At 45.3% G+C, this 57,671-nt stretch carries 48 protein-coding genes, 1 riboswitch and 1 other annotated feature (2 of these 50 cut by a window edge); of the genes, 11 read left to right on the top strand and 37 right to left on the bottom strand.

The features are described from left to right. A protein-coding gene (locus tag FU659_RS03315; protein ID WP_147946234.1) for an ammonium transporter crosses the window boundary here: on the top strand, nucleotides 1-827 show its 3' portion. 460 nt of this gene lie to the left of the window's left edge; 827 of the gene's 1,287 nt are visible here — the last part of the coding sequence; its start codon lies beyond the left edge, outside the window; its stop codon occupies nucleotides 825-827. A 45-nt stretch (nucleotides 828-872) separates the two neighbouring features. Here FU659_RS03315 and FU659_RS03310 read toward each other — a convergent pair whose 3' ends face one another. The 6 genes from FU659_RS03310 to FU659_RS03295 form a co-directional block, all read right to left on the bottom strand. Beyond that, nucleotides 873-1,253 (bottom strand): hypothetical protein, encoded by a 381-nt coding sequence (locus tag FU659_RS03310; protein ID WP_261807588.1) that lies wholly within the window; start codon nucleotides 1,251-1,253, stop codon nucleotides 873-875. Between the two features lie 75 nt (nucleotides 1,254-1,328). Next, nucleotides 1,329-1,529, bottom strand: coding sequence for a PDC sensor domain-containing protein (locus tag FU659_RS35085; RefSeq protein ID WP_397354989.1), 201 nt, complete (start codon nucleotides 1,527-1,529; stop codon nucleotides 1,329-1,331). Between the two features lie 258 nt (nucleotides 1,530-1,787). Then, complete coding sequence (locus tag FU659_RS38170; RefSeq protein WP_315971264.1) at nucleotides 1,788-2,516, bottom strand: 3D domain-containing protein; 729 nt, start codon at nucleotides 2,514-2,516, stop codon at nucleotides 1,788-1,790. A gap of 185 nt (nucleotides 2,517-2,701) precedes the next feature. Further along, nucleotides 2,702-4,636 (bottom strand): threonine--tRNA ligase, encoded by a 1,935-nt coding sequence (thrS, locus tag FU659_RS03300; protein WP_147946233.1) that lies wholly within the window; start codon nucleotides 4,634-4,636, stop codon nucleotides 2,702-2,704. 56 nt (nucleotides 4,637-4,692) lie between these two features. Next, complete coding sequence (locus FU659_RS36785; RefSeq protein ID WP_261807582.1) at nucleotides 4,693-4,818, bottom strand: ubiquitin family protein; 126 nt, start codon at nucleotides 4,816-4,818, stop codon at nucleotides 4,693-4,695. Between the two features lie 208 nt (nucleotides 4,819-5,026). Continuing rightward, complete coding sequence (locus FU659_RS03295; RefSeq protein ID WP_147946232.1) at nucleotides 5,027-5,968, bottom strand: putative sporulation protein YtxC; 942 nt, start codon at nucleotides 5,966-5,968, stop codon at nucleotides 5,027-5,029. Nucleotides 5,969-6,170: 202 nt separating this feature from the next. Here FU659_RS03295 and FU659_RS03290 point away from each other — a divergent pair, with 202 nt between their 5' ends. Beyond that, the gene (locus FU659_RS03290; protein ID WP_147946231.1) at nucleotides 6,171-7,271 is read left to right on the top strand and encodes a GGDEF domain-containing protein; all 1,101 of its coding nucleotides are present in this window, start codon (nucleotides 6,171-6,173) and stop codon (nucleotides 7,269-7,271) included. A gap of 238 nt (nucleotides 7,272-7,509) precedes the next feature. Here FU659_RS03290 and FU659_RS03285 read toward each other — a convergent pair whose 3' ends face one another. The 6 genes from FU659_RS03285 to FU659_RS03255 form a co-directional block, all read right to left on the bottom strand. Then, on the bottom strand, nucleotides 7,510-8,658 hold the full coding sequence (locus FU659_RS03285; RefSeq protein WP_147946230.1) for a hypothetical protein: 1,149 nt from the start codon (nucleotides 8,656-8,658) through the stop codon (nucleotides 7,510-7,512). Nucleotides 8,659-8,850: 192 nt separating this feature from the next. Continuing rightward, entirely contained in the window at nucleotides 8,851-9,987 is a 1,137-nt protein-coding gene (gene mqnC, locus FU659_RS03280; RefSeq protein ID WP_147946229.1) for a cyclic dehypoxanthinyl futalosine synthase, read from the bottom strand. A 140-nt stretch (nucleotides 9,988-10,127) separates the two neighbouring features. Then, a complete protein-coding gene (locus tag FU659_RS03275; protein ID WP_147946228.1) occupies nucleotides 10,128-11,300 on the bottom strand; it encodes a trans-sulfuration enzyme family protein in 1,173 nt (390 codons plus the stop codon). Beyond that, nucleotides 11,300-12,466 (bottom strand): aminotransferase class I/II-fold pyridoxal phosphate-dependent enzyme, encoded by a 1,167-nt coding sequence (locus tag FU659_RS03270; protein ID WP_147946284.1) that lies wholly within the window; start codon nucleotides 12,464-12,466, stop codon nucleotides 11,300-11,302. The genes FU659_RS03275 and FU659_RS03270 overlap by 1 nt, the downstream gene beginning before the upstream one ends. A 35-nt stretch (nucleotides 12,467-12,501) precedes the next feature. Then, nucleotides 12,502-13,446, bottom strand: a complete 945-nt coding sequence (gene metA, locus FU659_RS03265; RefSeq protein ID WP_147946227.1) for a homoserine O-acetyltransferase MetA — start codon at nucleotides 13,444-13,446, stop codon at nucleotides 12,502-12,504. A gap of 101 nt (nucleotides 13,447-13,547) precedes the next feature. Further along, nucleotides 13,548-13,676, bottom strand: a riboswitch (SAM riboswitch). A gap of 962 nt (nucleotides 13,677-14,638) precedes the next feature. After that, on the bottom strand, nucleotides 14,639-14,986 hold the full coding sequence (locus FU659_RS03255; protein WP_147946225.1) for a hypothetical protein: 348 nt from the start codon (nucleotides 14,984-14,986) through the stop codon (nucleotides 14,639-14,641). Between the two features lie 250 nt (nucleotides 14,987-15,236). Between FU659_RS03255 and FU659_RS03250 the strand changes: the two genes are divergently transcribed. Both FU659_RS03250 and corA read left to right on the top strand, forming a co-directional pair. Continuing rightward, nucleotides 15,237-15,464 (top strand): hypothetical protein, encoded by a 228-nt coding sequence (locus FU659_RS03250; RefSeq protein WP_147946224.1) that lies wholly within the window; start codon nucleotides 15,237-15,239, stop codon nucleotides 15,462-15,464. Between the two features lie 303 nt (nucleotides 15,465-15,767). After that, nucleotides 15,768-16,703, top strand: a complete 936-nt coding sequence (gene corA, locus FU659_RS03245; protein WP_147946223.1) for a magnesium/cobalt transporter CorA — start codon at nucleotides 15,768-15,770, stop codon at nucleotides 16,701-16,703. A gap of 72 nt (nucleotides 16,704-16,775) precedes the next feature. Here corA and tyrS read toward each other — a convergent pair whose 3' ends face one another. Next, nucleotides 16,776-18,035, bottom strand: a complete 1,260-nt coding sequence (gene tyrS, locus FU659_RS03240) for a tyrosine--tRNA ligase (RefSeq protein ID WP_147946222.1) — start codon at nucleotides 18,033-18,035, stop codon at nucleotides 16,776-16,778. 49 nt (nucleotides 18,036-18,084) lie between these two features. Beyond that, nucleotides 18,085-18,361, bottom strand: a binding site (T-box leader). A 53-nt stretch (nucleotides 18,362-18,414) separates the two neighbouring features. Beyond that, the gene (locus tag FU659_RS03235; RefSeq protein ID WP_187273868.1) at nucleotides 18,415-19,428 is read right to left on the bottom strand and encodes an HRDC domain-containing protein; all 1,014 of its coding nucleotides are present in this window, start codon (nucleotides 19,426-19,428) and stop codon (nucleotides 18,415-18,417) included. 198 nt (nucleotides 19,429-19,626) lie between these two features. On the opposite strand from FU659_RS03235, the gene FU659_RS03230 reads away from it, so the two are divergent. Further along, the gene (locus FU659_RS03230; protein ID WP_147946220.1) at nucleotides 19,627-19,920 is read left to right on the top strand and encodes a DUF3055 domain-containing protein; all 294 of its coding nucleotides are present in this window, start codon (nucleotides 19,627-19,629) and stop codon (nucleotides 19,918-19,920) included. Between the two features lie 58 nt (nucleotides 19,921-19,978). Next, nucleotides 19,979-20,278, top strand: coding sequence for a hypothetical protein (locus FU659_RS03225; protein ID WP_261807581.1), 300 nt, complete (start codon nucleotides 19,979-19,981; stop codon nucleotides 20,276-20,278). An 82-nt stretch (nucleotides 20,279-20,360) separates the two neighbouring features. Here the strand turns inward: FU659_RS03225 and FU659_RS03220 are convergent, their stop codons facing one another. Continuing rightward, on the bottom strand, nucleotides 20,361-22,487 hold the full coding sequence (locus tag FU659_RS03220; protein WP_147946282.1) for a glycoside hydrolase family 52 protein: 2,127 nt from the start codon (nucleotides 22,485-22,487) through the stop codon (nucleotides 20,361-20,363). A gap of 177 nt (nucleotides 22,488-22,664) precedes the next feature. Between FU659_RS03220 and FU659_RS03215 the strand changes: the two genes are divergently transcribed. Further along, nucleotides 22,665-22,922, top strand: a complete 258-nt coding sequence (locus FU659_RS03215; RefSeq protein WP_147946219.1) for a helix-turn-helix transcriptional regulator — start codon at nucleotides 22,665-22,667, stop codon at nucleotides 22,920-22,922. A gap of 47 nt (nucleotides 22,923-22,969) precedes the next feature. Here FU659_RS03215 and FU659_RS03210 read toward each other — a convergent pair whose 3' ends face one another. Then, a complete protein-coding gene (locus FU659_RS03210; protein ID WP_147946218.1) occupies nucleotides 22,970-24,454 on the bottom strand; it encodes a tagaturonate epimerase family protein in 1,485 nt (494 codons plus the stop codon). Between the two features lie 178 nt (nucleotides 24,455-24,632). Here FU659_RS03210 and FU659_RS03205 point away from each other — a divergent pair, with 178 nt between their 5' ends. Further along, nucleotides 24,633-25,478 carry an AraC family transcriptional regulator gene (locus FU659_RS03205; protein WP_147946217.1) on the top strand — a complete coding sequence of 282 codons (846 nt, stop codon included), beginning with the start codon at nucleotides 24,633-24,635 and terminating at the stop codon, nucleotides 25,476-25,478. Between the two features lie 363 nt (nucleotides 25,479-25,841). Here the strand turns inward: FU659_RS03205 and FU659_RS03200 are convergent, their stop codons facing one another. From FU659_RS03200 to FU659_RS35080, 17 genes are all read right to left on the bottom strand, one after another. Further along, nucleotides 25,842-28,160, bottom strand: coding sequence for an S-layer homology domain-containing protein (locus tag FU659_RS03200; RefSeq protein ID WP_187273866.1), 2,319 nt, complete (start codon nucleotides 28,158-28,160; stop codon nucleotides 25,842-25,844). Nucleotides 28,161-28,191: 31 nt separating this feature from the next. Continuing rightward, entirely contained in the window at nucleotides 28,192-30,573 is a 2,382-nt protein-coding gene (locus FU659_RS03195) for an Ig-like domain-containing protein (protein WP_187273865.1), read from the bottom strand. Next, nucleotides 30,570-36,842 (bottom strand): InlB B-repeat-containing protein, encoded by a 6,273-nt coding sequence (locus FU659_RS03190; protein ID WP_147946214.1) that lies wholly within the window; start codon nucleotides 36,840-36,842, stop codon nucleotides 30,570-30,572. Before FU659_RS03190 ends, FU659_RS03195 begins: the two co-directional genes overlap by 4 nt. Before the next feature lie 356 nt (nucleotides 36,843-37,198). Then, the gene (locus FU659_RS03185; RefSeq protein ID WP_147946213.1) at nucleotides 37,199-38,080 is read right to left on the bottom strand and encodes a 5'-3' exonuclease; all 882 of its coding nucleotides are present in this window, start codon (nucleotides 38,078-38,080) and stop codon (nucleotides 37,199-37,201) included. Nucleotides 38,081-38,264: 184 nt separating this feature from the next. Next, nucleotides 38,265-38,828, bottom strand: coding sequence for an NADPH-dependent FMN reductase (gene ssuE, locus FU659_RS03180; RefSeq protein ID WP_261807580.1), 564 nt, complete (start codon nucleotides 38,826-38,828; stop codon nucleotides 38,265-38,267). 140 nt (nucleotides 38,829-38,968) lie between these two features. After that, nucleotides 38,969-42,196, bottom strand: coding sequence for a glycosyltransferase family 39 protein (locus FU659_RS03175; RefSeq protein WP_147946211.1), 3,228 nt, complete (start codon nucleotides 42,194-42,196; stop codon nucleotides 38,969-38,971). A gap of 97 nt (nucleotides 42,197-42,293) precedes the next feature. After that, nucleotides 42,294-42,521, bottom strand: a complete 228-nt coding sequence (locus FU659_RS03170; RefSeq protein ID WP_147946210.1) for a DUF7667 family protein — start codon at nucleotides 42,519-42,521, stop codon at nucleotides 42,294-42,296. A gap of 165 nt (nucleotides 42,522-42,686) precedes the next feature. Then, nucleotides 42,687-43,553: an SDR family oxidoreductase gene (locus FU659_RS03165; RefSeq protein WP_147946209.1), complete on the bottom strand. Its 867-nt coding sequence runs from the start codon at nucleotides 43,551-43,553 to the stop codon at nucleotides 42,687-42,689. A gap of 2 nt (nucleotides 43,554-43,555) precedes the next feature. Beyond that, nucleotides 43,556-44,059, bottom strand: a complete 504-nt coding sequence (locus FU659_RS03160; RefSeq protein WP_187273864.1) for a hypothetical protein — start codon at nucleotides 44,057-44,059, stop codon at nucleotides 43,556-43,558. Nucleotides 44,060-44,154: 95 nt separating this feature from the next. After that, nucleotides 44,155-44,718 (bottom strand): MarR family winged helix-turn-helix transcriptional regulator, encoded by a 564-nt coding sequence (locus FU659_RS03155; protein WP_147946208.1) that lies wholly within the window; start codon nucleotides 44,716-44,718, stop codon nucleotides 44,155-44,157. Nucleotides 44,719-44,849: 131 nt separating this feature from the next. Beyond that, complete coding sequence (locus FU659_RS03150) at nucleotides 44,850-46,043, bottom strand: ROK family transcriptional regulator (protein ID WP_147946207.1); 1,194 nt, start codon at nucleotides 46,041-46,043, stop codon at nucleotides 44,850-44,852. 106 nt (nucleotides 46,044-46,149) lie between these two features. Next, on the bottom strand, nucleotides 46,150-47,706 hold the full coding sequence (locus FU659_RS03145; RefSeq protein WP_261807579.1) for a glycoside hydrolase family 3 protein: 1,557 nt from the start codon (nucleotides 47,704-47,706) through the stop codon (nucleotides 46,150-46,152). Between the two features lie 21 nt (nucleotides 47,707-47,727). Further along, nucleotides 47,728-49,068, bottom strand: coding sequence for an ABC transporter substrate-binding protein (locus FU659_RS03140; protein ID WP_147946206.1), 1,341 nt, complete (start codon nucleotides 49,066-49,068; stop codon nucleotides 47,728-47,730). Between the two features lie 49 nt (nucleotides 49,069-49,117). Continuing rightward, on the bottom strand, nucleotides 49,118-50,014 hold the full coding sequence (locus tag FU659_RS03135; RefSeq protein WP_147946205.1) for a carbohydrate ABC transporter permease: 897 nt from the start codon (nucleotides 50,012-50,014) through the stop codon (nucleotides 49,118-49,120). 11 nt (nucleotides 50,015-50,025) lie between these two features. Further along, entirely contained in the window at nucleotides 50,026-50,925 is a 900-nt protein-coding gene (locus tag FU659_RS03130; RefSeq protein ID WP_147946204.1) for a carbohydrate ABC transporter permease, read from the bottom strand. 309 nt (nucleotides 50,926-51,234) lie between these two features. Beyond that, nucleotides 51,235-51,498: a fibronectin type III domain-containing protein gene (locus tag FU659_RS03125; RefSeq protein ID WP_147946203.1), complete on the bottom strand. Its 264-nt coding sequence runs from the start codon at nucleotides 51,496-51,498 to the stop codon at nucleotides 51,235-51,237. Further along, nucleotides 51,485-51,688, bottom strand: coding sequence for a hypothetical protein (locus tag FU659_RS35080; protein ID WP_187273863.1), 204 nt, complete (start codon nucleotides 51,686-51,688; stop codon nucleotides 51,485-51,487). Before FU659_RS35080 ends, FU659_RS03125 begins: the two co-directional genes overlap by 14 nt. 336 nt (nucleotides 51,689-52,024) lie before the next feature. Here FU659_RS35080 and FU659_RS03120 point away from each other — a divergent pair, with 336 nt between their 5' ends. The 3 genes from FU659_RS03120 to FU659_RS03110 all read left to right on the top strand — a co-directional run bounded on the left by FU659_RS03120 (nucleotide 52,025) and on the right by FU659_RS03110 (nucleotide 54,000). Then, entirely contained in the window at nucleotides 52,025-52,432 is a 408-nt protein-coding gene (locus tag FU659_RS03120) for a hypothetical protein (protein ID WP_147946202.1), read from the top strand. 74 nt (nucleotides 52,433-52,506) lie between these two features. Continuing rightward, nucleotides 52,507-53,385, top strand: coding sequence for a chymotrypsin family serine protease (locus FU659_RS03115; RefSeq protein WP_147946201.1), 879 nt, complete (start codon nucleotides 52,507-52,509; stop codon nucleotides 53,383-53,385). A 102-nt stretch (nucleotides 53,386-53,487) separates the two neighbouring features. Beyond that, nucleotides 53,488-54,000, top strand: a complete 513-nt coding sequence (locus FU659_RS03110; RefSeq protein WP_147946200.1) for a hypothetical protein — start codon at nucleotides 53,488-53,490, stop codon at nucleotides 53,998-54,000. 444 nt (nucleotides 54,001-54,444) lie between these two features. Here FU659_RS03110 and FU659_RS03105 read toward each other — a convergent pair whose 3' ends face one another. From FU659_RS03105 to FU659_RS03090, 4 genes are all read right to left on the bottom strand, one after another. Further along, nucleotides 54,445-54,867 carry a DUF3995 domain-containing protein gene (locus FU659_RS03105; protein WP_147946199.1) on the bottom strand — a complete coding sequence of 141 codons (423 nt, stop codon included), beginning with the start codon at nucleotides 54,865-54,867 and terminating at the stop codon, nucleotides 54,445-54,447. 228 nt (nucleotides 54,868-55,095) lie between these two features. Next, nucleotides 55,096-55,608, bottom strand: coding sequence for a TetR/AcrR family transcriptional regulator (locus FU659_RS03100; RefSeq protein WP_147946198.1), 513 nt, complete (start codon nucleotides 55,606-55,608; stop codon nucleotides 55,096-55,098). Between the two features lie 165 nt (nucleotides 55,609-55,773). Continuing rightward, entirely contained in the window at nucleotides 55,774-56,955 is a 1,182-nt protein-coding gene (locus FU659_RS03095) for a DNA sulfur modification protein DndB (protein ID WP_147946197.1), read from the bottom strand. Then, on the bottom strand, nucleotides 56,955-57,671 hold the 3' portion of the coding sequence (locus FU659_RS03090) for a DNA sulfur modification protein DndB (protein WP_147946196.1). 447 nt of this gene lie beyond the right edge of the window; only the last 717 of its 1,164 coding nucleotides appear in the window; its start codon lies off the right edge, out of view — the gene reads right to left on this strand; its stop codon occupies nucleotides 56,955-56,957. The genes FU659_RS03095 and FU659_RS03090 overlap by 1 nt, the downstream gene beginning before the upstream one ends.

Here is a 57,671-nt window from a genome sequence, read left to right as displayed (position 1 = left end):
GGCTAGGGAAATTAGGAATGATTGATTTCGCCGGTTCTGCTGTCATTCACGCACTCGGGGGTTTCTCCGCTCTGGCTGCGGCAATGATGATTGGTCCGAGAATAGGAAAATTCTCTCCCGATGGCACAGCCAACATTGTTCCTCCATCCAATTTGCCATTAGCTTCGGTAGGTGCTTTCATTCTTTGGTTTGGTTGGTTTGGCTTCAACTCCGGCAGTACACTAAGTGCAACGAACATGTCGATCGGCCACATTGCCGTAACCACGATGCTAGCCGCTGCAGCCGGCAGTGCAACCTGTATCCTTTTCACCATGATGCGCTATCGCAAAGCAGATCCGCCAATGGTCATCAACGGCGCTTTGGCAGGACTCGTAGGCATTACAGCTGGCTGCGCATTTGTGAGTGATGTCGCAGCGATTATTATTGGAGCTACGTGCGGAATAGCCATGGTGTATGCGACTGAAATGCTGGAAGCAAGACGGATTGATGACCCTGTTGGGGCATTCCCCGTTCATGGCATTAGCGGCAGTATTGGCACATTGGCAGTAGGATTATTTGCTCAGCCCGATTCGATTAAGAAAGGGACCTCCGGTCTGTTCTACGGAGGAGGCTTCGAACTGCTTGGCGTACAGGCACTCGGACTTGTAACGGTCTGCGTTTGGGGCTTCATCATCACGTGGGGTTGTATGAAGCTGATTAATTACTTAGTTCCGATTCGCGTTAGCAGAGATGAGGAGCTTGTAGGACTTGACGTAGGCATTCACGGCGTTCCTGCTTATAGTCAAGAGGACGGATTTATTGACTTGGAGCAATTAAAGAGACGATAGAACAGCGAAAAACCCTCCCATAACGGAAGGGTTTTATTGTCTGTGTTAAGATAACTGCTCTTCAATCTCTTCAGGTATCGAGATGACATCCCCCGGCTTGGAATCCGTCATTATTTGTTTCGCCTGCGAAATTTCTGCACGGAGCTTCCTTACTTGCTCCATCGGCTTTTTTACATAATGAATATATTCGACGGCTAAGTGATGATCCGGCTTCTTACCAGAGAACATACGGCGCAGCGATGACATCGTCTGATAAGCACGTTCTTCTTTCATTCGCTTCACTTCGTAACGTTCAACAACCTGTTCAATCTCTAAGACTTGTTGCTCTTTGCGGGCAATATAGGCTTCTAAGAATGGAAACACCTCTGCTGCTTTCCTTGGTGTCCCTTGAGGCCTTCCGTCCGATCGCAATGCTTTCAGCATCATCACTCACCTATCTCCCCATGTCAACATTCATAACAGTAATCTTATTTTACACTAAAATTTTCGATTTGAGAACTATTATTTCAACATTAAGTCAATCCCAACGACACCGATGGGAGCTCCTATGTCATCATTGATCGCTTTAGACAATGTAATACACGGTTTTTCCGTAATAGCTGACACATACTCTGGCCAAACGAATAATTCTCCGCTCATAGCGCGCTTCCACCATTCTCTTCCTCTCGAGTTAACAAGACCAGCCTCGGGTTGAGAAAAAATGAATGTTGAGAAGACAATAAAAAGCAGAGATCCTCTCAGATCTCTGCTTTGGCTTACATGTAATATGGGTCTTATTTATTTTGGTTTTGCGTATTTGTTTGTTGCGTCTTGTTAGGTACTGATGTTTCCGCAGCAAATTCTGTATCTTGTGCTTGTTTTTTGTTACTTTTGTTCTTTGCCATGTCCAATCACCTCCCGTATGTATAGGATTACCCAAACAGGATATTTTATGATGGGAATTTTCAGCTAACTTTGTTTTTAAAGTGCTTTCGTTGGAGCTATAATTTCGTCCTTTAGTTGGTTCCAGATCAGCTCTGTCACCTTACCGCTGCCATTTTTAACGATAAATACTTTGACCGTTTTCTTTCCCCATTCTTTGTACACTTGATCCTTGGTGTCGAAATACAAGTCAATTTTTTTCCCTTTAATGGCGCTGCCTGTATCCGCCACCACACCATAGCCATAACCAGGAATAAACAAGACAGTTCCAAGCGGGAACACAGATGGGTCTGCCGCGATTGTTGATAAAGCTTTATCATCCCGTTTTACCTTAATGCCTGAGTAAGTAATACCATATTCAGGATGGTCAGGATTTTTCCCCGTAGATTCTTTTCCTGCAAAATAGCCGGTTGCTGTCACTTCCACCGCTTTAAGCTTGGACAAATCGGAGTCTAACCTAGGTACATAGCGATAGTTGAGTTGTTGTTGGTCTTGCGTGACCGGCAGTGCAACAGGCTCCGTATTTTCCGGAGTGTCCATTTGTTGCGGTACTTGTATATGGTTGAGCGTTTCTGCCGTTTTGTAACTGATCGTGTCGTAGTTGGCAACGTCCGTTTCTTTAGCCTGTTCTGCAGCGAGCACCACTTGATGCTGTGGCTCCACCACTTTAACCTCTTCCTTCCCCTGTCCGAGTAAGGCAAACAAAACATTCATAACCATCCACACACTAATCCACTTAGACTGCATAAATATCTCATTAAATATCATTTGCGATACCTCCCCCTACTATAGCAGGTTGTCCAATTTGCTCCATGTTTAAACCTCCGGATGCAGACCCACTCATTAAGATTTCCTACTCAGGCCCTCTTATACATACCCACCATAGTTAAATTTGAAAAAAAATAAGCAGAGGAGCGGCTGCTCCTCTGCTTATCCAACTACTTGTATATGAGTTAAAGTTTTTTACTGATTTCTTCGTTAATCATGGCAACTACTTGCTCAATCGGATGGGTACCTAAATCCCCTTGACCCCGTTTACGTACAGATAAACTGGCATTGGTCACTTCGTTTTCTCCAACGACCAACATGAATGGAATTTTTTCAAGTTGTGCCTCGCGTATCTTATAGCCTAGCTTTTCATTACGGTTATCCGCTTCAACGCGGATACCAGCCTCACGCAGACGTTCAGTCACTTGATTAGAGAACTCCTCAAATGCTGGGGATACCGGAATCACTTTGGCTTGAACCGGCATTAACCAAGTCGGTAAAGCTCCCGCGAAATTTTCAAGCAAGAAAGCTGTCATACGTTCCATGGTGCTGATAATACCTCTATGGATAACAACAGGACGGTGCTTCTGTCCATCTTCTCCTGTATATTCAAGCTGGAAACGTTCAGGAAGCAAGAAATCGATTTGCGCAGTGGAAAGTGTCTCTTCCTTCTTCAGAGCTGTTTTGATTTGTACGTCAAGTTTAGGACCGTAGAAGGCAGCTTCGCCTTCTGCTTCGTAAAATGGCAAGCCTAATTCTTCAACAACCTCGCGCAGCATCCGCTGTGAGGTTTCCCACATTTGATCATCCTGGAAGTACTTCTCTGTATCCTTAGGATCCCGGTAGGAAAGACGGAAGCGATAATCGGTAATGCCGAAATCGGCGTATACTTGACGAATCAAATTAACAACACGGGAAAATTCTTCTTTGATTTGATCCAAACGACAGAAAATGTGCGCGTCATTGAGCGTCATAGCACGAACGCGGTGCAGACCTGTTAGAGCACCTGACATCTCATAACGGTGCATCGTTCCAAGCTCAGCAATACGAATCGGAAGATCACGGTAGCTGCGCATATCCGTCTTGTACACCATCATATGATGCGGACAGTTCATAGGACGAAGAACAAGCTCCTCATTGTCCATCACCATTTTTGGAAACATATCTTCGCTGTAATGTTCCCAATGCCCGGAAGTTTTGTACAAATCCACATTCGCTAATACAGGCGTATAGACATGTTGATAGCCTAGGCGTTCTTCCAGATCAACAATGTAACGCTCCATGGTGCGTCTCAACTTAGCTCCATTCGGCAACCATAGCGGAAGACCTTGTCCAACTTCTCGTGAGAAAGCAAACATCTTCAACTCTTTACCCAGTTTACGATGATCCCGTTTCTTCGCCTCTTCCAAAAGGTGCAAATGCTCATCCAGCTGTGCTTTTTTAGGAAAAGCTGTGCCATAAATACGCTGCAGCATTTTGTTTTTCGCATCCCCGCGCCAGTAAGCACCTGCTACGCTTAGCAATTTGAATGCTTTAATTCGTCCAGTCGAAGGTAAATGAGGTCCGCGGCAAAGATCAAAAAATTCACCTTGATCATAAATCGTCAAAACGACGTCTTCAGGCAAATCACGAATCAATTCCAGCTTGAACGGGTCTTCCAATTCAGTGAAAATGCGAATCGCTTCTTCACGAGAAACAACTCTACGCGTAATTGCGAGATTTTCCCCGACGATACGTTCCATTTCTTTCTCTATCTTCACCAAATCCTCTGGATTAAGCGGTGTTTCCAAGTCGATATCATAATAAAAACCGTCTTCAATAACAGGTCCGATACCTAGCTTAACAGCTTTATCCCCATAAATGCGTTTAATCGCCTGAGCCATTAAATGCGCAGTGCTGTGACGGTACATTTCTAAACCCGCTTCACTGTCTACTGTCAAAATTTCCAGATCAACATCGTGCTCCAAAGCAAAAGATAAATCAACCGATTTCCCGTTCACTTTGCCGCCAATCGCATTTTTCTTAAGTCCGGATGAGATAGATTCCGCGACTTGCTCAATAGTCGTTCCAACTGCATATTCCCTAATCGCGCCATCTGGCAATTTTACTTGTACAACCATTTTTGTCATCCTCCCTAGAGCTATACATCGTTTAGTTTTTCTTAAGTTGCTTATGTTCAATGATGTTCAATTGAACGCAAAAAAGCACACTGCATCCCATAAGGGACGAGTGCGCTTAGCTCGTGGTTCCACCCTAGTTCGATTCGCTGCATGCCGTCGGTATGGCGAATCCTCATCAGCATTCGGTAACGGGAATGACTCCGGCATCGTATACTAGCCAACCTGTCAAAACAGGTCAAGTTCCACAATGCGGCTACAAAGGGGTAAACTTTTCTGTTCACTGAAGGAGATTACAGCCAAGTCTCCTCTCTCTGGGCAGTTCTTGCAGAAAGCTCATGTCTTTGATCTTAACGCCTTCGTTCATTATTATAATTCGCTCGTCCCCGAAGGTCAAGGGGATAGTTGATCCTGCTTTTTACTTTCACCTAAATAAATCTCACAGGTTCGGCAATAGGAGCAAACCGTTGTCCGATCTTCGAATATTTGTCTAATCGTTTTGATAATGGTCATTTCAGGATCACGCGTGTGAATATAAATGGTGGCCGGAGATACCGAAATGAGTGTACTCACAATCATATCCTCGAAATTAATATCTTTTTCGAGCACCTCAAGTTTGCACGTAGCATCAAACTCATCCGCATCAATCAGCTCATGTCGATCATTCAAAATAATAAACTCATGCCCCCCCTTGTGGATGAGATGGGCAACTGGAATTTTGGCTTCTTGAATGTATACAAAATACTGCAGCAGTGAAATAAATTCTTGATATTGACGATCCATCATAAACTCATCGATCGCATACTCAGCAACTTCGCGAAGTTCCTCTGTGTATTCACCAACGCGAAACCGAAGAAATCCATCCAAACTCAAGGTCGGTGTCTCTTCCAAAGATTGCAACAGCAGCTGAGTCAATACCTCCTTACGACGAACCCTGCCAGAATCAATACTGGAAATTAGCGAATCATCTATACTCGGAATGCCATTTAACGATAGCTTACAATAACCCTCTATCGCTTCCACATCGTCTTTGGCCTCATATTTAAACTCTTTAATTATGAGATTCCGAAAAATCAGGGGCTCTATTTCTTCCATAATGTGCTCAGCTAAAATATGCGCCAAGCTCTCTGCTGTTTGATTACGAATCGACAGTGCATCCTTTTCTAGTAAAGTCGTTTGCACTGTTAGACACGCGTGTGTCTCAAAGTGATCATACACAGCCGTTAAACCGCCATCAACGATATGTAAAAGCTTAAGCTCATCAGCTACCTGAGCACTTAGCGAACGAATGTAAGTCTCATCAACCTGCATCACAGTGACTGAAAACAATTCCATGGGCTCACTCCTAACGATCTGTTAAAATGCCTCCTCTAAGAGTATATGGTCGATCAGAACCAGATATACAACGAACTATTTGCCATTTCAGAATCGTAATTTATTGTCGAATCTTCAGGGAAACATATTCCAATCGTGGAGATATTCATGTTATGATACTAACAATAGTGCTGAAGTAGCATATCTTTTGGAGTGGGTATCCATGCAAATTAACGCATACAATCAGGACAAGAAGATCTGGAATCGAAAGTTGTTGAACACCTACTGGGGACTCGTTTTGATTCAAATCCCCTTTGAACTCCTCTATTCGATGTCCGGAGAGCAACCGTTTTCCTTCTTTATTCATCGAATCATTACCTTTTGTCTGATCATGTTTTTCCTTATGTGCTTGATGGAAGTCGTCAATCTATATTGTAAACGACTGCTGGATTACCACATTATTACCGGCGGCGCTTTATTATCGTTTACTATTATTTACTTCAATTATGATGTGAAAATGGTTCCACTCTATTTATTTCTTCCTATGTTTGTGTCGATCTTTTATTTTCAGCGTTCCAAGATTATTTACTCCGTTTCGCTATCCCTTCTATCCATTACTATTCTATATGTCTTTCGACTAAGCGCATTATCCCAATACAAACTGACTGACCTCCTTGCTGTCTTGCCAATTTTAAGTATCGTTTCTTTCATTGCCTTAGGGATCATGAGACGCGGTATAGAAATTTTAGACAACCTGCAAGCCACAACGGAGCTCAAACAAGAGCTGCTGATCAAAAATATTATTATGGATAAATTATCCAAAATAGATGCGTTAACCGATTTATATAATCACATCACCTTTCATGAGTATTTGGATGAACTTATCCAGCAAAGCCAATCTGTTCACTTCTCCATTCATATCGCTGTGCTAGATATCGACAACTTTAAAAGAGTGAATGATACCTATGGACATCGCGCGGGAGATGCCGTGCTAAAGAAAGTCAGCAGCACATTGAAAGATCGCGTAGGATTAAACGATTTTGTCGCGAGATATGGCGGCGAAGAATTCGCCATCATCTTCACAGAAAAAAGTACAGATGACGTATTTGAATTGTTGGAACGTATTCGTTGGCATATCTCACAAACGAAATACGAAGAACTGCAAGGACAAGCCGTGACCATTTCAATCGGCCTTTGCGAGTATCGCAAAGGTACAGGCAAAGAAGTATTGTTCTCTGGGGCAGATCAATCGTTATATACAGCTAAGAAGGCAGGCAAAAATAAAACCATCGTTTTCACAGCACCGCTCAAGGAAGCTAAATAAAGATGAAATGTTACTATATAATAAAGAAGCCTCACAAACCTTAGAAACAGGTTGGAGGCTTCTTTCTGACGCATCGACACATTCATCAAATAATTTATTAACCTCAAAAATCTCTCTAGAGGATACAAAAATAAAGGAATCGTTTATGAATATCATTGCTATTTTGCCAAAAAAGAAGTACAGCGATCCTATCTGATGAATCGGCTGCACCAAAGTCTTATTGATGTCTTAGCTAGTCTCACTTAATCATTGGCATTTCGTCCTTACTATCAATAAGAACAACTTCACTTGGATTCACATGGTACTTCCAATACGTCACCACGCTTTTACCTCCAACAGTCAATTGATAATTCTTCGTCAACGTTACTATAAATTCCCTGCCACCTAGTTCCTCAACCTTCGTTGTAAGTAGAACTTCTATCTTGCTTCCCTGCTTACCACCAACATCTTCATATATCGTTTTTACTTGATCAGGACTTGCAGGAAATTTAGCCTGCTTTGTAAGCACTTTAGCTAATGCGTCCGTCTGCGTAAACCTGAACACATCTTCTTGACTCCAACCTTTTTCAATCCACTCTTTTAGTTCAGGCGATTTAAGGCGCATTGCTTTAGTACCACTTTGGACAAGCGTAATTTGATTTTCTACGGTCATGGATTGGACAAGAGTACTGCCATTATCTAATTTCGATAAAACACTATCAAAAGCATCTTCAAGAGTGATACTTGTACCATTTTGTAGCATTATCCCTAATGTTGTTGGATTGCTTCCTAATGAGACAAACCCATTCTTTGCTTCTCCAATGATTGTAGCTGAATGTAACCAACCTAAAATTTTGGTTATTACCTCATTTTCTTTAGAATCCTCTTTTCTTAATAATAAAGAAAATGCACAGCATCCTGCATGGGAAGGTATTAGATTAGCAGATGCAATACCCTCTATTTTCATATTTCTTAGGAAATCAGTTCCTCCATATAACCTATCAATCACTTTTTGCACGTTGTAACCATTGTTTGGCTTCCTTAACTCAAATATTAGCACATTCCTAACTTCATAAATATGTGAATACTCCAACATCATCGTTTCCGTTTGTTTATGGAAATCATCCCAACCTTTTTGGCGATTATCTTCAGAATTGAAAACATAAACGACAAACTCGCCATCGTCTGCTTTAAACATTCTAGGATATACACCATTCAGTTTAAAGTAAGCCTTGCCTTGCCAGTTTTCAAGGTGCAGACCCTCTTGTTCAAAAGCCGCTTTAACATTAGCGAATGTGAGTAGTTGGTTGCTTGTCACGAATGCCTTCTTGCTACTTACATCATAAAGGATACCTGATACGCCTAGAGACGCTATAATAATCCATATAAGTATGTGCTTTATATCCAAGATCAATTTCTCCTTCCTTTCATTACAAAATCATAACTTACCTTATATCTCTTCCAGATGACAAAAAACGCTTATCCATACTAATCCTCCCGTGGATTTAATATTAGATAAGCGTTGTAGTCATTACACGCAATTTACGTGGTGAACACACTATACGGTGACGTTCATACACGTAAAACAAGCTATGAAGTTTTAGTTCTGCATCACAAAATCTCTATCAATCTTCACGTTAACGTCATCAAACACACGCAAAGTCTGGTACTTCGTATTCCGCTGCGCAGGAATTTTACCTGCCTGACGGATGATATCGAGCGTGGAGGACACGTTGACTTTGTGCGTTGTGCCCGCCGCGGAGACGACGTTCTCCTCGATCATCGTGCTGCCGAAATCGTTGCAGCCGTAGCTAAGAGTCTGTTTACCAACCTCTGGCCCCATGGTAACCCACGATGATTGAAAGTTAGGTACGTTGTCCAGCATAATTCGGCTGATGGCCAGCGTCTTCAAGTACTCCTCAGGCGTTACTTTTTCCGCCTTCATATTGGTGTTGTCCGGTTGGAACGTCCATGGGATAAAAGCAAGGAACCCTGGAGTATTCAGCTTTTGCAGCTTAACATCGTCCTGAGCATCACGAATACGCAGCATATGGAGTGCTCTTTCTTCCATCGACTCCCCGAAACCAATAACCATCGTGCCCGTCGTATGCATACCCAGTTTATGCGCTGTTTGCATAACGTCCATCCAATCACGCCATGAGCCCTTCAGTTTGCTGATTTTGCGTCTTGTGCGGTCATCCAGGATCTCAGCCCCGCCGCCAGGCAAGGAATCAAGTCCCGCTTCGTGGAGTTGTCGCACGACTTCCTCAAGGGAAAGACCATCAGAAACATCTTTCATTTTCATAATTTCGGCTGGTGAGAACGAATGCATCGTAATGTCAAAACGCTTCTTAATCTCACGCAGGATATTCGTATAGTAGCTAAATGGCAAGTTCGGATTCGTACCGCCTTGCATCAAAATTTCAGTACCATCCACATCCAACGTCTCTTGAATTTTTTGGAAAATAGTCTCATCCGGCAGCACATACCCTTCAGCTGATCCGGGAGGACGATAAAAGGCGCAAAAACGGCAATACACATCACAAATATTCGTGTAATTGATGTTTCTTCCAATGACGAAGGTCGTAATTGGATCTGGATGCCATTTCTTCATAATTTGATTGGCGGTATCACCAATTTTTTCTATTTGATCGGATTCGAACAGCGTGATGCATTCCTCTATATCAATCCGTCCGCCTAATTGCGCTTTATGTAAGATACGGTCAATTGGTTTCACGACTACTCACTCCTTCACTTTGATGAAAGCTTGTATCCATTCATCGTATCATATTCATGCCAAAAAAGCAGCACGATGCTGCTTTTAAGAGGTGATATTCCCGAACAGTTATGAACATTTTCTGAATCCATTCCCATTAACTAACCCCGAAGCGCTTGTTCCAAGTCTTCAATAATATCTTCAATATCCTCAAGACCAACCGAATAACGGACAAGTCCATCTGTGATTCCACGCTGCAAGCGAACTTCCTTCGGCATAGCCGCATGTGACATCATCGCTGGATAGGAAAGAATGCTTTCTACTGCGCCCAAACTCACTGCCACAAGTGGAATACGAACTTTGCTGAGCAGCCTCTTCGCTTTCTCGCCAGAACCAACATCGAAAGAAACGACCGCTCCATATCCTAAGGATTGTTTCTCATGAACTGCTCTGCGAGGATGGTTTGGTAGTCCAGGATAAAATACATAGTCAATATCAGGCTGTTCAGAAAGCCACTGCGCGAGTCGACGAGCGCTTTTTTCAGACGCTTCCATGCGAGCTTGCAAGGTTTTCATGCCTCGAATGAGCAGCCACGAATCTTGTATGCCCAACACATTCCCCATGCCATTCTGAATTTGTTTCATTCTGCGTCCCAAGCTATCATTCGCCACGACAGCCAAACCAGCGAGAACATCGCTGTGTCCGCCAAGGAACTTCGTCGCACTATGCAGCACAATATCAATACCAAGCTCAATAGGACGTTGATGATAAGGTGTCATAAAAGTGTTATCGAGCATAGTAAGCAGTTCGTGCTCTTTGGCAAAAGCCGCGACTTCACCGATATCCGTAATTTTGAGCGTCGGATTCGACGGTGTCTCAATGAAGACAGCTTTCGTATTTGAACGCAGCGCGGCACGCACTTCCTCGATATCGGTCATGTCCACGAAAGTTGACTCAATGCCCATCCGATTCATAATGGTCGTAAGTAGGCGATATGTACCACCGTAAACATCTTCCGTACAGATGACGTGATCGCCATTAGACAACAGCATCATAGCTGAAGAGATCGCGGCCATACCGGATGCGAAAGCGAAGCCGCGGGTGCCTCCTTCAAGCATAGCAATATAGTCTTCCAAAGCTTGGCGAGTAGGATTGCCTGAACGCGTATAATCATACTCCGGAGAAACTTCCAAATCTGCTTGATGGAAGGTAGATGCTTGATACAAGGGGACACTGGATGCCCCCGTTACTTCATCAATTTCTGCACCGAAATGAATCAATTTAGTAGCAAATTTACCATGTGGCTTACGATTGTCATCCTTAGACTTACTCATTAGTGAGAATCTCCTTCCAGTTCAGCTTGTGCCTTGCTAAGTGCGTTCGACAGATCCGCAATGAGATCATCAATGTGCTCGATGCCAACCGAGAAGCGCAGAAGACGGTCATCAACACCAATTTGTTGACGAATCTCAAGCGGAATATCAGCATGTGTTTGTACAGCCGGATAAGTCATTAACGATTCGACGCCACCTAAGCTTTCTGCAAAAGCAATGAGTTCAATGTGGCGAAGAATGGGCTCAATCAATCTCGCGTCTGTTACCTTAAAGGAAAAGATACCCGTGTTACCGCTAGATTGCTTGTTCTGTATAGCAAAACCAGGGTGGGTTTCCAATGCTGGATAGTATACCTCATCAATAAGCGGATGCTCCAGTAAAAACTTAGCAATCGCTGTTGCATTAAGCTCATGTCGCTCCATCCGCAGAGCTAGCGTCTTCATCCCTCTCATCAGCAGCCAGCTGTCTTGTGGTCCAAGTACGGCTCCAAGGGAGTTATGCAGAAAAGCCATTTGCTCGGAAAGTTCTTTGCCTTTAGTCACGATAAGACCCGCCAGTACGTCATTATGACCGCCAAGATACTTCGTAGCGCTATGGATGACGATATCGGCGCCTAATTCAATCGGACGCTGAAGGTAAGGCGTTAACAACGTATTGTCAACGATCGATACAATCCCCTTCTTACGAGCCCACGAACAGACTGATTCGAGGTCAGTAATCATCATTAACGGATTCGTCGGTGTTTCAATAACGATACCTTTGGTGTTTGACTGATAGGCAGCCTCCAAACCGTCTAAATCATTTGTATCTACATAGGAGGCTGTTACACCGAATCGAGACATAATTTTCTCAAGCAGACGGTAAGTGCCGCCATATAGATCCAAAGATACAATCAGATGGTCTCCTTGGCTGAAATAAGCAAAGATGGTTTGCAGGGCAGCCATACCTGATGAGCAGGCAAACCCTGCATCGCCAGATTCAAGCTGGGCGATCGCATCTTCGAGCACTTTGCGCGTTGGGCTTTTCGAACGTGCATAGTCAAATCCTGTGCTTTGACCAAGCTTCGGATGACGAAACGCAGTAGCTTGATAAACAGGGAAACTGACGGCACCTGTCACCGGTTCTTGAATAGAGCCAATCTGGGCGAGACGACTTTCGATTTTCAACAAAGGAAGTTCCTCCTCAAAGGGTTAAGTTTCAATTACAATTGTGCGCTTGCAAGACTTTCATTAATGCTGGCGTTCAAATCAAATGGCGTTGCTTGATACACATAATAATTCAGCCAATTGGAGAAGAGTAGATTCGCATGAGCTCTCCATGTGTTGTAAGGCTGTTTACTGGGATTGTTATTCGGATAATAATTTCGTGGAATATCGATGGGAAGCCCTTTATTCACATCCCGATCGTATTCCCATTTCAAAGAACAAGCATCGTATTCCGAATGTCCTGTTACGAAAATATGTTTCCCATCACGCGTTGCGGCAATATATACGCCGGACTCCTCAGAGTCTGATAAAATCTCCAATTCCGGACATTGCTGAATGTCTTCACGGCGAACCTCAGTGTGACGCGACTGCGGCACATAGAATACTTCGTCAAAGCCGCGCAGCAGTTTCGTATTCTGCACCTCAACCGTATGTGGAAATACACCGAACATCTTGTTATCAAGCGGATATTTGGGTACACCAAAATGATGGTACAAACCGGCCTGAGCAGCCCAGCATATATGCAAGGTCGAGGTCACATTTTCTTTGCTCCAGTCAAGGATCTGCGTTAGCTCTTCCCAGTAATTCACATCTTCAAACTCCATCTGTTCGACAGGAGCTCCTGTAATAATCATTCCATCCAGCTTCTCGTCTTTAATATCATCAAATGTTTTATAGAACATTTCCAAATGCTCAGCGGACGTATTCTTGGAAGTATGAGTTTTGGGATGCAGAAGCACGAATTCCACCTGCAGTGGCGTATTCCCAATCAACCGAAGCAGCTGAGTCTCAGTTGTTTCCTTCGTTGGCATTAAATTCAGCAATGCAATACGAAGCGGACGTATGTCTTGATGATACGCGACAGATTCATCCATAGTGAAAATGTTCTCTTGGTTTAAAATTTCTTTGGCTGGCAGGTTGTCAGGAATCTTGATCGGCATCCTGTTCACTCCTTTTTCTCAATTTTTATGGGCAATAACGCAAAAATGACCTTCTCTGGGATCAGAGAAAGGCCATAGTAAAATACAAAGTCAATGTCCTTCTCTTATCTCCCAGATTCGCTATACATAGCGTTTCCGCAAGAATTAGCACCGTGCATCCCTTTGCTTGCAAAGGTTTGTCGGTTGCCGGGTGTCATAGGGCTAGTCCCTCCACCTACTCTTGATAAGATCGTAACTTATTCAGTTGTTATTAATAATACTATATAATCCGGTGTTGTCAAGCAATTGAGTCCTTCATCGAGAGCTAATTAGTCTCAACACAGGGATTCACTCCCCCACCCAAGCCCCCTCTCCCCCGAATAGGGGATTTATTTACTTCAAACTGCTGTGCTAAAATTTTAATTAAATTTCTTTGTGGCAAGAACAGGAGTGTAATTAAATATGCCTTATTATGAATTCAAAGAGCTCTGGACTCCGCTTAAATTAATTGGAATACGTTTCTATAAAGATGAAAACGGGAGAACGTGGGTCAAGTTGTTCCGGAAACCAAGGCGTTTACTGCGCTAATCTTTTCTTTTACATCAGTCGATACTTTCATCTCAAGCAATATATGTGATTGTCATCTATTTTAGAATCGTCCTTGTTTGGTCTGCCGTTTTTTCTGTCATTCAGATCGATCAATTTCGTACATGCGGAGTTCGTGCAAATGGTACCAAGCCTTTAATGTTTTGTTATAATGCTCTTTCCCTGCCCATTTCGGAATGGGCAAGCATCCATTTGTTTCAATGGCACATAAATTGTTGTATCCACATTGAACTTGGAGGAGATTATTAGATGGCTTTTACCAATTACACTTACCCGCAATATCCCGTTGCAACTCCATATTCCGTGGTAACTGGCTATTCTGTAGCAACTCCCTACCCTATTCCAGTTCCAACCCCCTACTACCCTTACTATCACCATGGCTGGCATGGTGGTCATTGGCATGGAGGATGGCACGGAGGACATGGTGGCCACCATTGGCATGGAGGTGGTCATCACCACCGCATTGATCAACCAAATGAATAGCTATCTGTATAGAGAAGGGGATTTCATCCTTCTCTTTTTTTATTCATTCAGATACTTCAATTGTTGCATCTTTCACTGTATAGGCAGTATTTTGCGTCTTCTCTGCCTCTCTGAGCTTGAAAAGTTATTTAATAACTACTGTTCCGTCTTTATTGACGCTATACGATATAATAGATGACTGCTTTCCCTCATCGTCTTGAACGAAGGCTTCATAATCGCCCAATTGCGGAGGATTGAATCCCATGGACCCGCTTGTTTTTTTCGTATGATACCCATAAGTACTAAATCCTTTACTAATGGGATACGCGAACAATTTAAATCTCTTGGAGGTCTCACCTTCCCAAGAAAAAAACAACGTCTTCTTCCCTTCGTCATATTTCACTTGAAAATTTGAAACGCTCGCTTCGGCCTTTTCGGCGAATGCACTAGGAATAATCAAAGCAGCCGCTATTAACAAAATCCATTTTTTCATTCTTACCCCTCGACAGTCCTTTTTTTGGGAACCACGCAAGCTACTCTATTTATCTAACTTCTTAATTCATTTATCTAGATACCTACATTTTCCAACAAATGTTACTATTTGTAAATATAAATTCGAAGTTTAGGAGTGATAAAGCCATTCTTGAAAGTAATTGTTTGAACAGCCTGTCATATGGTTAAAAAGATAGTAATATGATTAAACTTATTCATATATCATTTCTCTAAGGAAAAGAGGTCATTTTATGCTGACTCAAACTTCGGACAAATTTTCCGCCTTCATTTCATTAAATCGGTATTTCACTTTAATTGAGACTACCAAGCCCACAAGGCAGCAAGCTGAAAAAGCTGCCGCCTTACTTTGTCGCATCTACGGTGCAGAAAACGAAAAAGAATTGTTTCAGCTAGGTGATCCCGAATTGATTGCAACCTATAAAGAGATAAAGCATGAGATATTGAAAGCCGCTATGTAATTTCATAGTGGTTTTTTTCTGTCCATTTTCATCTTGTATCCGAACCCAGCGAGCCGATAATCGCTCAAATATTTTGGCATGAAACGGGTCTTGAAACAGGTATAATGAAGGGTTATACTAGACAAGTATTCGACACGGACGGAAAAGGGGGGCATACGGTTGGACGGAGACCCGAGGAGTAGTACCTACGACGAAAACGAACAATTACATAGTGTAGGAATGCAGTCGGTTCTTCCTTTATCCGGGGCCTCGCTCATATAGACGGATTGAACAGACTGATTCCCTTCAAAGGGGTGGAGTCAGATGAAAATACGATGGGTTCAAGATGGCATATTTACGTTAATCGATGACGTATCCGTCGCATTAACACCTCCGGAACGAGGCTTTTATTGGATAGACGCAGGAATAGAAGACTTAGAGCTTCTCCAACCTTTGTTCCATCTGCATGATTTGGCCGTGGAGGATTGCTTAAGCGAAGAAGAACAACGACCAAAAATTGAGATTTATGATTCGCATTATTTTATTGTTATCAACAGCATTCGATTTGACGATGAGGAAATCTTTCTACGGGCACTTAATCTTTTCCTTAGCAAACATGTCATTATTACCGTAACGAGGCAAAAAATTAATGAGCTTCGCGCGCTTAAGCCTTTCTTGTGGGAAGAAGAAGTAAACAGCGCGGATCGATTTCTCTATCATCTAGTCGATCTTGTCGTCGATAACTACGTGGCGGTCGGAGACCGTATTGAGGCCAAGATCGAAAAGTTGGAAGAAGATATTTTGATGGCGACCAAAAAGTCCCATTTGAATGAAATCATTGGGCTTCGGTCCGAAATTTTATGGCTCAAAAAGGTGCTCGTGCCCCAGCGCGATGTTATAGGTACACTCGGTAAAAAGGAGCTTAGGCTCATTGACCATCAACTGCAAAAATATTTTGGCGATATCTATGAAAATGCTGTTAAAATCGTGGACACGTTCGATACATTGCGCGATCTTATGGGCAACTTACGAGAAGCCTATCAGTCCAGCGTAGCTAACCGAGCGAATGAGATTATGCGGGTGTTTACTGCTCTTACAACCATATTCATGCCGCTAACGTTCATTACGGGTGTGTTCGGAATGAATTTCGAAAACATGATGTTCGTGCATGTCGAGCATGGCGATGAAATTGCGCTCGCATTTATGGCGGCTTTGGGTATTGCTATGTACGTTTTATTCCGTAAAAAAGAATGGCTGTAGAATTCATCTTCCTACCTAAAAATAAAAGGGCTTCTTGAAGCAGTAATCTGCTATCAAGGGCCCTTTTATCTTTTAACCTAGTCTCACTTTAACGATTTTCCGTTTGCCGACTTGAATGATATCTCCATCCTGCAGGAGAATTTGTTCATGGATGTTAGCAATCCTCAGCTCATTTATTTTGACGGCACCTTGTTCAACACTTCGCCGTGCTTCTCCTTTGCTGGATTGCAGCCCTATCGCGACTAATAGGTTGATTATAGAGATTCCACCCATATCCAGTTCGCTGCTGTCAAATTGAACTTCGTCGATTTCATTCGGCAAGGCTCGTTTTTGAAATACCGTGATGAAATGCTGTTCTGCCTCCGCCGCCGCTTGATCACCATGATACATCTGCACATAAACCTTCGCCAGTTGCATCTTGGCATCTTTCGGATGCAGCGTGCCAGCATCTAGTTTTTGTCGGAGTTCATCAAGAGACTCATTAGAAATAGACGTTGTTAACTCATAGTATTTGAGCATAAGCGTGTCTGGGATAGACATCGTTTTGCCAAAAATTTCGTTAGGCTGCTCATCAATGCCAATGTAATTCCGTAAGCTTTTACTCATTTTCTGTACGCCATCCAAGCCTTCGAGCAGCGGCATCAAGATAGCGATTTGCCCATCTTCCCTCTCATAAGCGTTTTGCAGCGTTCGCCCCATCAAAATATTGAATGTTTGATCGGTTCCACCCAACTCAATATCGCTTTGCAAAGAGACTGAATCATACCCTTGCATCAGGGGGTAGAAAAATTCGTGCACATGAATAGGTTGATGATTGGCGTATCTTTTGGCAAAATCATCTCGCTCCAGCATACGTGCAACCGTAACTTTACCTGCCAGCTTCAAAACATCATCGAATTTCAGCTCTCCGAGCCAAGCGGAGTTATAGTAGAAGGTTGTTTTACGGATATCTAATATTTTGGACAACTGCGTTTGATACGTTTGCGCATTACGCTTAACATCTTCCTCCGTCAATTGCTTGCGCGTTTCAGACTTGCCGGTTGGATCGCCGATGCGTCCTGTGTAATCGCCAATAATGAGCTGAACCTCATGTCCCAAGTCTTGAAACTGGCGTAGCTTCTGGAGAACGACGGTATGGCCGATGTGAATATCCGGTGCGGATGGATCTAGGCCGAGCTTTACTTTAAGCGGCTTGCCTGTGACGACGGTTTGAATAATTTTCTGTTTAAGAGCCTCTTCCGGCACAATATCGGCGACTCCGCGTTTGATGACAAGCAGTTGTCGTTCAACCTCCTGCTGCTGATCCTGTGTAAGCTGATTCCATGTTGACATCGATATCCCTCCCCTAGCGTGAAAAACAAAAAGACAACCTTCTCGTCCCCAAAGGGACGAGAAGGTTGTCTCGCGGTACCACCCTAATTAAAGAGATGCCTTCGCTGCAGCTTAGAAGCCCGCCAAGATTCTCTTTCACTTAGATCGTTAACGACAAATAAATGCCGGGTAAAAGCTACTGGTGCTTCTTACGAGCACGTTCCCTTCACCTACTCAGAACTGTAATTCGGATGTATGCTTGCATCGGTTTGCACCTTACACCGACTCTCTGCAGCAGAGGCATTTCTCCTACTCAGGGCAACGCCCATGTCCGTCATCGCTTTAATCGTATTTAGATTAATGATCATTTAATCACAAAGCTATATCCCTGTCAATCTTCTTAGCTGGCTGCTTGAGAAGCCAGACTCTCCTTCTCGCGCCGGAAGCGCAGACGGAGCAATCGCAGCCACTCATAGGCCCGATCGAGCTCTTTGCCCTTGAGCTCCTCTGTACCGGTAATACGCTGCAGCACCGGTTTCAAATAGCGATCTCCTTCCGTCTCGAAGGCATTCCATGCTTTAATCTGTTCTTCTTCCGGAACAGCGGCAAGTTCCACTTCAACTATCGGGTCCATGTCATAGCCCTCCCGCTCCAGATCTTCCACCCACAGCAACAGCTCTCTGCGCGGCATCGTTAATACCGCTTGCAGGTCAGCGAGGCTGCCGCCTCCTGCGACGGTCTCAAGCAGCTTGCGCTTGCTGGCCTCACGGTCCAGCTCCATGCGCAGCTTTTGCTCCTTCTGTGCGAGAAGCCACGCCTCAAACTTAGCTGTGTCGACGCTCTTGGCCACCCAATCCAAAGGAAATCCGTTCGTACGTGTATGCTCAGCGGTTAGCGCCAGCACATCGGCCGCGTACATCGCCGTCTTCTGCTCCCCGAAGCCTGGAATTTGTTGAAGCTCTTCTTTGCTTTGGGGCAAGAAGACCGAGATCATACGCAGTACACGATTCGTTGCGAGAATATAAGGCGCTTTGCCTTCGCGAGCAGCTTGTTCGCGTCTCCAGGCGCGGAGCGTTTCGAACACGTCCTCACTCGGATGTTCTTCGCAATAATACGTCAGCATTTGCGTCATTTTGGCTTTCCCTGACAGTGCTTGGGCAGATTCCAAATCTGTATGCACAAGCGGCCTGTAGCCATGACGCACTTTTTCCCTCAGACCTTGTCGGAAAGAACTCAGCATTTCATCCCAGCTAATCCCTTGATACCACTGATCCTGCTGCATACTACCGGCACCATTAGGCTCATTCCAAAAAACGTGCCAGATTCCTTGGGATTCTCCAATCGATACTTGCGCAGATTGAACCCGATTATCCCCCGCTTCTTTCTCTAATGTGTTTAGAAATACGACGTTCATGCCATCTCCTCCAAATCGTACTTGAAATAGTTTCAGAAAAACGAAAAAGCACCCTCTCTGCGCATGCGCGGAGAAGGTGCTTCCTTTTTCCAATATCCAAATCATACCATGTTTGTCAGATGGGCGCAAGATGTGTTTTGTAGACGAGCCTCTTTCAGGTATAATAGGTTTATACTAGAAAGAGAATGGAGAGCCCTTATGTCTGATTACGACTTTTTATACGACCATCAGGAAGAAACAACGACACGTTTTGTTTGTTTTATAGGCGAAGCGCTGCATCGTTTTGATCTCGCGATTATGACGACAACCCGCTACTTTGGCAAGAAACTCGTAATCGATCTGCAATCAGGACGGAGCGCAGTCATCGGGCCGGATGATTTGGCTGAAGATGGCTATATCGAGTATGCTTTCAAGCTTAATGAAGAACAAGCTGCAGAACTTGTTGAATTTTTATCGCAAATTATTGGTTCTATTCATTTCACGGATATTTAAAGGCATGACGGGGGACACTGGAAAAAGCTTTAGCAACCTAAATTAGGAGGCTTCTTCCATGAGTGCCGAATCACATGAAGAAAATCGACGATCAGCAGGCTTCATTGATGAAAATCGAGATGCGTACACAGATCTGGAGACGGTTGAATCACAGCGAAATGACTTGATTGCCGAGGAATTTCCTGAAGGTCCTTACGGCACAAGCCTGAACACCGAATCCCTGGGCAAAAGCACGCCGTGGCGTAAAGATCAACGTCCGCCTAATCAATTCTCCTACGAGAATCGTGAACTCCACGCAGGTATTAAACGAGACTATCCCGGCGAAGACGATAAACGAAACGAGCCACTGAATCAGTAAATTTGCGCATGGAAAAACCAGTCAACCGCTCAAACTTGGAGTGGCGACTGGTTTTTTGTTGTAGGTGTGAAGCCTGACTAGGCTAAGCCTTATAACGGTCTTCTTGCAGCCAAAGGATGCTGGTCACGCCGCGGGGATAATATTTGCTCCCCAGAATTTCACCTGACAGGATTTGATCGCTCCAGCTCCAGAAACTCAGCTTCGGATGCGTGAGCCATGCGACGTGTGCAGCGTCTGCCGCCGCTCCTTGTTCATCCCAAGGAAGTCCCAAAATTTGACGCGCTACGAATTGGCACAGGTAGATTTTGCTCAGCCATGAATTGTTGCTTGTCGATGAAAGCTTCCAGCCCCCATCAGGAAACAAACAAATCCCAGGAACAAGGACGGTCGCAAGATGCTTCTTCAACGCCTGGATGTAAAAGCCGTAACGGCCATTCTCATCGAGAGCAGCCGTGCACCCTGTAAAGTAAGGAAATACGAGACACTCTATCGCAGGTATAATCTTGGAATCATTCCCTTCGCCGATAACGGCGGGAATATAGCCTCCATCGGTTACAAATCCAACGAGCGTCGTTGCACATTTCAATGCCTGGTCAGCAGCCATTCGCGCAAGATCTTCACGACCATTTTTGTTAAAAATCCGCTCCATCGCTACGTAAGAAGCCCAACACTTCCCAGCCAGATAGATGTTATTTCGCGCCTGCCCCAACGAAACGTCCAAACTGTCGTAGGTGGTGATTTCCGCTCCACCCATTGTACGGGTACTGTCGAGCGCCATAATCCCGTTGCGTACAGCTGGATCCGGATGATCCCTATTTAACATACTTTGCAAACACTGCTCGAAGATTGGTATGTTTTGCTCCAGCCACGACTGATCCCCTGTTTTTTCGATATAGACAGCGCCGCATAAAATCCAGTTGACCAACTGCTCATGTGTCATGTGAGAAAAACAACCATGCAGTCCATACAGTTCGTAAGAAGAATAGCTTGGTCTTGAAAGTGTATTGGCCACGCCCATATCATGCGTAAAGCTAATGCCTCCCGGATACTCGGCAGCATCACCTGGAAAACATACCCGATCCTCATACCTGTAGCGTTTGGCAAACATATCAAGCTCATTTTTAACCGTCCAGGGATTCAATTCGAGTTCATAGAATAGCTGATCAACCGTGAGATCGAACGTGTTCATCATCCGATATTCTCCTTCATTTACAACCCAGAACGGCTCATCATCCATTTCCAATAGCTGTGTGCTGCCATAGTAGCTCCGAATCGCATGAGACAGCATGTACTTCTGTTCATCAGATAATCGCGAAGCTGCAATACGCTCATTACTTTGATCGGCAAGAGCTGACAACTCTTCAAAATGCTCCAAGGCGTAGCTTGCCACAGCTTCAATATTTGTAAATAGACGGGCATACAAATACGTTGCGTCATGACCTGCTGTAACAATACCGGAACGATGGAAACACAGCGCAAAGCGATACGTCCGTTTCTGGCCAGCAGGCGTATCTGCAAAAAGCGCACCTACAGCACCCAGTCCAAAGGTCAAATTTTCAATCGGATGCACAGTCAAAATATCTTCCAGACTAAAATGCAACGCTGAACGAACCTCCGGATCTCTAGACACAATCGCGGTGATCCGACCTTGACCTACACCTGCCGCCCCATCTATCGTGTCATCCAATCGACGCATCGAGCTGTAAGGATCTGACCCTTCATAACCAAAAAACATGCGTCTTGAAGCGTTCCCTTTCGTATTATCCACCGTGATTTCAGCAAGAACAGCCGGTACCAAGGCAAGACGAAGCTCATCATCCGTCGCGGAGCGAGGATCGGGCACAGACTGAACTTGCGAAATGAGACGAAAGGTCAAGTCACCCGCCGACCAAGTATCCGTACCGACCTGAAATTGCCTTTGTAAGGCTTCATGCGCAAAAGGAAAAACAATTTTAAGTTTATTCGGATTCGGGTCCGGGTTATCGATGTCATAACGTTGACTCTCATCTTCTCCCTCTTTATATTCAAAAAAAGGCAGAGCCTCGTAGGTGTTGCCTTGCGCGGCTTCCAGACCGATATAAAGGTTCTGTTCTGGCGGACGTCCTTGCTCTAGGTCAAATCCCCCTTTCTTACCTGGGAATCCAAGCGTGAAGCTTGCAAACGCCCCGATTGGAGAATGATGGGCATTAAAAAATGAGTTAGCAGGCATGAAATAGTTGCTCCCTTCATGATCATATGCCCTAATCATATGATCACCTCATCCTTATTCCCATGGGCAAAACTTGCTAACATTTGGACAAAAGATACATCGATTATCTGGCAGTCGTGATATACTTAGCCATAGCAAAGTGATGAAAACAGCAGCCATTCAGCCGAGCCGTTAGGGATTGAGCAGCTTGCGGAGTACTTGGGCTACAGCCCCACGCATTGCAATCGCGTGTTTCAAAAAGCATACGGGATCTCGCCGCGCCAATATGTGAGCATGATCAAGCTTCGTAAAGGGAAATTGCTGCTCATGGACCCAGCTCTGTCTATCGAACAAATTGCTGATCAGCTAGGCTACAGAGATTTGTCGCAGTTTAGCAAACAATTCAAAAGATGGACAACAATGTCTCCTACAGCCTATCGGCACTTATCTTACTAACACGCAAAAAAGCCGACCTCCTTAACGTCAGGAGATCGGCTTTGTCTTTATTTACCCAGCAGTTCCAAATGCTTGCCAATGTGATGGCGAAGACCAGCAGCAAAGGTGTCTTCTTGATCAGCCAACGTTTGAAAGAACTCGTCAGCAAATGTTTTGCTGCCATTGGCATTTTTCGCTTGCAGCAGCAAACCATAGGTGATGTGCAGCAATTGGCGGGCATTATTTTCTTCCATATAATTAGGAAGCTCAGCATCTGTTACATCTGCAAGTGGCACAATGGCATCAATGTCGGTTGTTACATGGTAATATGCCGTCGCTTCTTCAAAATGTTCAAGCGCATATTGGTGCATACGACGATAGAGAGAAGGATTCACTTTGGCCACAACGCGAACAGCTTCTAACCAGTTCGTACCTGCGGTCTTGATATGAAATAGCCCCTTAGTGTATTGTCCGATCAACGGGAATACGCTGAATTTATCGCTGCCGGAGTGGATGCTTAGCTTATATTCAAAGTGAACGGCAATGGCCGCATGGCTGGCTAATTCACGCTCAAACTGCGCAATGTCTCCAATGTAGTCAATGCCTTTCTGAAATTCCCCACAGAAACGCGGAGCCATACTGAAAATCGTAACACCGCGCTCGCGAAGCTCGTTTGCCACCAAATAATGCGCTTCAGGCGAGGTTGGCGTTGCGGTTTCATCAATCGATATTTCGAAATCCACAGCGCGATCAAGCGTCGCGATATACTTCCGATAAATAGCTTCCATGAAATTGATCGCTGCATCATAAATTAAGACATCTTTCTGAAGCGCTTCACGCGAATAATCCAATGTGGCTCCAGGAACGTCAGCCGCGGTTTCCAAGTAGCGCTGCTCGTAGTGACTACGTACATGTGCCGGCAACTGCTCGTACTTCGCAGCAATTTCCGTTTCGGAAAGCGATTCAATCGTATTATCGATATTTTCAGAGCAATCGAGTGTCAACATCGTAAAGCCAAGACGCAGAGCATACTCGATATCCGCTTCTTTCTTCAAATGGTCACCGTCAGCGCCATAGCCGTCTTTGTAGCCTTCTTGGAATACTGCATAAGCAGCAGCATCGAGTACATCCTCATACGTGCGTCCTGTCAGTGCAAGCTCACGAATGCTTTGCTGCGCCAAGACAGGACGAATGTCCTTGCCGCGAATCGTTTGAATATGTCCGGGACTAGCTATGCCAAGTCGGTCTCCGAGTCCCATTGTGGCGACTTGTGTACCAAACGCCTGTGGAGCTGTATAAGGCAAAAACGTGTTAAGCACCAAACGATTTTCATGAGAAAGCGGTGCTACTTTTGCGCCATCAACTGCTTCTCCATCTAGTTGATCATAGAGGCTGCCTTCACCTACAGCGATAAGCTTCTTGCCTGCTTCTGTCTTTACCAAAAGAAGCGAAGTGCCGTCTACTTGTGTAAATGATGGCGCATACACTTTCATATCAGGTGAAGAGAATGCGGATAAATTTCCGGATTGGATAGCTTCGATTAATGTTTTCATTGTGAGTCCTCCCTTATTTTCGTAAACGCTTGCTAAAAAGAATGATTAGATTCATCATATCGCAAGGTACGAAAATTTTCTCTTCATCTATTCCTATTTTCAATAAAAACTATTCATATTTTTCACTAAAATCATGGTATACTGCAAAGAAAACCATTTCATATAAGGAGGCACCTTAATGTCGCAGACAGTCACCTTCGGGAATGAAGATGAAGGACCTTTTTATATCCAGCATATTCATCGTACTGGTTTATTCGAAAGAACGCAGCACATGCATGACATGTACGAGCTGTATTATTTATATGAGGGTGAGCGCATGTATTTCATCCGTGATCGCTCCTATTTGATTCTCCCAGGGGAACTGGTCCTCATAAACCGGCGGGATCTGCATGCAACTTCGGATTCCGATAAATTAGGTCATGCGCGCGTGGTCATTAATTTTGACGATCGTTTCTTGGAAAATAGGCAAGAAGATGCCCCCTTTCTACTCGATGCCTTCACTCATGATACCCCGGTTCTACGGCTGGATTTGCCGACGCGTCGCCTGGTGGAAGACATACTCGCCAAATTAATTCACGAAGCCAAGGAATCGCAATTGGGGCAGACCTTTGCCCTTAAACAATATTTGAGTGAGCTTCTTCTGTTCACGGCACGATACGTTCGTATGAATCCCATGGTCTCTCCTGAACATGTCTCCCCACTGCACCGAAAAATATCGACAATTGTGCGGTTCATCAATACGCATTTCGCAGAGCCTATGCGTCTGGAAGAATTGGCTGTTCAGTTCGAAATAAGTCCCGCTTATTTAAGTCGGATGTTTAAAGAAATTACAGGATTTTCACTTGTCGAATACGTCAATTTGGTACGTGTTCAAGAAGCTCAACGTCTATTGACCGTCACGAAATTCAAAGTTATTTTAATTGCGGAACAGGTCGGTTTTGGATCTCTCGTCCAATTCGGCCGCGTATTTCGCCAAATTACGAAAACGACGCCGCTTCGCTATCGTCAATCAGCCCGTACTTAACTTAGGGTAACTTAGTGAACAAAAAACGAAGAAATAACCTTTATCCAACAAACCCGAATATCTGTTGGGATCATACAACAGCTTAAAGCTCAAAGAAATTGCCGAGGAAGAATAGGCACGCTGAAGAACCTTTCTTATCAATGTTGGAAGGTTCTTCACTGGAGTGAGAAGCGTGTTATTTAATCCAAACTGGTTCTGGCCGGTATATGACCTAGGTCTTGCATACGAATAGAAAAGGACAGACGGAAATGCAATCATTTCCTCTGTCCTTTTTCTGTTGTATCAAATGCAATTAATTTTTTTGAACTCACACATACCTGCCTCAACGGCTGTATTGTTGTGTTGTGGCAAGTATGTTGTTTTCTATTCAGACTTCATTTCTCCGCCTTCGGCACGCCATTCAAAACGATGCTCCGTGGACGCTTCTTCAATGTGACCAAACGCCCAATGAGTACCAGGGACGTCAGACCATGTGGGGATCTTCATGCCATACAACGGTCCGCGCTGCAGCAATCGATTCAGTATTGTGACCGCCTCCGCTCTCGTTAGCTGGCGCTCTGGTTGAAAAGTACCGTCAGGGTAACCATCCATCACTTCAGAGGCCATTACACGGGCAATGGTTTGCTCTCCCCAATGTCCTTTCGTATCGGAGGCTCGTACCTCTGCAAACTCACGGAGATTCATCCAGGCAGAGACGATGGAAGCCATTTCAGCCCGGTTGATAGAACGCTCCGGCTGGAAAGTACCATCCCCCATTCCTTTCATGAGCCCTAAGCGTCCAGCTTCCTTAATTTCTTGATACGCCCAGTGAGCTGCATCGACGTCCTCATAAGTTGATATTTCTCCCTGCCTGTTTTCATACACACGCGAGAGCAGCGCAGCCATTTCCGCGCGACTGATTGCTTTCTCGGGCCGGAACTTTCCATCGGGGTAACCAAACACATAAGTATGATGCTGTCCCGTGTTTTTCACCTTCATGCTAAAGAGTTTCTTTCGGATATCGCTATTGCTTGATAGGTCACCCGTATAAACAACAGCTGTAAGATCACCCGGACGAACGGAATGCTCAAGAACGAGAATTATTTTGCCATTCTCCAAAATGACCTGGGTGACGGGAATTTTTTTCCCGTTTACCGTCACTTCAAAATGTTCCTTCACAATTCCTTCATTGGCACCGTCATGCTCAATCGTGATGCGATTTCCATCCAATGTGGCTATCGCCGTCGTATCTGCAGGCGAAGAATCCGCTGAGCCATTGGAATTCGATTTTGACGTTTGATCAAGCTGCACCAAGGTGAACGTGCTGAACTTGTCGATTTCGATTTCAATGCCGTAAGGCTGTCCATTTTGATATACGATCTTCCCCGTAGCCAGTTCCTTCTCTCCATCACTGTGCTCAATGAAAACCCGGATCCCCTTCAGAAATGCGTCTTGATTTCCCGCCGGCACAATGCCGTTAAATGGAATAAGCAGCTTGGTCGCAAAATTCCGGTAATTGGTTTCGATCTTCTGCGGAGTGCCGACGACCGTTGCTTTCCCGTTGACACTGCTGGCGGCTTGATTCACTAACTGCTCCTGTAGTACTCGTGTCGCGACCACTTCCCGCTTCTGTTCATCGCGAACAGGAACTATGCGGAAATACAAATCCATGGACTGCTGCTTCATGCGCTGCAGCACGCTGTTGTCCAGCCCCAGAATTGCAGTTTCCGTCTCCACCTGAATGGACATGCCGTTATTGGCCAGTGTCGAGATACCGCCTGCCGCAATTTGAATGGCTTGCTCATCCGGCACGTCATTCGCAGGATGGTCCATTAGAAGACGTGAAACCTTTTCTCCCGTCACCTGACTTTTGTCGATGATTTGATCGACGGCTGATGAGTCCATGATTGTCTTATCAATACGAGACTGGTCTGACATGACGATTCGGGTAATACTGAGCAGATTCGTGAATCCGCCATTTTCCCCGACAACCTTGACGGTTCTGACATTGTCTTTCACCGATGTTTTGGTGGCGTTCTTGCTCTTGATAATCAACAAGAACGGGCGCGAGGCCGAGCGATTGTTTTTGGACACGCTCGCGGTTACAACTACGCTTTGTTCTTCCTCCTGGTGCTTCACCTGACCCTCAAAAGTCGTTCCTTGGCCATCACCAATAGACAGAACGCTCGGAAGGCTGGAGGCCCAAGATACCTTCGTTTCATGCTTGCCGACAGACAGCAAGAAAATATCCGAGGTGACGCTCTCCCACGTATCACCGTTGCGGAAGCCAATGCTCAATTGATTGAGCGCGTCCTCCAGCTCGCTGTCGATGTCTGTTCCGGCTCTTTTCAGCACAACGAACGTGGTTCTGGTTACTTCTGTTCCTTGACCGACAATCACCGTATATCTGCCTAGTTTCGCATCGCTGGCAAGCAGGAACGAGGCCTCGTAGCGCTTGTCTTGTACGGGAAGCGAGCGCACATAGTAGCTTTGGTCGGCAGGACTGAATACTTTCACAATCACATCGGACGTATCGGCCGTTCCGCTGATCGTCACCCGTTCTCCTTGAAGCTTATCGCTTATGGATGCTACGGTTGCCAATGACGGACTTGCATGTGCTGCCGGAATCGGAGCCAAGTAAATCAGCAGTGACAAAATAAGCGCCATATGAAAAACTTTTTGTACCCAAATGTTAGGTTTCAAGCGGATTGCCTCCTCCTCGTCCAGCCTTTCCTTATTTGCTTGGTTGAACGACTTCGATCTTTTCATCGGACAAGCTGAGACCTACGTTGCTGCGTGTGTAATCAGGCTGGGTCAGGACGACGATAAGCAGCTGGTCTCCAGCCACTGCATGCTTCATGTCGATCTTCATCGGCACCAAACGAATGCTATTCATCTCCCTGCTGGCTACAAACACCGGCACTTCCTGTCGCAGCCCTTGAATGACCAGGTAAGCTGAGCCTGTATACGGCTTCGTTCCCGGCTTAGGCTTTACTGTAACGATTAGCGTCCCTTCTTCCCATTCCGTCGCAACCTCATAGATAGGTCTCTGCGGCAGGTCAATAATGGCATTCGTCGGATCGCTTTCCTTCCTGCCCGGTTCTATTGCCGTGGCTTGAATTATATCGCCATACTTGATACCCGGAGTCTTGATCACAACAGGCTTCATGCCTGGCCCTGGGTTCGTTCCTTCGCCGATCGGCTTGCCGTCTTTGTCGTAGATCGTAATCTTCGTACCTTCCGGCACATTTTTCACCGTCACTTCTTCTTTCTTCGGATCGCCGCTAATGTCTTCTTCTTTGATCGGCTTGCTCTTCTCCAGCTGCTGTTCAAATGTCACATACGCGCGCTCCGCGATCTTCACTTGGTTCGTTTCATCCTTCGCCGTATAGACGACTTGCTCGGCTACCTTGTTACTTACAGTGAAGGCCACCCTTCCTTGCGCATCCGTAATTCCTTGCAGCGTCTTGATTTCCGAACTGCCGCTGTCAGCCGTCAAGCTGACCGTCTTGCCGCTTACTGCCACATTATTCACGTCAAGAAGCGTTACTGTAATCGTGGAAACCGCAACACCGTCAGCCTTCACCTTCGTTGGCGATGCTTTGACGGTGGAACGAACCACGCTGCTTACACTCCCCGCATCTGGCGAGGTGCCGCTGCTGTAAGTCTGGAAGGTCACCGTCGCTTTGGCAGCCAAATGAACGCCATCGGTAACATCCTTAGCGGAAAAGACAACCTGTTCGGCAACCCGGTTCGTTACTGTGAAAAGAGCTTGACCGAATGCATCGCTTATTGCTTGCTCCGTCTTGATTATGGAGCTGCCTTCGCTTGCGCTTAGGCTCACCGTTTTTCCACTTACCGGGCGACCGCTTGTATCCAACAGCACCACCGTTACGGTAGATTTCTCTGTTCCATCCGCCCTCACCGTCACCGGCGATGCCGTGACGGTAGAACGGACAACGCTCGCTATGCTGCCGCCTGTTCCCGGAGACGTTCCACCTGCATCCGTTTGGAACGTCACGGACGCTTTGGCGGCTACTTTCACACCGTCCGTCTCATCCTTCGCTGAGTATGTCACCTGCTCGGCGAACTGGTTCGTTACCGTAAATTCGGCACGCCCTGACACATCGCTTACGCCTCGCACCGTTCGAATCACGGAGCTGCCTCCGTCCGCCGTAAGGCTGACCGTTTTCCCGCTCACGGGCTGACCGCTTGCATCCAGAAGCACCACGGTTACAGCAGATGTCTCGGTTCCGTCCGCTTTCACGGTCACGGGCGACGCAGTAACGGTCGAGCGTATAACGCTCGCTACGCTTCCGCCTGTTCCTGGCGACGTTCCTCCTCCAAAGGTCAAGAAGGTAACGGTCGCTTTGGCAGCCAAGCTGATGTGATCCGTATCGTCCTTAGCCGAATACGTCACTTGCTCGGCCACCTGGTCGGTCACCGTGAACACAGCACGTCCTGTCGCATCGCTTACGCCCTGCACCGTCCGAATTACGGAGCTGCCTCCGTCGGCCGTGAGATTAACCCTTTTCCCGCTTACAGGTTGACTGTTGCCATCCAGCAGCACGACCGTAATCGTCGAGGCTGCCGTTCCATTCGCATCCACAGAGCTTGGGGAAGCTGTGATGGTGGATAGCATAACGCTCGTTCTTGCGCCGCCTGCTCCTCCACCCGGATTCGGGCTTTCGAAGGTAACGGTCCCGTTCTGAGCAATGGTCACTTGATTGGTTACATCCGTTGCCGTATAGACTACTTGCTCCGCCATCAGGTTCGTTACCGTAAATTCAGCCTTGCCCTGGGCATTGCTCGTGCCATACACGACCGTAATAACGGAGCTTCCCCCGTTCGTCGTCAAGCGAACGTCTTTGCCGCTCACCGGCTGTCCGTTGGCATCCTTAAGCGTTACCGTAATCGTCGACTTCGCCGTTCCGTTTGCTTCCACGACAAGCGGAGCAGCAGCAACCGTGGATTGCAGCACGCTCGTTGCCGAGGCACCGCCACCTGCTCCCGCTGCCGGGCTTTCGAACGTCACCGTTACGGTCTGCACCAGAACCGCATGATCTGTTTCGTCCTTCGCTTGATACATCACTTGCTCGGCTTTCCTATTTTTCACTGTAAAAGAGCTTGACCCGCCGCATTGCTCACACCCACGCCGACAGGTGCAATAACCGAGCTGCCGCTTAGCGGCTGGAGGACAACCTGTTTGCCGGAAACCGGCTGTCCATTGTCATCCTTCAGTGTCACGGTTACCGTAGAGAACGCCGTACCATTCGCTTCGACCTTGGATGGTGCAGCTTCTACTGTAGAACGCGTCACGCTGGTTTTCGGTGTCGGGGTTCCTGTCCCCGTACCCGGCTTGGACTCGAAGGTCACGGTAGCGGTTTGTGCAATCGCCACATGATTCGTTTCATCCTTTGCACGATACGTTACCTGCTCCGGAGCCGTGTTCGTCACTGCGAATACGGCGCGGCCCGCAGCATCGCTCACGACTATGCCAACTGGCGCAATGACCGAGCTGCCTCCTTGAGCCGTCAGCGTCACGTTCTTGCCTGCCACCGGCTGGCCGGAGGCGTCCTTCAGCGTCACCGTTATCGCAGCAGCCGCAGTGCCGTTCGCTTCCACCGTTGCCGGAGTAGCCGTTACTGTCGATTTCGTGACGCTCGTTCCTGTTCCTCCTGATGCAGTAGTTTCGAATGTCACAACTGCCGTCTGCGCGATCACCACCCGGTCGGTTTCATCCTTTGCGCTGTACGTCACTTGTTCGGCAAGCGTGTTCGTCACCTTAAACACCGCTTGACCCGCCTCATTGCTTACTACTGCGCCATCTGGTGCAATGACTGAGCTGCCGCTCTTAGCCGTCAAGCGTACCGACTTGCCTGCTACCGGCTGACCTGCGGTATCCTTCAGTGTCACCGTTATCGTCGAGGCTGCCGTACCGTTGGCTTCCACCACAAGCGGCGAAGCAATGACCGTCGAGTCGGTTACGCTCGATTTCGAACCGCCTTGGCCGGGACCTCCTGGACCTGCAGGTGCTGACGCTTCGAACGTCACGACCACCGTCTCTGCTATAGCTACTTTGTCCGTTTCATCCTTTGCACCGTACGTTACTTGCTCGGCGATTGCATTCGTCACTGTAAACACCGCTTGACCTGCAGCATTGCTCACAACCAGTCCTGTAGGGGACATGACCGAACTGCCTCCTTGAGCTATCAAGCGCACGCTCTTGCCGGAAACAGGCTCTCCATTTGCATCCTTGAGATTAACCGTAATCATCGAGGCTGCTGTTCCATTTGCCTCCACGATAGTTGGCGAAGCCGTCACACCGGACTTCAGCACGCTGGTCTTTGCACCGCCAGTGCCTGTCGACGCTTCAAAGGTTACGACAGCCGTTTGCGCAATTGCTACCCCGTCCGCCTCGTCCTTAGCCTGATACGTAACTTGCTCGGCGACCGTACCCGTCACCGTGAACACGGCTTGACCCGAAGCATTGCTTATAACCGCGCCCTTAGGCGCAATTACGGAGCTGCCTCCTTGAGCTTTTAGCGCCACGCTTTTGCCGGCCACCGGCTTCCCGGCAGCATCCTTCAGCGTGACCGTCACCTTAGAGCGAGCCTGTCCGTTTGCTTCCACTACGGACGGCACCGCCACAACCGTCGAATCCGTCACGCTGGTTTTCTGCCCTGTTCCTCCAGCAGGAGATTCAAACGTCACCCTGGCGCGCTGCTCAAGGCTCTTCTTATTAATAACCGCGGCGTATGTTACCTGCTCCGCCACCGTATTCGTAACGCGGAACAACGCTTTACCCGCTGCATCACTTTCGGCTTGTATGACCTCGATGCGAGAGATTCCCTCCTCAGCCACGAGGCTCACGGTATTGCCGCTAAGCGCATGACCCTGCGCGTCCTTCAACAACACGGTAATAACAGAAGCTGTCGCCCCGTCCGCGGGAACGATCGTTGGAGATGCCGTCACGCTGGAGTTGCCTCCATCGATCGGACCTGCCGTGAATGTTACTGCCGCTTTCTGCTCCAGTTCCGTTTGGCCTGCCTTCACTGTGTACGAAACATTCTCTATCTTGTCATTCGTTACTCGGAAAATAGCCTCACCCTGGCTGTTCGTTACCTCTTGAACAGCCGTTATTTGCGAGCTGCCCGAATCGGCGATCAGCTCTATCTTTTTGCCGGGTAGCGGCTCCTTCGCATCGCCCTTCATCACCACAGTAATGGTACTGTAAGTCTTCCCATCAGCCAATACCGTCTGCGGAGACGCTTGAACTGTCGAGTAGGCAGAAGCCCATTTCGCATACAAGGTTACATTTTCGGTAATAGGACGATTGAAATCGAAAACTGTTTTTAATTCATTATCAGAGTACCATCCAAAGAATATGAAGCTTTGCTTCGTTGGCACTGTTGGCGCGATTGCTTTCGTATTATAATCCGCCATCTGGCTTGCGACAGCACTGCCTCCCTTGCTGTCGAAGGTTACGGTGTATTTGTTAATGATCCATTTCGCATACAAGGTGGCATGTTCGCTTATTGGTGTATTGAAATCATACGTTGCTGCCAACCCGCGATCCGCATACCAGCCAGCGAATGTATAGCCTTTTTTCGTTGGGTCCTCTGGCTTTAAGCCCTTCTCATTGTAGTTCACATTCTGACTGCCTACCGAGGAGCCGCCATTGCTTTCAAAGGTGATGGTGTACTGATTCATTGTCCACTTGGCGTACAAGGCAACATCATCGATTATGAAGGAATTGAAATCAAATGCTGTTTTTAAGGCACTGTCCAAGTACCACCCGACGAACTTGAAATTTGGCTTCGTCGGAGGCACGGGTTCTATTGCTTTCGTATGATAAGCTGCGGTCTGGGTTGCGACCGTACTTCCCTCATTGCTGTCGAAACTGACGGTATATTGTTTAACCGACCACTTGGCATAAAGGGTTGTGTCTTCAGTTATCGCGGTATTGAAATCATACGCTGTTGCCCACCCGCTATCGACATACCAGCCTGCAAACGTATATCCGGTTTTCGCCGGGTCGGCTGGCTTCGCCGCTTTCTCCTTGTAGTTCACACTCTGGTTATCCACCGTGGAGCCGCCATTGCTGTCAAAAGAGACGGTGCTCACGTTCTTTGCCCATTTGGCATATAACGTTACATTCCCAGTAATGGGACGATTGAAATCGAAAGCTGTTTTTCCATTGTCAGAATACCATCCAAGGAATATAAAATCTTGCTTCGCAGGTGCTGCAGGCGAAGCTGCTTTCGTATTATAATCTACGGTCTGGCTTGCGACGGCACTGCCTCCATTACTGTCAAAGGTTACGGTATACGGGTTGATTGTCCATTTTGCATACAAAGTCAAATGACTCGTTATCGATGTTTTAAAATCAAATGCTGTGTTAAATTCACTATCGGTATACCATCCAGCGAATGTATATCCGTTTTTCGTTGGGTCCTGCGGCTTTGAAGCATTCTCATTGTAGTTCACATTCTGGCTTACGACAGAGGAGCCGTCGTTGCTGTTATAGGTGACGGTGTACCGATTGACTGTCCACTTTGCAATCAAGATCACATCATCAATGATCGGAGTATTGAAATCAAACGACGATTTCAAGTCAAGATCCCCATACCAGCCTTCAAAAGTGTAGCCTGTCTTAGTAGGCGTACCCGGCTTTGTCGCTTTCTCCTTATATTTCACATTCTGACTTTCGACAGCGGACCCGCCATTGCTGTCAAAGGTGACGGTATTCATGCTTTTTGCCCACTTTGCATATAGCGTTGTATCATCCGTAATTGGATTTCTGAAATCATATGCCGTTTTTAAAGCACTGTCCAAGAACCATCCAACGAACGTGAAGTTTGGCTTCGCTGGCGGTACCGGTTCGGATGCTTTCGTCTGATAATCTACGGTCTGGCTTGCGACCGTATTCCCCCCATTGCTGTCGAAAGTGACGGTATAATGTTTAACCGACCACTTGGCATAAAGGGTTGTGTCTTCAATTATCGCGGTATTGAAATCATAGGCTGTTGTCAATCCGCTATCTGCATACCATCCAGCAAAACTATATCCGGTTTTCGTCGGGTCGGCTGGCTTCGCCGCTTTTTGATTGTAGTTCACATTCTGACTATCCACCGAAGAGCCGCCATTGCTGTCAAAAGAGACGGCATTCACGTTCTTTGCCCATTTGGCATACAACGTTACATTCCCGGTAATGGGACGATTGAAATCGAAAGCTGTTTTTCCATTGTCAGAATACCATCCAAGGAATATAAAATCTTGCTTCGCAGGTGCTGCAGGCGAGGCTGCTTTCGTATTATAATCTACGGTCTGGCTTGCGACGGCACTGCCTCCCTTGCTGTCGAAGGTTATGGTGTAGGAATTGATTGTCCATTTTGCATACAAAGTTAAATGATTCGTTATCGGTGTATTGAAATCAAAAGGTGTTACAAATTTGCTATCTGTATACCATCCTTCGAATGAATGCCCCTCTATGGTCGGGTCGTTCGGTTTCGCTGCCATCTTATTATAATCCACGATTTGGCTATTCACTGTATTGCCGCCATTACTGTTGAACGTAACCGTGTATTGGTTAATTTTCCATTTGGCGAAAAGAATCGTATCCCCTACAATCGGAGTATTGAAGTCAAAAGCCTGGCTAAACTCGCTGTCCTTGTACCACCCGGCAAACGTGTGTCCTGCCTTCGTCGGATCGATTGGTTTCGAGGCAATCGTATTATAATCCACGGTTTGGCTGTTCACTGCAGTCCCAGCATTACTGTTGAAGCTAACCGTATATTTGTTTATCGTCCACTTCGCATACAGGCTAAGGTTGCCTGTAATCGGATTGTTGAAGTTGAAAGAGTTGGTCAAATTGCTGTCGGTGTACCACCCGGCAAAGGTATAACCTAGTTTCGTCGGATTGTTTGGCATAGCCGCCTGCGTGTTGTAATCAACCTTTTGATTCGTAACCGTACTACCGCCGTTACTGATAAAGGTAACCGTATATTGGTTAATCGTCCACTTGGCGGAAAGTGTTGTATTCGCAGATATCGTGAATGTTTTGCCGGCCGAATAATCGACTCCCTGCGTGTTTTGCCAGCCGGCAAACGTATAACCGGTTTTAGCCAGATTCCCGGTATTCCCCAACACAGTTACCGTGCTGCTGGGATCATATTTTTTGCTGTCTGTAGGCACATTCCCTTGCGTATGTCCATTGCCGGCATAGGTCACCGTATAGGTCAATGGCGTATACTTCATAGCTTCACCTTGATAATAAATGTAAAGCTCGCCGTTGCTAGCCTTTAGATTTACACCGCCGGGATAGGCCTGTGAAGAAAATCCTTTCATACCAACGGCGACCCAGTTGCTTCCGTCAAATTTCTGAACAGTCGCTTTTCTTGATGCATTGGGATCGGCGTAAGCTACATAAGGAGTTCCATTCAAGATTGTCATAGAAATTTCGTTTGCATTATATCCAGCAAACTTTTCGGTTCCGACCGTCACCCAACTGCTGCCGTTAAAGGATTTTACAGTGAGAGAATAATGGGTGTTAAATGGCTCCTCAGAGTCTGGATAATGATCTTCGTAGGCCACATAGGGAACTCCGGCATCGCTAACCGTTAAGGATATTCCTCTTTGTCCATATTTATCCCCAGCTACTCCGGAAGAGAATCCTGCATTCCCTACGGTCACCCAACTGGTTCCATTAAATTGCTTGACCGTTAATTTATCGCCTTGGCTTGAATCTCGATAAGCAACATAGGGTGTTCCTTGATATACATACATGGAGGAATCTAGTGCTTTGGACGGTGTAAAGCCTGTATTGCCTACTGCTGTCCACGTGCTGCCAACCAGCTTCATCACCGATAATTGGTTAGTAGAACCATCCATTACAAGAACATACAGATTGCCGTTATCCCCAACTAACTTAACGTTGGTCACCCCAGCATTATTAGGGACGAAAGCAGCAGTGCCCACGGTTACCCAACTAGAGCCGTCAAACTTCCTTATTGATATATACCAATTACTATTCAAGGGGTAGCTCGTATAAGCAACATAGGGTGTACCGTTATATACATAAATAGAGGGAGAACTCCCCTTGGTCTCCGGATTTACTTTAGCTCCGAGTTGAACCCATTTGCTTCCATCCCACTTTTTTGCGTAAATATCATTGTCCGCAAGATAAGCGATATATGGCGTTCCATTATCTACAGAAAGAGACTGGTATACTGTATTTGTTAAGGGCGCTTCGGGTTTCGTACCCAGACTCTCCCAAACACCTATCGCTGCATAGGCTTTATTTGAAAATGAACCTATAGCAATAAAAATCAGGCAGAGGCTTAATAGAATTAATCGAGTAAAGCCAATATTTCTTGCATTCATATGCAAACACTCCCCCTTATACGAATAAAAAGACAAGTACTAGTATTAATCGCTAAGCAAATGACGAACTTCATCTTCTAACCATTTTCTTCCTCCTGATTATAGTGATAATCATCGTGAACCCACCCTGAATGATTTTATCAAAGCCTTCTCTCAAAATTCTCACAAAACCGCAGTTTTTGGAAAAAAACATAAAAAAATGTCTATTCCCTCCCTGAGGGATCACGCCCTCGGCGCAACATACAGCAAAACGCACTACTTAGTGTAGTGGCTGTTTTGTCTATATGAAACCTAAGAGAAAACCCCTTGTCCCATTCTATGTTGAATAGGCCCACTCACTCGGGCCTATTTAAACCTTACGATGTCTGCAAATACTTCATTAGCCCTTTAAACTCCAATTCCTCGAACTTGCTAAGCACCTTTTCCGGTACCATCGCCCAACCACACTCCTCAAGCGCGCAGGCGATTGGCACATCCAATCGAATGGTCGCTAAATCGCGCGACAGATGAAGCATCTCGATTTCTGCCTCGATCTTGGCTCGAACACCCTTCGGCAACGCCGCGAGATTCTCCAAAATTCCTGCGATATTCTGGTACTCCATCAGCAATTTTGTCGCTGTTTTCTCGCCAATTCCTTTGACTCCCGGGTAATTATCCGCTGTATCACCGGTCAGCCCTTTTAAATCAATAATCTGCGAAGGCGTCAAGCTCTTCTCGACCATCAATGTATCCAGCGTGTAGACCATATAGTTGGACTGGCCTTTTTTCATAATGATGACTTCTGTATTCTCATCTACAAGCTGGAGCATGTCATGATCCCCAGTCAGAATCTGAACTTTAGTTGTTGGGCTGTATGTACGAGCTAACGTTCCGATGCAATCATCCGCTTCATATCCAACGAGACCAACATTCGGTATGTTAAAGCTTGCCGTCACGTCCTTGACTAGGTCAAATTGAGGAATCAACTCTTCGGGAGCGGGTCCACGGTTGCCTTTGTAAGCATCAAATTTCTCCGTACGAAATGTTTTACTGCCCATATCCCAGCAGCAAACGACATGAGTCGGCTTGAACGTTTGAATCGCATCGAGCAAATATTTGAGAAAGCCATATACCCCATTTGTTGGCGTGCCGTCGCTTTTTCTCATAATGTAACCACCTGAAGAAGTGGCGTAATAACCACGAAATAATAAAGCCATGCCGTCTACCAGCAGCACGGAGTCAGAAGATGTTTCGGACAAAATAATCGCTCCTATTCTATGATTCGAACTATGCAAATATAATAGTATTATAACATGGCAAAGATCGACCAGCACGCAAAAAGCAACTGCTTGTAAAACCTACCAGCAGCTCATCTATGAGCATAACATAGAAAAGACCGCCCCTTCCAAATAAATGAAAGAGCAGCCCTTTATGATAGACAGCTTAGCGGCTTGTATGCCACTTAATTTCTTGAATAAACTCAGCCACCGATTCTTGCAGACGCGATGAAACTTCATCGTCCAAAATCGCCTGTCCTTGGTCTCCCCAAGTGACTTGCTTATCAATGACATAAACGCCTTGCAAAATGTTTTGAGCTCCCAGGGATGACAGCACTGGCTTCAATGCATAGTCGATCGCGAGCAAGTGGGAAATGGTTCCTCCAACAGCCAAAGGAAGCACAATTTTGCGCTCAAGACCTTTTTGTGGGAGCAGATCAAGAAATGCTTTAAGAACGCCTGTGTAAGAAGCCTTATATACAGGTGTCGCAACGAATACCGCATCTGCCTCCGCTACATGAGCGTTAGCTTTCAGAATAGCTTCGCTATTGAAATTGGCATAGAGCAAGTCCTCTGCCGGTATATCGCGCACCTTGATCCATTCGACCTCTAAACCTGCTTGCAGCAACGCACTTTTTGCTAATTCAATGACGCCGTGCAAACGGGATGTCGGCGTTGGGCTTCCTGAAATAATAACGACTTTAGCCACTTTATTCACTCTCCATATCATTAGTTTTGAAAATAAGAGACTCCGCCCTTTGTAAGGCACAAAGTGGGAGTCTCCAGCTATCCGGTTGACTTGTATTAATCCGTAGTAATTTACTTGGATTTATAATACCACTGCCTTTTTGCAACGTCAACACTTATTTGTTAAAAGAAGTTCCATCCAGGCAGCCAACGAAGAAAGAAGGAATACATAGTAGGAATCATCATTCCCGAAAGAAGCGGGTAGAAAATCACGAACAGCGCGAACACGGCAATTAAATAGCCGTACACCCATCTCTTTTTATGAATCGGGCCCTCTTCTAAATAACATTTGATATAGTACGTCAAAATGAGAATGAGGAAGGGCACCATCGCGAAATAGTGATAAATAAAGGTAAGTCTTGGTACCAAAATCCAAGGTAAATATTGTGAACAGTAGGCAATTAAAAGCATTCGCAGCTTTTTGTCTTTGTTCTTAAATACGGCGTAGAACGAAAATAATACAGCGATGAATCCGGGCCACCAGACGAGCGGATTGCCGAAGGATACGATGCTCGACAGCATGCCTTGGGGCATCAGCTTCGCTTGATAATACCAGATAGGTCTGAGCATCATCGGCCACTCCCACCAAGGGGAGGAGAACGGGTGCGTAGCAACCAAATCCTTATGATATTTATACATGTGAACCTGATAGGTTATAACATCTTTTAAGCTATGTCCTGGTCCTGGTACGAGCATAAATGGAATGTAGGACAAGGTGTATACACCCAAAGGTACAATAACAAACATGAACACACACCAAAGCAAGGTTAGCAGTGTGTTTCTTAAGAAGAGCTTCTTCACAAGCTCCAGACGGCTGCGTTCCCCTTCGGTAAGGGTAGTTTCAACGCCACCTGTGAGCTCATCTTTTACAGTTTCAATATAGCTTGAAGCAGCCTCTTCATCCTTCTGCAGCAATCTACGGGCGAAGCGGTATTCGCTGAATCGCTCCGCCAAAGAAAGGAACAATAGAACTGCTAGACCTGCTCCACCATAGATCACAATCCATTTGGACGCTGCCCCGATCCCGAAGAACAGCCCGGAAAGTCCAAGGGGGATCAATGTCGTCCACAGCTTTTCTTTATAAAAGCTAAGCGTTGTATAGCGATACATGAAATAAAACATCAGCATAATAAAGAACACGCCATACACGTCAATCGTCGCAATCCGCGTTTGTGCGAAATGCATGAAATCGAAGGAAAGCAGGAAAGCCGCGATGAAGGCATATTCCGATCGACCAAACATACGTTTGGCGAATACATAAATCAATGGAATCATCCCAACGCCGAACAATGTCCCGATGATTCTCCAACCAAACGGATTTAGTCCAAACACATAGATCCCGATAGCTATCAGTATTTTACCGAGTGGGGGATGTGTGCTTTCGTAGGGTTCTATTTTATAAATATGCTCATACGCCGTTCTGGCATGATAAATCTCATCGAAGTAAGTCCCGTTCATATAGGTAGGCGTGTAAGGAACCTTGCTTGCCTCATCGAACAGATTCGCTGGTTTCCCTTCATCAGCTGGATTGATATCTTGCTCTGTTAATCCCACAATCGGCAAGATAGCCGGATTGTCTTCCCCAAATATACCAACCTCATGAAGATGAAGCTGCGCACTTTCCTGGGCGTCCATCGTTACCTTTACATATCGCGCATCCTTGCGGGGCTCCACCGTGTTCCAAGTGAATACCTTCGTATGATCTGATTTTACGGTAATTTGATCCTTCCAATCCTGACCATCCAGCGAAAACCAATACGAGTAGGTACCCTCCCCTACCCCTGCAAAGCTATTAATTCTGGTAATGTTGTGCGGACTTCCCAAATCTGCAATAACCGTTTCCCCAGAGCCCGTCGGTTTCCAAAACGATGTTGGTTCTTGGTGACCACCAAGATGATACAAGGCAATAATCGTATAAACGAGGATTAAAGCGCCCAAATAAAGCACGTCTTTTTTGGAGAAAAAGCGTCCCCTCGGACTCCTATCTATCTCATCGATACTTGGTTTAAATATAGCGTTCCACCGTTCTGACAGCGTTCGATGACTAGCTTGGATTGGGGGCGGTGCTGCATCCACAACCTTCTGCCCTTCACCTTGAGCTTGCTGTGATTCCACGAAAAGCCTCCATCCCAATACACATGCATAAATAAACATAATAACATTCAAAGCTGAGACAATCAGCATCAACGAATCGTAACGCGGAATGTGATAATCTTGATGAAAGCTACGCAGGAGCACATCCGCTATATTGATAAAGTGAGTTATACTAAAACCGATAAAAAGCCAAAGAATTCGCCGGTCTTTGATATAAATGAAGCTAGTTAAGGCTAACAGCAAGCCATAATGCAAATAGCGCTCATGCATTTTCGTCATGCACATGAAAACAGCGGTTATGAACAAGAAAGCCACATATAACAAAGCCCCGCGCTGTCCTTTACTCTTTATATATAAAAAGCATGTGTAAACAATGGATAATGCCATAAGCACCCAACCTATCCATTGATAAGAAATATGTAGAATGCCGCTTTGCATATCAATAAAATTCCCGCCCAGCAGCGCCATAAAATTAAAAGCATTCAATGATGCGTAAGGGTAGGAAGCTAAGGTGCCCATATAAAGCTCCACTAACCATCCATACCCTCTTCCAATGGCAAAAGGAAGAGTAAGCACCGCGATCGTCGCGAGACCACTTAGAACACTAAGTAAGAATACCATGAGATTCCGTTTCCGCAAAACATCAATCAACAAGAAGATACCGAACAGTAATGCTTGCGGCTTAAGCAAAATGGCTAACGCCATCCAAACCGATGCTTGCGGCAGCTTCCCACGCTGCTGAAACAATAGCGTTGTCAGAATAAACAGCATGAAAAACGAATCGACTTGACCCCAAATCGCTGAATTCGACCAAATGGCTGGGTCAAATGCGAATAAAGCGGCGATGCCAATCGCTTGAAGCCATGTCCGACCACCCTGCTTTACGCCAATCGATAAACGAAATAAGAGATAGACCGAGACGATATCGGCCAGTATGGCAGGAAGCTTTAGAAGTAAGAGAGAATCTGCACTTTGCCATGGAATGGAAAAATGATGATGCAGCCATCCGATCACATAAAGGACATACATGTATCCAGGAGGATAATCCAGAAAATAATCTTTGGCATTCGCGTATAAGCCCGATAAGCCAACCGTATAGGCTCGGTCTGACCAGGCCATAAATGTGCGTACATCGGTATCATAGCCAACCCAAATTGGTGCCAGATACAATCTTAGTAACAACGCTGCCAATAAAAGTAAAAGGAAAAGTACAAGTTGATTAGGGGTAACCCTCTGTTTCTTAAACCAGCTTAACATATGGAAATCTCCTTAGCGTTTTTCGCCAAACATGACCTATTTCTATTATACCCGTCCACTCCCTTGCAGAAAAGGAAAAAAGCACCGACCTGTTCGGTCAGTGCTTCGGCTCAAGTTTTTCGATGCGTTCGCAAACTTCATGCAGCCATTCATAGTCCCCCGTGAGTGACGCGCAAAGCGATAGATTCTCCAGCTTCAAACGGCTCCACACATACGTTGCATTGGCTTCCATACACAGCAGCAGCTCATCCTGCTCCGCTCGCGTTAGTTCTCTTCCTCTGCGCAAAGTCCATAACTCCGCCATACGTTGATGAACAGCCAACATGATTCAAATGCCCTCCTGCTAGTTAAGTGGCTAACATTATGCAGTATGGACAAAGATGAAACGAATGAAACAGAGGGGTTTATGCTGACGTTTAATATCCATGAAAAAAATGGTGGATTCCATTGGTGTCGACATCGTCTTGAGCAACAAAGGCGGACTCCGCCTTTATCGGAAATTTGTTACATACTCATTCAGAAAAGCGTCTAGCTTGCGGGGCTCTCTACCGAGCAATCGCTTAACAGTGTCTGTAGGCCTTTCCGGCACTATCCTAGACATCGCTTGAATTTCCACAACGTGGTTGGCGAGCCAGGGAGGCATGTGCCCGTGCTCGATTAGATTGCGAAGCAGTACTTGAGGGTCCATATCGATGTAGCGTATCTCCCGATCAAGCAGCGCGGATAGCTGACTCGCGATCTGGGGATAGCTGAAAATCTCTGAACCGGTAAGCGTATATACTTGGCCTGATACCTCACGGTTGGTCAGAATTTCTGCGGCAACATCTGCGATATCGCGACAGTCAATGAAATTACAGGATGAATCACCCATGGAGCCGAAGAAAACATTTTGGGTTGTGATCGTTGGTGTAAAACGCAGTAAGTTTTGCATGAACGCATAAGGGCGCAACACGGTGTGGGTAAGACCCGATTCGCTCAGCACTTTCTCGATTTCTTGATGCCAGCCCGCCACTGCCACTGGAGAGCTCATCTCAAAGGCAGGGCTGGATATTTTTACGATATGTTTGATTCCAGCTTCGGCGGCAATCTGAATGATCGAAGTTTCCAATTCGATTTGTCTTGGACTGTTGGACATAGCAAGGAAAAGCTGGCTAGCTCCTGTAAACGCGCGACGCAGCGATTCGGGGTCGGTAGCATCAGCCGCTGCGACCTCGATAGTCGACTGGCCTTTTTCTCCGAGCTTATCGCGCAGCTTCTTTGGCTCTCTGCTCAGCGCCCTGGCGGGTATGCCAAGATCAACTAAACGTTCCAAAAGCGCACTGCCTATCGTACCTGTTGCTCCAATAATAACTATCATTTTTATCTTCTCCTTTTGGATGAAAAATTTGTTGTGACTCCAAGACGCCATCGCCATGTCACGATCGTGCTTGCTATGAATCCAGACAACGGGAAATCGATCCAAATACGACCGACCCAGGCCAAGTGATTGCTCGGAATCATAATTTCCAGTAAACCAGATGTTGCCCATGCCGCGAATAAGCCGAACATTGCCCCCGTAAACGCGAATATCCCAACCACAATCAAGTGCGGGGCGCCGATGATCCACCGTATATGGCCTCCGCGGCTGCGCAGCCAGAGGGCAAGCAACCAAGCCACCAAGGCTGATGTTCCGCCAATTGTGGTCAAGGCCCCTATTTGGAGCCCCTTGTCGGCAGTGATTAATCCCCCGATACCTGCCATAATAGCAGGAGATGCATAGGCCATTACAACTTCACGCCACAGTACAAATGTCTTTGCCTCGGAACCAGCAGTTTTGATACCGTAGACACCGTCTGTCTGATTCGGGTATTTCATTTTGTTCATTTCGTTACTCCTTTCTTCTTTTATATAGTTCAGCAAAACATAATTAGGAACCTAACTATATGAGGGTAAAAATAGGCTAGCTGCACTAGCCCGTTCTACTCATTACTGATGTTTTCCTTCGATTTGACTGTTTTGTCCGTAAGTGCTGAGATACCTTGGGTAACTCGGCCTAGCAGGTCGAGAAATACGCTGCGCTCCTCGATATTGAGTAAGCCCACCATTGCTTCCAGCCGAGCGAAATGCTCAGGAGCCATTTCACGGAGCTTCTTTGCGCCTTCCTCCGTCAACATGACCGATCTTTGACGGCCATCTTCTGAACTAAATCGCCGCGATACTAAGCCATCTCGCTCAAGAACATCGATAAGACCTGTCACTGTAGCACGCGTAACGCCTAGATGCTCCGCTAATTGCGAAGGCAACTCTTCTCCTTCGTTATCTTCAAGGTCTGCCAATAAACGATATCGCCCTGTTGATAAACCAAATCTGGAGAAATGAATCTCCGAAGCATGTCCAAGCTTGGCTCCCGCTGCCATTAGCCTAGACGCGACGAGTATAGCCTGTGCGTCCATGTCTAGGTTATAACGATCAATCTGACGTTGGGATTGTACAAGTGAGGGAATTGCGTCAATGTCATTTGTTGCTTTATTGTTGTTATCCATACATATAGTATGGCACCTAATCACTTTTTTTGTCAAGACATTTTTTTAACACATCAAGCACAACCGCATCAGGGAGCATCCAAACAAAAAGTACCTGCCAGCTTAAAGCGGACAGGTTCTTCATCGTTCATTTATTCAGATATTAACGCCGAAGCGCCAAAAATTTGCTGCAGCATGCCAGTAGCAGCTCCTTGCAGCGCGCCTTTTTCCCCATAAGAAGCAGCGGAAAGTCGATCTTCGGTGAATGCGACAGGGAATGGGAATACTGCCAGTTCGGCGTGAAGTTCACGTATGAACCTGGGACTCTCATTCATCCAGCCTTCGATAACCAGCATTTCGGGACTCAGCAGATTAATGGCAGAAGCAACCATCATTGTCATCGTATTCAACACTTTTTCAAAGACAGGTTGAAGCCACTCCTCACCGTTCTCGTAGCCAGAGATAACTTCCTCCATCGACTCTGGGATAGGCTGTTCAGCTGCTCGGGCAGTCACTTGGCATTTGTCCAAGAGGTAAGGCGTTGTAATCACCGTCTCAATGCAGCCATGCTTGCCGCATAAGCACAATGCCCCATTAGATTCAACGGGAATGTGGCCAATTTCACCAGCGGCTCCCAGAAAGCCTGAATAGATTTCCCCATTCAGAATGATGCCCGCGCCGATCCCCTCATGGATGGAAAAATAGAGCATGCTGCGCTTATTTTTCCCGACACCAGAATAATATTCGGCAAAAGCCGCCGCATTCGAATCGTTCATCACGCGAATCGGAATACCCGGATAGCTTAGCTTGAGCTGTTCTTTTATGTTAAGATTCGCTAGTTTCAGATAGCTGGAATAGACAATGGTCTCTCCCTTTTCATCAATAATTCCCGGAGCTGCAATGCCGACTCCCTTAACCGTACCGGAATCCAGCATATTCTGCTGATCCAGGCAGCTCTGAAGTGCAAGCCGTATCTGCTCTGCAACAGCTTCATTTCCGGAAGCAATTCTTGTTTTGAATTCCGCGATACATTCTCCGTGAAGGTTAAGCACCGCGCTAATTAAATACTTGCTGCCCAGCGAGATGCCGATCACATAACCTCCGTCTTTATTGATTTGCAGCGCAATTGCCTTGCGCCCTGCTCCGACGGATGGTCTCTCGCCCGTCTCGGTCACGATGTTTTGCGCGATTAGATCCTCGACCAACGCAGAAACGGTCGTCGCACTGAGTTTCGTGATCGTCGATATTTCTGCGCGCGAGAGTTTGCCTTCTCGATGAAGCAAATTTAATACGGACGCCGTATTGATTTCTTTCATGAGCTGCAAATTTCCTTTGATTGCTTTCATAAGTATCCCTTCTATCTTCCCTGCTCTTTTCTGCTAACATTATACCAAATAATGCTTAGAAATTAGAAAGTATATTCAACCAACATTTGGATATCAAGCATTTGACTCAAATTGTACAATGCAGCTCTGCAAATGCACGCATGGCGTATTCCGAAGTTGAACAGATGAATACCTTGCTGGTCTTTTGCGGCAAAAGCGCAGCATCATAAGGATTGCGCAATACGAGGGTGATCAGCGGTTTAGCATCGGCAAGCCTCCGGGCCAACTGAAGCTGATCTTCAAAAATATGCGCATTAATCGTACCTAGCATAACAACATCGTACGGCGTAAGCTCAGCCATAATGGCTTCAATTTCTTGCGCGTCTGGTTGCATGGACGTATAAATGGTCTTCACATTGATGTTTTTTCCCAGCAGCTTCGCCTCCAGAGTCAGCTCACTGGCAGCTGCATTATCCGCAACGGTTAACTTCTCCTGCTTTGGAACAAGAAGCAAATACTTCTTCGACGGAGTTAACGGCAGCAGTGAAGCAGGATCCTGCTCGACGACTATGGTCGCTTTGGCAAGTGCCAGCGCCTCCTTCTCCCAAGAATTCATGGGAAGCGGCTGCGCCTTTTCTCGATACATGACAAAACTGTTTTTGAGCCGCTCTATCCTAAGCAGCGAAGCGTCGATTTGCGATTCGGCAATGTCACCCGCACGCACCGCTTGCACAATGCCATTCATGACTCTCTGTTGAAAATCAGGCGTATGACACATGAGAATCATGTCATTCCCCGCCTGAATCGCCAATCTTCCGACTTCTTCCGGCTCGAAATTATTTTTGATTGCGCCCATCTCTACATCATCCGTGCAAATAACGCCTTCATAGCCTAACTGTATCCTCAACAAATCCGTCACGAAAAATGGGCTTAAAGAAGCTGGCAGCCCTTGCGACTCCGGAATGTTTGGAAAAATAAGATGCGCCAGCATCATCGAGTCAACTTGCGCTTCAATCGCCCTTTGAAAAGGGATTAACGGTCCCGCCATTAACTGCTCCAACGTAAGCTCGCATTCCGGAAGCACATAATGTGAGTCTCCGCTCACCTGTCCGTGGCCTGGAAAATGCTTGGCTGTGGAGGCAATTCCTGCGCTGTGCAATCCCCGGATATAAGCCTCCCCATATGCCGCGACAAGCTTTGGATCTTCGCCAAATGAACGGACACCAATCACCGGATTATCGATGTTCGTATTTACATCCAGGACAGGAGCCCAATTCATTGGAATACCCAGTTCAAACAACTGACTGCCTATCAATCTGCCAAGCGCATAAGCAGCCTGCGGATCTTCGCTTAACGCTACTGCCCGGTTCCCAGGGATATAAGGAAAAAAATCTTTGAAATTGGATAAGCTGCCTGCTTCCTCGTCGATTGAAAGGTAGAATGGCAATCCGCCTCGTTGCTCGCCTGCAGCTTCTCGTACTTCCTGTAGAAGCTGCTTCGTGTAAGCATACGACCCAATATCGTGTGGGAAAATACCGACGCCGCCAATTTGTCCCAGCCTTAACTTGTCTGCTGACGGCAGCGTCTGCTTCGCAAGTCCAAGCACACACATTTCGGCCACTTTCTCTTCCAGCGATAAGTTCCGCATGCTCTTGTTGATAGGTTCAAAATGATGTAATGTCATAGTTTCGATTCCTCATACTTCTTATTTTTTTGCTTTATCAAGCACGGCTTGAGCAGCTTTGTCCCCTTCGGTCAACAATTTGTTGATATCGATTTTGCCGGACAAATAGTCTTTAATGATCGGATCTACGGCACCCATCCACTCTTCCCATACGACATTGTCGCCTAAGTCACCCGCGTATTTCATATTGTCTAGGAAAACTTTGATATGTTCTGGCGCACCTTTGTGATCAGCGATGGAGGCTTGCGCTACTTTTTTATTAGCAGTAATGCCTTCTGCAAGCGTTGAATTCAGCTTTTGAGCATCTTCACTGAGGAAATATTTCATAAACTCCCAGCCTGCTTGCTTCTCTGCCGCTGCGGCTTTTGCGTTCATCACCCAAGTATTAGCAACAAATGCGCTGTAATTAACGCCGCCATTCGGACTTTTTGGAACCACGGCCACATCGTATTTAAGACCCTCTTTATCGTTGGTTAATCTTCTGGCGTAGTTATCGTAGAACATCGCGACGATTTTGCGCGACATCCAAGTATGGTATTTGCCGCCGATTTCGCCTTCTTGATCCTTCAAGCCGGGCGTCAAGCTTTCATCCCAAAATTTCTTCATATATTCAAATGCATCTTTCGCTTTAGGATCGCTGACGAAGGTACTTTTCGTTCTTTCCTTGTTGAGCAAATCCCCGCCAAATTGACGTACAACTGTATACCAGCCATAACGAATATGCTGTGGAAGTCCGATTCCGAACTGCTTGGTGTTCTTGTCGGTCAATTTCTTCGCCGCTTGATAGACATCATCTGTTGTCCAACTATCTGTCGGGTAAGCTACGCCTGCTTTATCAAACATTTCTTTATTGTAGTAGAGCGCATTCACCTGAATCGCCTGCGGAATGCCGAAGATTTTGCCTTGCGGCGTTTTAATGGCATCAAACCCGTAGTAATCGTCCAGCTTGATATCCTTTGTAAAATCGGTTAAATCCTGAATCGTTTTTTCCGTCGAATATTGAGGGATGTATGGACCATCCAGTAAGAACACAGTCGGTCCCTGCCCTGCCGCAAGGTCCACTTTCAGGTTGTCATAGTGAGTCTGCCAATCGGTGCCGATATCTTCAACCGTTATGTTCTTGTTCGTCTCCATGAACTTCTTGATGATGCTGCCCATCGTGGAACGTGCCGTTTCATCAGCGTAATAAGCAACTTTGATTTTGACAGGAGCTTTCGATGGCGCAACGCTTGCAGAACTCGAAGCACTCGGTGCTTTCGATGCTTCAGGACTGGCAACAGTTCCGTTATTGGAACTGCAACCGGACAACGCGATAGATGAAGAAATGACGGCCGTTAATGATGTTAACAAAACTTTTTTCAAGACAAATCCCCCCACACTTATGATTGTTGTATGACTATATAAAAGGATGCTATCCTTTCACACCGGAAGAAGTGATACTCTTGGTAAAAAACTTTTGAGCAACAATAAACAAGATGATGACCGGAATGATGAGTAGGACATCCCCTGCCATTTCGAGTTCGGGCCGAGCATTATACTGGCCTGTGGAAATGTCTTTGATTTTCAACACCATTGTCCATAAATCTTTGTTTTTACCGATAAAAATCATAGGATACAACAGCTCCGCCCACTTTTCCTGGAAAGTGAGCACCGCAAGGGTAATCATGGGAGAAGCCACGATGGGCAGATGAATTTTGGCGTAAATGGCCAACCATCCGGCTCCGTCCATTTTTGCCGCTTCATCGAACTCCTTCGAGATCGACCGATAATACTGCCTCATCAGCACGATGCCAAAAGCTCCACCGAAAAAGGAAGGAACAATAAGCGGCAAATGCGTCCCAATCCACCCGAACTCCTTGAAAATAATGAACTGCGGAATCATCGTTATTTGAACCGGTAAAAACATCGATATGACGGCAAAGCCGAAAATAAAGTTCTTGCCAGGGAATTGAATTCGCGCAATAGCGAAAGCAACAAGGCTGCATGACGCTACCATGCCAAAAACGGATAGCACCGTAATCTTCACGGTATTGAACACATAGAGCATAAAACTTGGTCCCTGTTTGGGAAATAGCAGTTCTTTATAGTTGCTCCATTGCAGCTTGGATGGTATCCAATGAAAGGAATTGTAAAATTCCGCATTGGTTTTTAGCGACGCAAGGATGAGCCATATGAAAGGAAGCACCATGCTGGCTGCTCCAAGCAACAGGATAATTGTGCTGATCATTCCCCCTACCGAGTGTTTGGCGGAACCTACTATAGTTTTGCCGCTGAATAAGGCAGAGTCCAGAACCGTGTTATTTTCCATCTCGTTGTCTCCTATTCTTCATAATGGACCCATGTTTTCTGGAGTTTAAGGATGAACAGTGTAATCAGAATCAAGCAAACAAAGACGACCCAAGCAATCAGCGAGGCATAGCCCATATCCAGAAAACGGAACGCCTTTTCGTACAGATACACCATGAGATGCGACTTCGAATACATGTTGCTGCGGTTATACACCATCACAAAATGTTGATCGAATGTACGGAAAGCATCGGAAATCGCCATGATAAGCACTAAGAATATCGTAGGAGACAGCATCGGTGCTGTTATGTTCCGCAGTCTCTGCCAACTGTTCACCCCATCGATTTCTGCCGCTTCATACAGCGTTTGAGGTATGTTATTGAGGCCTATGTAATAAATGAACATCGCATAACCCAAGCCTTTCCATACGCCTACAGCGGCAAGCGTTGGGATAATCGTCGCCGATTCTACCTGGAGAAACGCAATCTTAGAGACGCCTAGGAGCGACAGCAGTTGATTGACAATGCCAATTTCGGGGCTGAGCAGCCAGATCCACACCATACCAATAATGAACCAGGACGGAATGGCCGGAAAATAATAAACCGCTCGCAGGACGCCAGCCAGTTTTCCCTTGATATAACCACCCGAGCTGTAAAGCAGCACAGCAAATATCAATGGGATTATGACCTGCATAGGTACGTAGAGAAGTGCGAATACCCATGTGTTTTTAAATGCGGTCCAAAACTGCTTGTCGTCCATTAATTGGTGAAAGTTGGCCAGCCCTGTGAAGGTGGGAGCCGAAATGACCTTGAATCTTGTAAATGAATAATACAAAGACATGATGGCAGGGATGAGGAAGAGTATGAACGCCCCGATCAGATAAGGAAGTGTGAAAGCGTAGCCAATTACATAATCAGAATATTTTCTTTTCACGTTTTGCCCCCTCTTTAATTTATACGTCCACTGGACTAATTATTTTTATTATAGAGCTTAATTGTTGTTTTCGTCAATAAATATTCCAAAAATTTACTGCATACTGTGCAATATCGCAATTAATCTGGCCTTTCTCATTATTTTAATTAATCCACTGTACAAATTAATCATTTGGGTTTACACTTGGACAACCCCTAAAAAATCTATTCAAAATCCCGGGCTCCTCGTTCCTTACAGTACAACCTGTATTCCGTAACCCAGGGCACCCACTCCAACTCAATTCCCAACCTGATGCCCTCTTCATAAGTTTCAAACCATCCGGCGGGAGATGTGGCGCATCCTCACGTAAATCGGATAATCGCCGGACGGCTCGCTTTTATGCTCGGCGTTGACGGCAAATACGCAGATATGTATCTTTTCTCCGTTTTGCAATTCTTTTTGAGTGAATTCCGTTAATGGCGTCAACCCGACAGCGCTCCAAGTTTCACCGCCATCATGGCTTTTCTCGATCCGGTAAACCTCCGTGCCTGCCGATTTTGTGTAATAAATTGTCGCTCCTCTATTCACATTCATGGATCGGATTATAATCGGTCGAATCGGGATCGGAAGCTGCTCGGTCCACTGCCAAGTGTGTTCTCCCGGAGGCAGAAGAACGGTACCTGGTTCCGTTTCTTACAACTTCCTGCTTTGCTGCAATTTTTACTTTGCACCCATAATCCGTATTGGTGATGAATAAGTCATCCCGATGGCTGACTACCGCCATACTATGTTAGGCAGAGCATTTTCATCTATTGTATAAATCGTTTTGCGAAGCATGGCTTAAGCCTCTCCAACAAGATTTCCACCTGCTAAACTTCACAACCTAAGCTTGATCGCACCGAAAGTTGAGGTATAAATATACTTAATCGATAAAATTGTTACAAAACTATGAAAATTCTTTTCCTTTTTAATTGGATATTATAGTATTAAAAGGAAAATAAAACCTTTTTTATATAAATGGAGGTGATTGACAATCTATCATTTACAGGTCTTAAACTATCGTCTGTCATAGTCTTTGTCTTATTGTCATAGCTCAATACATTGAAAGGATGAATGATCAATGTCAAAAAAGATAATTAAAACAGCTGTAGTCACTACAATTTTTACACTATTAATAGCTAGTTTCTCCAATTCAATCTATGCATCCAATGATCAACAGCTGAACAACCCATCTGAAAAAAGAGACTTTACACTTATAAGAGGTTCAATTGACGAAATAAAAAGGATTACAGAAGAAAATAACCAAAATGAGATTCCAAGCAATCCTTTTTTGAATTTACAAGGTGATGAGTTAGAAAAATATAAGGAAAAAAATAAGGTAAAAAAGGACGCTCCGATTATTAAAAAGATAATTGAAGAAAACCCAAAGGAGTTTGCCGATTTTTATTATGACAGTAATGATGGAACAATCGTTGTTCAGGTAACACAAGATGAGGAGAAAACTAAGAGCAAGATTAAAGAAAAGTAAAATCAATTGAGAAGATTAAGTTCCAAAAGGTAAAGTACTCTAAAAATGAGTTAGACAACGCTAAAAAAATCATTATGACTAAAGCAGAGCCCGGGTCCATCCAAGCTATTATTCCTGATACAAAAAATAATAAGTTAATATTGTCAGTTGAAGATATGAGTAGTGTAAAAACGAGTAAATTCAATTCACTTTTTGGTACAGAAAAAGACTTTCTAGCATTCATTCCAAAAATATCTACGAAATTAGAAGCAGATACAACTAACTATGGTGATCCATTCCCTTCAGGCTCATTAATTCAAAGCAACACCCATGGATGTACGGCAGGGTATTTTGGAGACAATCAAGCCAATCAAGTTGTTTTAGTAACTGCGGGTCATTGTGCGAATGTTGGTTCAACTGAAGCATGGTATCAACCTTGGACTGAAGACCCTAAAATAGGGAACTGGACATTCAGGACAACATCATCAAATAGCGATGGTTCTGATGCAGTGGGCGATGCTGGATATATTACACTGACCTCCAGAGGTGGGAATCCAAGAGTGCCGTATCCCAATAGTTCCACATTAATTCCTTATACAGGTGTCTACACGTCAGATATGGTCGGTGATACTGTTTATTTGCGCGGTGCTTTTACAGGTGCTCTATCCGCTGGTGTCATTACTCATAGTAATGTCTTAATATGGTGGGGTAATTCAGGTTACGGCTATGAAAATAATTTGGTGTTTGTTCAATCATACGCATCTATAGGTGGAGACAGTGGTGGTCCAATTTTGACGGACTACGCATGGGATAATTCCAAAGGCAGCTATACTTTTGATTTGGCTGGTACTCATGTTGGTGTTGCGACTTTTAAAGATAATCAATATATCCCAGATGGAGCATATAAGGTTTACAACCCTATTTGGAGATCATATACTGACCTCAATCTTGATAGCATTTATGTAGTACATTAATTTTCAGTATAACCCCTAAATTGTTAATATTTAGGGGTTATACTGAAACATTTGCCGCATCGTTTACGTTTGTTATAGTAAATGGAAATGAGGTGCAGTGACTTGAAACAGGTTCTAATCAAATCCTTAATAATAACATGTTGTTTTTTTGCTTCAACTGGTTGTCTTGAAAATAAGCTAGAGAATGTCGTTACTAATAATACGGATATTCTTTCAAATGAGGTCGAGTCTCAAAAAGTTCAATCGATGTTTAAAGCTGGTCTTTCATTAACACAAAAAAGAATTAGAACAAATCAAGAAGTAAAACTAGAAATGACCTTGGTTAATACTTCGGATAATCATCATAAAATTGGAACCGGAGATAAAATTTTTAGAGTCTACCTAATGGATGAGAGTACTCAAAAAGTGGAAAATATTCTACCATTAACTTCGGAAGACACAATTAGATTTCATACATTAAGCAGTAAGGATCTATTGAAAGAAGTGGTGACGTATAAATTTGCAAATCAAGGAACTTATCGTATTTGGGCAGTAGCTGAAATACATGAATTAGTTGAAAAGAACTATAAAGTAACCGAGTATAAAACGGACATGTTGCAAGTTACTGTGGAGTGAGGAAAGTTGTATTATTTAAAAAAGACGAACTGATGTTTCATGTTATAAAGGCAACCGAAGTAATATGGACTAGTTGTAAATAAAATGCCTTTGATACTCATGTTTTATAAAAAATATAAAAGGAGCATTATTTGGCAGACTTCAAAGTCCCATCGAAAGAAGAACATTAGTTTTTGTCTCCTGAGAAACCATTTATGAACGAGTTATAAAAATCTATATTTATCCATTTTTGTTGATATTAAGTGAGGTTCAAAACAAATAATCCTGCCTGATCTATTAAACAATCTATCCTTTTTTGCAGGAATACCTTCGGGTTTGTAACATAAAATACAATATTTTGGAAATTGGTTACCGTGCGTAAGTCAGCTACATGTAGATCAACCATTATGAGTCTCATGTTTTCTGCTACTCGGGCCCCGCCTGTGCCTCCGCCATAGCTGACAATCAAAATAAAAGAATCGTACATGTTACCCCGAAATACAAACAAAGCGGACTATAGAGCCATGTATCATTTCTAGCAAACACAGTGTGATTGACTTTCTTAAAAAATCCTATATGTGTAAGGTCACCTATCGCCCGAAGAAAAAAAAATCCAGCACAAACCATACACCCTACTCTTGTAACGGTATTTGCTCTAAAGAAATGCACATAACCTCCCTGAATCAGAAGAATGGAGCACACGACTAGAAGAAGGATCGCCACAGCTAACGTACCCATCTTACGAGGAGTAAAGGCTGGTTTAGACTCCCCTGCTTTCGATGGTATGGCCGCATGGACACCCCAACGACCACCATACGCCCAATAAACATGTAAGATACTGATCAGGCCTAAAAGACTTACAGTTGATAATGTCATAACAAATTTCATTTGAACGCCTCCAAAATTATTTTATTTTAACGTACTCACAAATCCTAACAAGGTTTCCACAAACATTAAAACCACCAATGATTACAATAAGGCTCAATATGTTCATATAAAAGCTCCTTTCTCCAACTTTATATCGAATATATTAGAAGGCCATAAACATACGCATTCGTATGTTTATGCATTTTTTATGCCCCTATGGGCTGTAAAACCACATAAGGACATGCGTAATCAGATCTGTAATAAAATCATAAACATTTTTTCTATATTAAAATTGGTATTAGCCTCAAATCGGGTCATCCACCCTACATAGGTTAAATAAGTAAGTCTGGCTCTGTCGATTGCATCCGAAGGCGTCAGACCCTTCCGTTGAAACAGTGTGGCCATAAAGTGAATTCGTTGTTCCTCAATATCAACTAGACGGGATGCCATAATAGGGTCATGTTTGGCCCAAGCATAAATGCCAATCTCAATTTTCTTGTCCCGACTGATACTCATGTGAAGCAGCTGCTCCAAGGAGGAATGATCTTGTTCGATACTTTGAATAATCTGTTTTGTGGCATAAGCTTCCCAATCATCCATCATGGCATCCAGCAGTTCTTTACGGTCGCGAAAATAGTGGTAAAAGCTGCCTTTACTAATTTTAAGCTTCCGTGCAAGCAATTCAACGCGAACTTCATGTATGCCAGCTTCTGCTAATTGATTTAATCCAGCTTTTACCCAATCTTCTCGGGTTAGTTGCATGATTCACCTCTAAATACGGTAGCGTATATTTTCACCAGATTACTACCGAGTTTGTATTTTGTCAATAGAAGGTGGTTCTTTCTCGATCAACGGGTAGTTGGAGATAATCAAAAAACCTTTCCCGCCCAAAGGTACATTGAGCAAGAAAGGTTTTGATCGTTCAGGTTAAGCCGGAGAGGCCACTTCGTCCTCATCACTGTTGGTGCCGTCTGTGCCTTCTAAGAAAAATTGCACAAGCTTCGCATGCTTTTTCAGCGATTTCTCGTGGATTAAATTGATCTTGCCATTGTCCAAAGAACCGAAGACATAAATCAGTTCCTCGTTATCATGCGACCAATCGAACCCTTCAAGCAATTGCAAGGCATTCGTCCACTCTTCATTATATTGCCCATCCGGGAATAAGAAACGATTGGCGTATAGCGCAATGCTTTCTTGAATGACGCGATTCGCAGAGGTATACTGCGCCAAGCCCGGCTGTTCCGGCATCATCGGCAATATGGTATTGAAAAATTGATGCAGAATTTCCACATAGGTCGATGGATCGTGACGGATTTTGCGTTGCAGTTCGTAAGATGGCTGCATTCTGCCAGAAAATAACATGGTTGCCGTCGCGTACAACCAACTGAAACAAGTGAAATTCCGGTTAAAAGAAGTCAAATTGCTGCGTCGCTCAACACCGGCAGCTTTCAGATACACATTATGGTCTACAACTTGTTGAATGACCAAATTAAGCGGATCAATCGAGTCAAAGGAATGACCAAGCTCTTTGCTCACCAGCTGAACTTTGGAGTTAATATCTCCAAACAACTGCTGCTCTTCTTCCTCCGTCAATCCGATATAGATTTGCACAGCCAACTGTGTTTCCATCAAATCCAATCGTCTGCCCTCTAGCTGATTCACCGTACCTTCGGCTTCCTCAACCTCTTGCTTAATATCAGCGTCTTGTGGAAATTTACGCTGTTTAATCTTTAAGAGCGCTAATTTCTTCTCGTAACGTCTAACTTCTTTTTGCATTTGCTCGTTCACATAGCCAAGAGCAAGTATGCGATGCTGTCCATCTAATATGCTTAGTTTAGATCCATGTCTCAACACGAATTCTTTCTCACCCTTGGACAGTTGATTCACTTCACGAAGCGATAGTGTTACAGGTCCAAAGAACACATGATCCAGTTCGCGCTCTTGCAAATAGGTTGAAATTTTACGTCTTTGCATGTTGCTTAGCTTACGCTGTACCATAGGGTCGATCATCGTATAATTCAACAAATCCTGAACGCGCAAAGCTACGGTTGAAAGACCGAACTTGTCGCAAAAAGGATGTATCGTCATTTTAAGTCTTAATCCTTCCATTAGCTGACATCCTCCTTAGAGTCTTGTTTGCTAAAAGCCTCAGCATCGCTGATAAGAAATAGGTTCTTCTCTTGATAGAAGCTTTTGATATACTGATAAGCCTTCATGATGCGAGTACGTCTTGGCAAGCGATCCTTCTCATCTCCAACGTAGATACTGTTCCAATTCACATGCGGAAGAATTTTCAGCGCATGTTCAAGCGCGTAGCGATTGAAACTTCCCGTTTTTGTTGCTTCTTCGTGCATGAAGAGCGCTAAGGCAATTTGGATGTTTTCAGTCCATACCAATTCACCCTTCTCTGGTGTTGGCAAATGATTCAACAAGCCGTTGAAGTAAGTGCCCGCCAAAGATACGTGATCCTGTAAATCTTTATTATCATATTGATAGTTGTTATTTCTGGCAGCAGATTTCATGCGGCCTTCAAACAAAGCAATCAAAATTTCAATGAGCAAGTGATAGGAAAACAAATATTCTGGCGATTTTCCGCGTTCGGAAAACATATCAACCGTCAATTTTTGCATCGCCGGAGCTTTGGAAGCTAGTTCCGTCGCAGCGACATGATAGAATCGGCGTTGGTCACGCAGCACAGCTAAATTGCCGCCTAGTTTACGCGGAAGTTTGTTAATGTCTGAGAATAGTTGACGTTCTTGGCGAGCATTAATGTCCAAGTACGTCATTGTCGAAATCGGGAAAGCGTACAAACGGCGCAGCTTCTC

The sequence above is a fragment of the Paenibacillus sp. N3.4 genome, from assembly GCF_008017805.1.
GTDB lineage: Bacteria > Bacillota > Bacilli > Paenibacillales > NBRC-103111 > Paenibacillus_E.
The sequence above is the reverse complement of the archived record's forward strand: the minus strand, read 5'-3'. Positions and strand labels throughout refer to the sequence as shown.

Excerpts from the sequence above, each read along its gene's own strand:
- metA (WP_147946227.1), bottom strand. The coding sequence starts at position 13,446 with ATGCCGATCAAGATTCCTGACAACCTGCCAGCCAAAGAAATTTTAAAC.
- FU659_RS03235 (WP_187273868.1), bottom strand. The coding sequence starts at position 19,428 with ATGAACGTCGTATTTCTAAACACATTAGAGAAAGAAGCGGGGGATAAT.
- thrS (WP_147946233.1), bottom strand. The coding sequence starts at position 4,636 with ATGGTTGTACAAGTAAAATTGCCAGATGGCGCGATTAGGGAATATGCA.
- FU659_RS03100 (WP_147946198.1), bottom strand. The coding sequence starts at position 55,608 with ATGCAACTAACCCGAGAAGATTGGGTAAAAGCTGGATTAAATCAATTA.
- FU659_RS03135 (WP_147946205.1), bottom strand. The coding sequence starts at position 50,014 with ATGGAAAATAACACGGTTCTGGACTCTGCCTTATTCAGCGGCAAAACT.
- FU659_RS03115 (WP_147946201.1), top strand. The coding sequence starts at position 52,507 with ATGACTAAAGCAGAGCCCGGGTCCATCCAAGCTATTATTCCTGATACA.
- tyrS (WP_147946222.1), bottom strand. The coding sequence starts at position 18,035 with ATGTCAACATGGAATCAGCTTACACAGGATCAGCAGCAGGAGGTTGAA.
- FU659_RS03275 (WP_147946228.1), bottom strand. The coding sequence starts at position 11,300 with ATGAGTAAGTCTAAGGATGACAATCGTAAGCCACATGGTAAATTTGCT.
- FU659_RS03290 (WP_147946231.1), top strand. The coding sequence starts at position 6,171 with ATGCAAATTAACGCATACAATCAGGACAAGAAGATCTGGAATCGAAAG.
- FU659_RS03165 (WP_147946209.1), bottom strand. The coding sequence starts at position 43,553 with ATGATAGTTATTATTGGAGCAACAGGTACGATAGGCAGTGCGCTTTTG.
- FU659_RS03160 (WP_187273864.1), bottom strand. The coding sequence starts at position 44,059 with ATGAACAAAATGAAATACCCGAATCAGACAGACGGTGTCTACGGTATC.
- FU659_RS35080 (WP_187273863.1), bottom strand. The coding sequence starts at position 51,688 with ATGGCGGTAGTCAGCCATCGGGATGACTTATTCATCACCAATACGGAT.
- corA (WP_147946223.1), top strand. The coding sequence starts at position 15,768 with ATGAAAATACGATGGGTTCAAGATGGCATATTTACGTTAATCGATGAC.
- FU659_RS03125 (WP_147946203.1), bottom strand. The coding sequence starts at position 51,498 with ATGAATGTGAATAGAGGAGCGACAATTTATTACACAAAATCGGCAGGC.
- FU659_RS03175 (WP_147946211.1), bottom strand. The coding sequence starts at position 42,196 with ATGTTAAGCTGGTTTAAGAAACAGAGGGTTACCCCTAATCAACTTGTA.
- FU659_RS03310 (WP_261807588.1), bottom strand. The coding sequence starts at position 1,253 with ATGATGCTGAAAGCATTGCGATCGGACGGAAGGCCTCAAGGGACACCA.
- FU659_RS03205 (WP_147946217.1), top strand. The coding sequence starts at position 24,633 with ATGTCGCAGACAGTCACCTTCGGGAATGAAGATGAAGGACCTTTTTAT.
- FU659_RS03105 (WP_147946199.1), bottom strand. The coding sequence starts at position 54,867 with ATGAAATTTGTTATGACATTATCAACTGTAAGTCTTTTAGGCCTGATC.
- FU659_RS03255 (WP_147946225.1), bottom strand. The coding sequence starts at position 14,986 with ATGAAAAAATGGATTTTGTTAATAGCGGCTGCTTTGATTATTCCTAGT.
- FU659_RS03225 (WP_261807581.1), top strand. The coding sequence starts at position 19,979 with ATGAGTGCCGAATCACATGAAGAAAATCGACGATCAGCAGGCTTCATT.
- FU659_RS36785 (WP_261807582.1), bottom strand. The coding sequence starts at position 4,818 with ATGCTGATGAGGATTCGCCATACCGACGGCATGCAGCGAATCGAACTA.
- FU659_RS03145 (WP_261807579.1), bottom strand. The coding sequence starts at position 47,706 with ATGACATTACATCATTTTGAACCTATCAACAAGAGCATGCGGAACTTA.
- FU659_RS03295 (WP_147946232.1), bottom strand. The coding sequence starts at position 5,968 with ATGGAATTGTTTTCAGTCACTGTGATGCAGGTTGATGAGACTTACATT.
- FU659_RS03170 (WP_147946210.1), bottom strand. The coding sequence starts at position 42,521 with ATGTTGGCTGTTCATCAACGTATGGCGGAGTTATGGACTTTGCGCAGA.
- ssuE (WP_261807580.1), bottom strand. The coding sequence starts at position 38,828 with ATGATATGGAGAGTGAATAAAGTGGCTAAAGTCGTTATTATTTCAGGA.
- FU659_RS03120 (WP_147946202.1), top strand. The coding sequence starts at position 52,025 with ATGTCAAAAAAGATAATTAAAACAGCTGTAGTCACTACAATTTTTACA.
- FU659_RS03230 (WP_147946220.1), top strand. The coding sequence starts at position 19,627 with ATGTCTGATTACGACTTTTTATACGACCATCAGGAAGAAACAACGACA.
- FU659_RS03210 (WP_147946218.1), bottom strand. The coding sequence starts at position 24,454 with ATGAAAACATTAATCGAAGCTATCCAATCCGGAAATTTATCCGCATTC.
- FU659_RS38170 (WP_315971264.1), bottom strand. The coding sequence starts at position 2,516 with ATGATATTTAATGAGATATTTATGCAGTCTAAGTGGATTAGTGTGTGG.
- FU659_RS03095 (WP_147946197.1), bottom strand. The coding sequence starts at position 56,955 with ATGGAAGGATTAAGACTTAAAATGACGATACATCCTTTTTGCGACAAG.
- FU659_RS03155 (WP_147946208.1), bottom strand. The coding sequence starts at position 44,718 with ATGGATAACAACAATAAAGCAACAAATGACATTGACGCAATTCCCTCA.
- FU659_RS03250 (WP_147946224.1), top strand. The coding sequence starts at position 15,237 with ATGCTGACTCAAACTTCGGACAAATTTTCCGCCTTCATTTCATTAAAT.
- FU659_RS03150 (WP_147946207.1), bottom strand. The coding sequence starts at position 46,043 with ATGAAAGCAATCAAAGGAAATTTGCAGCTCATGAAAGAAATCAATACG.
- FU659_RS03220 (WP_147946282.1), bottom strand. The coding sequence starts at position 22,487 with ATGCCTGCTAACTCATTTTTTAATGCCCATCATTCTCCAATCGGGGCG.
- FU659_RS03190 (WP_147946214.1), bottom strand. The coding sequence starts at position 36,842 with ATGAATGCAAGAAATATTGGCTTTACTCGATTAATTCTATTAAGCCTC.